This window comes from Massilia pseudoviolaceinigra (assembly GCF_030846505.1).
In the GTDB taxonomy this organism is placed as follows: domain Bacteria; phylum Pseudomonadota; class Gammaproteobacteria; order Burkholderiales; family Burkholderiaceae_D; genus Telluria_A; species Telluria_A violaceinigra.
This window is the reverse complement of the sequence record NZ_JAVCWL010000015.1, coordinates 112665-170335: the sequence shown is the minus strand read 5'-3', so window position 1 is coordinate 170335 and position 57671 is coordinate 112665. Positions and strand designations below refer to the sequence as shown.

Below are 57671 nucleotides of genomic sequence, written 5' to 3'. Positions count from 1 at the left end.
CGATAGGGAAGTCATGTCAGTTACCAGAACCAAGACCCACGCCGGCGCCGCCGTGGTGTCCGCACTATTACTGCTGGGCGCCGTCGGCGGTTGCGGCAAGACCGAAACGTCGGCGTCGCTGCTGGCCGACGCCAAACAGTTCATCCAGAAGGGTGACAGCAAGGCGGCCGTGATCCAGCTGAAAAATGCGCTGGTGAAAAACCCGGCGGACGCCGACGCGCGCCTGACCCTGGGCCTGTTGTATATCGACACAGGCGACGCCGTCTCGGCCGAAAAGGAATTGCGCAAGGCCCTGGAGCTGGGCGTGCCCAAGGACAAGGTCGTCCCCGCGCTGGCGAATGCCCTGATGCAGCAGCAGCAATACCAGAAAGTGCTCGACCTGGCCGCCGATGCGGGCAGCGACGCCGACATGCTGGCCCTGCGCGCCGACGCCAACGCCGGCCTCGGCCGCGCCGACCAGGCCAGGGAATTGTATGCCCAGGCTCTGGTGGCGAAACCGGGCCATGTGTCCGCGCTGATCGGATCGGCCCGCCAAGCCCTGGCGCGCAAGGACCTGGAGGAAGCGAACCGTCTGGCCGACGAGGTCGTCGCCAGCAACCCGAACGACGCGACCGCCTGGATGTTCAAGGGCGACATGCTGCGCGCCCAGGCCAAGGCTGCACCGGCCCTGGCCGCCTACGACCAGGTCTTGAAGCTCAAGCCGAACCACCGCTCGGCCCACGTCGAGCGCGCCTTCGTCGAAATCGCGGAAGGCAAGTTCGATGCCGCCAGGGCCGACCTCGAAGCGGCCCGCAAGCTCACCCCCAACGCGCTGATGGTGGCCTACGCCCAGGCGCTGCTCGACTTCACCCAGGGCAAGCACGCGGCCGCCAAGGATGCGCTGCAAAAGATCCTGCGCGTGGCGCCCGAGCACATGCCGAGCGTGCTGATGGCCGGCGCGGTCGAGCATGCGCTCGGCTCGATGCCGCAAGCCGAACAGCACCTGCGCAAATACCTGGCCGCCATGCCCGAGCACCGCTATGCGCGCAAGCTGATGGTGAGCACCCTGCTGAAAATGGGCCAGACCACCGAAGCGCTGACCCAGCTCACGCCGATGCTCGAGTCCGGCAAGGATGACGTGCAATTGCTGGCGCTGGCCGGCGAGGCCTACATGCAGGCGCGCGACTACGGCAAGGCCACCGCCTATTTCGAGCAGGCCAGCACCCTGGCGCCGAACGCGGCCGGGCTGCGCACCTCGCTGGCGCTGGGCAAGCTGGCCACCGGCGACAATGCGCGCGCCGTCAGCGAACTCGAACAGTCGACCAAGCTCGACACCAAGTCGCCCAAGGCGGCGGTGCTGCTGGTGATGACCGAACTGCGCATGAAGCGCTACGACAAGGCGCTGGCCGCGGCCAAGGCGCTCGAAGCGACCCAGCCGGCCGACCCGATGGTGCACAACCTCAAGGGCGGCGTGTACCTGGGCATGAACGACATGGTCAACGCCCGCGCCAGCTTCGACAAGGCACTCTCGCTCAAGGCCGACTATTTCCCGGCCGCCGCCAACCTGGCGCAACTGGCCCTGCGCGAGAAAAAGCCGGACCTGGCGAAACAGCAGCTGGTCAGTTTCCTGGAAAAGGACAAGAAGAATGTCGAAGCCTATTACGCCCTGACCAAGCTGGCCCTGGCACAAGGGCGCAACGATGAAGCGAACCAGTGGCTGGAAAAAGCCAGCAGCGAAAATCCGGAAGCGGTCGGCCCGGCCCGCACCCTGGGCGCGCACTACCTGGCGATCGGCCAGAAGCAAAAGGCGCTGACCCTGGCGCGCAAGTTCCAGGTCGCCAATCCGAAAAACCTCGATTTGCTCGACCTGCTGGGCCAGGCGCAGATCGCCAATGACGACCTGCCGGGCGCGCTCGATACCTACGGCAAGCTGGCCGGCGCCGCGCCGAAATCGGCGATGGCGCATTTCCGCCTGGCGACCGTGCACGCGCAGATGAAGAACCTGAACGCCACCGCCGAGGACTTGAAAAAGGCGCTGGCGCTGCAGCCCGACTTTGTCGATGCCCAGGTGGCCCAGGCCGAGCTGGCCGCGCGCGCCGGCAAGGTCGACGATGCGCTGGCGATTGCGCGCCAGATCCAGAAGCAGCGTCCGAAGGAAGCGCTCGGCTACCAGGTGGAAGGCAACCTGACGATGGGGCAGGGCAAGGCGGCGCAAGCGGTGGCCTCGTTCGAGAAAGCGTTCGCGCTGGCGCCGTCGAGCGCCAACCTGATCAAGCTGCATGCGGCCATGCGCCAGTCCGGCAAAGGCAAGGAAGCCGATGCGCGCCTGGCCAAGGCGGTGGCCGAGCACCCGAATGACGTGGCGCTGGCGCTGTATGTGGCCGAGAACGACCTTTCCAACAAGCGCTACAAGGCAGCCATCGCCGGGCTTGAAGGGGTGCTCAAGGAGGCGCCGGCGAATGTCGCGGCGCTGAACAACCTGGCCTGGGCTTACCAGCAGGAAAAAGATCCGCGCGCGCTGAAAACCGCCGAAAAGGCGTTCGAGCTGGGCGGCAGCAGCGCGGCCGTGACCGATACCCTGGGCTGGATGCTGGTCGAGCAGGGCGACGCCAAGCGCGGCCTGACCCTGCTGCAAAAGGCGGTCGCGCTGGCGCCGGAAGCGGCCGACATCCGCTTCCACCTGGCGGCCGGACTGGCGAAAACGGGCGACAAGGCCGGTGCCAAACGCGAACTGGAGCGGGTACTGGCCAGCAAGAACTTCGCGCAGATGGAGGAGGCCAAGGCGCTGGCCAAGACGCTGTAAGGGGTTACGGCGCGGCTCGCAGTCCTCCGGGAGACCTGTGGGCCACACCTTGAAAACCGTCATTCCCGCCTGCGCGGGAATGACGGTTTTTGTTGTTTTGAGAGAAATAAATTCCGCAAGAAGATTCCAGACTGCATCAATCGCATCCATCGCGATGATGGTCACATGGCTGTTGCATATTTGCGAAGAAAAAGTTTAATTGTCTCCCTGCATGTTGCCGGCGATGTTAGGATAGCTCAGTTAGCAATATGTTACTGAATTCGCAGCTTGGACAATATCTTCGGGATCATAGTCGATGGATCAGTTTCCCAATATGGTTGAAACAACTCGTTTCAATTTTCCCGCGCCCGATGCTGGCAACCTGGGTAGTCATTGCGTTTTTGTCGAAGATTATTCTGATAACATCTCCGAAATGACGATCAATACAAGAAGCTTCGGGATCCGCGTTGCCGATACCGAAGAAGGGCGTAACCGCGCTAGCATGCTCATCAATAAGATGTATGCCTGGCGCGGTTATGCCGGTACTCATCGGCTTGAGGATAATCCCAACCAGATCACCCTGTCGGCCTTCGACCAGGGCGAAGTCATCGGCACAGTCACACTCGGCGTCGACTCCCCGGTCGGCATCCTGGCCGACGAGGTCTTCAAGGACCATATCGACGCCTTCCGCGCGCGCGGCGCCAAGGTGTGCGAGATCAGCAAACTGGCGTTCGACCCCACCGTCCGCTCCAAGTTCGCGCTCGGCTCGCTGTTTCATATCCTGTACATCTATGCGCACCATATTTACCGGTGCACGGATGCATTTATCGAGATCAATCCGCGCCACCGGCGCTATTATGAGCACATGCTCGGTTTTCGCACCCAGAGCGGGGTGAGGATCAATCCGCGCGTTGACGCACCTGCCCATCTGCTCTGGCTCAGCCTCGATTTCATGGGCGCCGAGATCGAGCGCCTCGGCGGCGTGCACGACGATGCGGGTACCGAACGCTCGCTCTACCCGTATTTTTTCTCGAAGCGCGAGGAAGCCGGCATCGCCGACCGCCTGCTGTCGATCGGCTAGACGCCGGTCCGGCGAAGCGGCACCGGCTTACCGGCATGCCCGCGGCGCTTCATTCACGCAATCGGCGGGAAGCGTGACCACGCCACCGCCTGTAACAACAGGATCGTCATGTCAACGCAAGCGCATTCCCTGGCCGCCGCCGCCCTCGCCACCGCCATTATGCTCGGTGCATTAAGCGGGTGCGGCAAAACCGAAACGCCGGCAGCCCTGCTGGCCGAGGCCAAACAGTTCCAGCAGAAGGGCGACCATGTGTCGGCCCTGATCCAGCTCAAGAACGCGGTCGCCCAAAATCCCACCGACCCCGAGGCGCGCCTGACGCTGGGCGAAACCTATAACAAGCTCGGCGACGCCGTCTCGGCCGAAAAGGAAGTGCGCAAGGCCATGGAGCTGGGCATGGCGCCGCAACGCACCTTGCCCGAGCTGCTGCTTGCGCAACTGCTCCAGGGACAATTCCAGAAAGTCATCGACGCCACCGCCGACAATGCCTATACGGCCGACGTCAAGGTGGTCAGCCAGCGCGGCGCCGCGTTCTACCAGCTCGGCAAGCGGGCCGAGGCGGCCGAAGCGTTCGAGCGCGCCCTCAAGCTCGATCCCGGCTACCCGGTCGCGCTGATGGGCCTGGCCAACGTCGCCCTGGCCAATGAAGACAAGGTTGGCGCCGCCCGCTATGTCGAACTGGCCGTGACGAAAAACCCCAAGGATATCCAGAGCTGGCTGTTCAAGGGCGACTACGAGCGCGTTGCGGGTAATCCGGCAGCCGCCCTGGCTGCCTACGACCAGGTGCTGGCGCTCGACCCCAACAGCGCTTCGGGCCACCTGCAGAAAGCTTACCTGTTCATCGCCGAACGGCGCTATGACGAGGCGGCCGTGTCGCTGGCCGCCGCCAAGAAAAATGCGCCGAAGAACCTGATGGTCAGCTACGCCAGCGCCATGCTCGCCTTCACCCAGGGCAAGCACGCGGCCGCCCTCGACTCGCTGCAGCAAGTGCTGCGCGTGGCGCCCGACCACATGCCCTCGGTGCTGCTGGCCGGCGCCGTGCAGTTCACCCTCAAATCGCTGCCGCAGGCCGAGCAGCACCTCAAAAAATACCACGAAGCCCATCCCGAGAGCGACTACGCGCGCAAGCTGCTGGCCTCGACCCGCATTGCCGCCGGCGACCCCAAGGGCGCCATCGCGGTCCTCGCGCCGGTCGTGGGCGCCTCCCAGGATGCCCAGCTGCTGGCCATTGCCGGCAAGGCGTATACGGATCACCGCGAGTTCGGCAAGGCCACCGAGCTGCTCGAGCGCGCCAGCGCGCTCGAGCCGAAAAAGGCGCAGCTGCGCACCGCCCTGGGCTTGAGCAAGCTCGAACAGGGCGAGCAAGCGCGCGCCCTGAGCGAACTGGAACTGGCCAGCACCCTCGACCAGACCACCAGCCACGCCGGCACCACCCTGGCCATGACGGCGCTGCGCCTGAACCAGTTCGACAAGGCGCTCGCCGCGCTGGCGCCGCTCGAAGCGCGCACCCCGAACGACCCGATGATCCAGAACCTCAAGGGATTGGCGCTGCTGGGCAAGAAAGACCTGGCCGCGGCCCGCGCCGCCTTTGAAAAGGCGCTCGCCCTGCATCCCGATTTCTTTCCGGCGGTCGACAACCTGGCGCGCATGGACATGCAGGCCAAGAACCTGGACGCCACGCGCCAGCGCTACGAAGCCTTTGTGGCCAAGTATCCCAACAACGTCGAAGCGCTCACCGCGCTCGGCGCCATGGCGGTGGCCCAGCGCCGCCTGGCCGAAGCCGGCACCCTGCTCGAACGTGCCAATGCGGTCGACCCGGCCGCGGTCGGTCCGGCCATCGTGCTGGCCGGCCACTACGTGCGCATGGGCGCCGCCGACAAAGCCTTGATCCTGATGCGCAAGCTGCTGGTGGCCAATCCCGACAACCCGGCCGTGCTCGACCAGCTCGGCCAGCTGCAGGTCGCCACCGGCGACAATGGCAGCGCCATGGAAACCTTCACCAAGCTGACAGTGGCCGCGCCGCAGTCGGCCGAAGCCCATTTCCGCCTCGGCTCGGCCCACGCCGCCATGAACAACCTGCCCTCGGCCAGCGCCTCGCTCAAGCGCGCCCTGGTGCTGCAGCCCGATTATCTCGACGCCCAGCTGGCGCTGGCCAGCGCCCACCTGCGCCAGCAACAGTTCAACGATGCGCTCGGCGTGGCGCGCGCCATGCAGAAGCGGCATCCGAAACTGCCGGTCGGTTATGTGGCCGAAGCCGACGTGCTGTTGGTGCAGAACAAAATCGGCGCCGCCATCCCCTTGTACGATAAAGCGTTTGCTTTGGGCAACAATGCTGAGCTCTTGATCAAGCTGTATGAAGCGCTTCGCATCGGCGGCAAGGCCAAGGAAGCCGATGCACGGGTGCAACAATGGCGTGCCGCCCACCCGGATGACGTCAAGGTGCCGGGTTACCTTGGAGAGCAGTATATTTCCAATAAAAAATATCAATTAGCAATAACGGAATTTGAAGCCATACTGAAGAAGTCGCCTGGCTATCCGAGCGCGCTGAACAATCTGGCGGTGGCCTACGAACTGGCGGGCGATGCGCGTGCCCTGCCGACCGCCGAACTGGCCTTCAAGGCGCTGCCCGGCAGCGCGGCGGTGATGGATACCCTGGGCTGGCTGCTGGTGCAACAAGGCGACCTGGCGCGCGGCTTGCCGCTGCTGCGCGACGCCAGCGCCCGCCTGCCGGGCGTGCCCGAGATCCGCCTGCACCTGGCCCGTGCGCTGATCTTGGCCAAGGAGAAGGAGGCGGCGCGCAAGGAACTGGAAGTATTGTTGGAGAAGCACAAGCAATTTCCGCAATTGGAGGAGGCGCGGGGCTTGCTGAAAAAATTATAAAGCGGGCACGACGGCGAGTCGCAGCCCACCGGGCGCCTTTTTCGGCGGCACCATGTGCCGGGCCGGCGCCGCGCCACAGGGAGTTTTCACATGAATGCAGGGCACGATGCAGTGGAAGCGATGGGCCAGGAGCAGGCCCATCTTGAGTCGTCTTACCTGGTGCGGGGCGAGGAGGAGGATCACGGCCGGCTGATCGGCAGCTTCACCGACAACGACCGTACCTTCGGGATCCGCCTGGCCGATACCGACCAGGGGCGCAATTCGGCCAGCCTGTTGATCAGTAAAATGTACGCCACGCGCGGCTACAACGTGGCGCGCATGGAACGCGACCCCAACCGCATCACCCTGTCGGCCTCCGACAAGGGTAGCCTGATCGGCACCGTGACCCTGGGGCTCGATTCCGAGCGCGGCATCCTGGCCGACGAGATTTTCCGCGACCATGTCGACGCCTTCCGCGCGCGCGGCGCGCGCCTGTGCGAAATCACCAAGCTGGCGTTCGACCCCCAGGTCAAATCCAAGGCGGCGCTGGCGGCCCTGTTCCACACCCTGTTCATCTACGCGCGCCACATTCACGGCCGCACCGACGTGCTGATCGAAGTCAATCCGCGCCACCGGCGCTTTTACCAGACCATGCTCGGTTTCGTCGACCAGGCCGAGCTGCGCCACAATACCCGGGTCGATGCGCCCGCTTACCTGATGTGGCTCAGCGTCGAGCACATGGCGCAGCAGATCGCGCTCCTGGGCGGCACCAGCAGCAATCCCGGCACCGAACGCTCGCTGTATCCGTATTTTTTCTCGCCGCGCGAGGAAGAGGGCATCGCCAACCGCCTGATCAAGCTCGGCTAGGAGGCGGCCTGGGACTTGGCGCGGCCGGCTGGGCATCGTAGCGCCCCGGCGCGATGATGCCGTCCGGGTCGAGCCGGGTCTTGAGCGAATGGATGAGGGCCCAGTAGTGCGGGTCGCGCCGCACGATGGCGGCCATCATGTCGGCGCGCGCCCGGTACACTTCCAGTCCCATCGCGTGGATCTTGTCGAGCATGCGGTCGGCGCAGAAATGGGCGCGCTTGACCCCTTCCAGGTTGCTGCGGTCGAACAGCAGGTTGATCACCGCCACCAGCGAGGTCGGGGTTTCGATATTGATGGTGATGTACAGGGTGTCGTGATAATGGCGCGCCGCCGTCTTTTTCATTTCATCGATGAACTTGGCCACGAAGGCCCCGTCCAGCGGCAGCGCCGGGTTAATGAACAGCAAACCGCAGTTCGACTGGTCGAGCTGGGCCGCGTTCAGGTCGGTGCGCCCGAATTTCCACAGTAAATTATCGATCGCCGCGTCGGTCGGCACTCCCAGCGCCAGCGTGTGCAGGGGGCGGATGGCCGAGATCGCGGCCGCGTTCGCGCGCGCGACCGGAATGAAGCGCAGCTTGTGCGCCACCGCATAGGCGGTGTCGAGCAGCTGGTGGGTGATCGGGCGCACCTGCGCCAGGCCCTTCATGCGTTTGCGGATCTCGGCCAGGTTGGCCTTGACCTGGGCGCGGGTCCCCGTGATGGCGCCCAGGCTGGCCCATTCGCCCGGGGCGATCAGGTCCATCACGCTTTCCGCTTCGCCAAAGGCGCGCTCGGGCGTGTACGCGCATTCCTGTTCCAGGTAGCGCGTCACCCCGTAGGCCAGGGTGGCGTGGGTGCGCGCGCGGTTGGCGATGTGGGTGACCGATTCGATCAAGCCTTCGCGCTTGCAATTGGCCAGTTCGTCGATAAAGGCCGGCAAATCCTCTTCGCGCCGCAGCGACAGCGACAGCGCCACCTGCCTGGGACGCTTGGGCACGAGGCGAAAGCAGGCGCTGACGACGATGCCGAAATTACTCTGGAAGAAAAGCCCGTCGAGCATCGGCCCCAGCCCGTAAGGATTGCTGGTGCCCAGCGGCGAGCGCTTCAGGCGCCGGAACCCGGTGCGCAGCAGCTTGCCGTTGCCGCACACCACGGCCAGCCCGAACAGGTCTTCCTTGCGCGGTCCGAAATAGCCGACCCCGCGGTCGAGCGCATTGCCGATGATGCTGGTGGCGCGCGCCGAACCGGTGACGTTGAAGGTCAGGTTCGGGTGGTGCTCTTCGAGGAAGTCGTATAGCGCGCCCTGCGTGACGCCCGGCCCGATCACGGCCACCGGCAGCACCCGGCCGTTGCGCTTGTCGACCGTCATGCGGATCGAGTTGAGCGCGCCGAGGTCGACCAGCAGGCTGCCGGCCATGGTCGGCGACTTGCCGCCGTAACCGAAATTGAGGCCCGTCGAGAACGGATACAGGGGCGTGCCGTTTTCGCGCGCAGCGCGCACCAGCTTGATCACGGCGCGCACGCTGGCCGGGCGCACCTGGCCGCGCACATCGGTCGCGCGGCCGGTGATGTTATTGCTCGGGTGCTCGCTCTGGGTGTAGGCCATGGTTCTATTATCGCTTAAAAGCACCTGCCGAAATGCAAACGACCCGGGCGCTTGACGCGCCCGGGTCGTTCATCGACACACTGCGCGCACCGGCCTGGCCAGCCCGGCGCGCGCATCGGTCTTACTTGGCAGCCTTGCGGCGCGAAGCGGCACCCAGGGCCAGCAGGCCCAGGCCGATCAGGACCATGCTGCCTGGTTCAGGCACGGCAACAACTTCCGAAGCGATCGAGTTCGATGCCTGGTTGATGGTCAGCTTGTAGGTACGGCCGCCGGTCAGGGTCACCAGGTTCGACAGGATCGTGCCCGAGCTTTCCTTGATCGAGTTTTGCGAAATGTCGCTCGAGGTCACGCCGTCGTTGATCTCGGCCGGGCTCCAGTTCATGATCGTGGTCGATACATTGCCGATCACTTCCTGCAGCGACAGCGTCCAGCTGATCGTGCCCAGCGAGGAACCGCTCACGCCATTGATCGCATTGACGAACGCGGCCAGATAGGCGTTGTAGCCGAGCGCGAATTTCGCTTGCAGTGTATTGCCGGCCGTGAAGGTGGTCACCGCGGTCGCGGAGTTGGCGATGGTCGCGTTCGCGCTGCCGGCGTTACCTGGCGACATCACGGACGAATCGGCACGGGTCAGGCCGTTGGCGCCCGTCACGCCCAGCGCGGTGCCGGCGATGTACATGTCACCCATGGCGTAGTTGCCGTTCGGTGCAGGAATGTGGGCCGTGAAGTTGTTTTCCATGCCGCCCGGGTAGTTACCTGCTGGCATAGCAGCGCAGGAAGGACCCGCGCAACGGTTCTTGACGTCGACCGTGCCACCGATGGTGGTGCTGAAAATGTTGCCCAGGCCGGCGCCGGTACCTTGCGCATTGTTGAAGTTCGAATTCGCGGTACCGGTGCGGTTTTCGTTCTGGATCACGATGCCGTTGGTCACTGGCGCGTTGTTCGCGTTCAGGATGATCAGGCCGGTGATGGCCAGGTCGGCCATGCCCATGGTCGCTGCCGATACTGGGGCGACGACGAACGCTGCGGAAACGGCTGCTGCAGCGAGGTATTTTGTCAGTTTCATATGTACTTCTCCCGGATTATGTTTGTTGTTCCTACGTGCCTCTGTGTAAGCAGGACTCGTGCCAGATAATGATCTTTGTTTTAAATCAAAGACTTAACAACTATTTTATGGCCGCTGCATGAGGGGGTGTAAGGAAAACCGACATATCGAACGCGCATCAATCTTTACGTGGAGAAATAAAAGCCTTATGAAACAGATGTCTTGCTAATAATATCGGTGGCATGCGCAGCCAGTTTCCACGGATATACAGCAAAAAGCGCGCGCCGGCGCTCCAGCGGTCGCCGCAGCTGGGGTGGTTCGGCAGCAGGGCGCGCAGGAACAGGCTGTCCATCAGGGCCAGCAGCGGCGCGCCGGGTCCGGCCGGGCGCGCGGCGGCCAGGGCCGATTCCGGCACCGGCGTGTGCAGCAGACGCGCACAGTAGCGCAGGGCATAGAACAGGGGACGGCCCAGTTCCAGTTCGGCGGCGCGCGCCGGCAGCGTTTCCCAGAATCCGGGCGTGGCGCCCAGGCCCATGAGCAGGCGGTGCAGGTCGAGCAGGTCGCGCAGGCCGTGGTCGAATTCGCCGTCGTAGAACAGGTGTACGGCGCTGTGCAGCACCATGTCGGCCGGAGCCAGCACCTGCACTGGCGCCTGACCCGGTACGGCTTTCCCTTCCGGCGCCAGGGCCACGGCGGCGGCGCGCAGCCTGGCCGGGTCGGGCCGCAGGCGCGCCGTTTCCGGCAGGATCGCGTGGTGCACATCGATTACGCTGGCGCGCCGCGCATGCTTCATCGGCGGCAATTCGTGCATCCAGGTGCGGTAATAGCGCTGGTCGTAGGCATCCTGCGCCACCGTGGTCCAGCCGTGCAGCATCAGCGCCGCTTCGACCTGGGCCAGCTGGGCCTTGGGCACCAGGATATCGATGTCGGAAAACAGCCGTCCGCGCGCCGCCGCCAGGCGCGCCATGGCGTAGGCGCCGCCCTTGAGCAGGATCAGCGGCACGCCGGTGGCAGCCAGCGCCGCGCCGATCTGCGCCACTTCGAAGCGCACCGCGTTCGCGTGGCGTTCGGCATGCACCCCGGCCCAGTCGAGGTGGCGCCTGGCCTGGGGAGGAATCGCGCCGGCCGCGCCGTGTTCGTCCAGCAAGCCGTGCAGGCTCGCTTCCAGGCGCGCGCTGGCGGCCTGGCGCAGCAGCAAGTCCCACTCGGCCAGTGTCAGGGTGGCGCCGCGCGCGGGCTGGCGCAGCAGTTGCAGCAGCAGCGGTACGGCGCTCGCGGGAACGCGGCCGGCTTGCCCTTCGGTGGGCATCACGGCGTGCCCGCGAGCTGCTCGAACACGGCGACCGCCTCGTCCAGCGCACTGTAGGTGAAATCGATGCAGCGCGACTGCCCGACCAGAGCGCCCAGGGTGGCGAAGCCGCGCGCACCCAGCACGCTGTAGTTAAAGCCGTTCTCGGCCACGCGCATGAAGGCGCGCGCGGCCGGCACCTCCAGCAGCGTGGTGGCCGCCCCCGCCGCATATTTCGGAAACACGATCCAGCCCGGGCGCGCCAGTTCCCCCGCGCGGACGATGCTGTCGGCCGGCGCCTTCAGGTGCGCCACCGTGCCCTTGGTGGTGTCGGGTACGGGGCGGCTGATCACGGCATCCGGCTGGTAGTGCCGCATCACCTCGATCGAGGCGTTTTTCAGGCTGATCGGGCGCGGCAGCGGTGCCAGCAAACCGTCGTCGGGCCGCACCAGCGCCAGTTCGTCCGACAGCAGGCGCCAGCCGCGGCTGACCAGGGCCGCGCACAGGGTGCTCTTGCCGGAGCCGGGCGGGGCCGGCAGGATGGCGGCGCGCCCATGCTTTTCGACCACGGCCGCGTGCAAGATCAGGTAGCCGTGGGCGCGGCTCGACACGCACCAGTTCATGCCCCATTCGAACATGGGAAACGCTTGCGCGGCCGGCAGCGGCAGGAAGGGCACCATGCCATCGTAGACGAAGCGCGCCAGCGGCTTGTACCAGCGCCGCAGCGATGGCGGCGGCGCGACGTCGACATGGAAGTCGGCAAAGCCATTGTTTTCCAGCAGGGGATAGTCGCCGTACAGCAGGTGCAAGCCATCGGCCACGCTGGCAAACGGGCTGTGCACGCGGGTGACGAAGGCGCCGGTCTGCAGGTCGATGCTGCCGTCGCGCAGGCGGCGGCCCAGTTCGGCGCGGCTGAGCGCGCTCAGGGTCGTCATGGATGCGCGGCGATCAGGGAAATGCCCGCCAGCTGCTCGAGCAATGCCAGGAGCGCGGGTTCGGCCTCGTCCCCGGCATCGAGGGCCAGGCGCAGGGCGCCCAGGTCGGCCGCACCGCCCTTCACGGCCAGCAGCACCGCCAGCGCGTCGGCGTCGAGCAGATGGGTGTCGCCGCTGAGGTCGTTAAACAGGACCGCTTCCTGGTCCCAGCTGTGGTACCGCAGGGATTGGCCGGGAAGGACGTGCCAGGAAAGAGCGTGCGGCATGAGGTCGGAAAGGCGGGCGCGCAAGGCGCCATCGCCGTGCAGGCTACTGATGGAAGGTGGTTTTCAGGTAAGCGACGATGTCGTCGCCATACCATTTGATGCCGGCCGTCGGTGCGTAATAGCCCAGCTTGCCGCCACCGGTACTCTGGTATTCGCGCCAGATGTTGCGCAACTGCGTTTCGGTCAGCACGGTCGAGCGCTTGGTCTGGATGTTCAGGTAGGCGGCGACCACATGGCTGGCCACATTGTGCGGATCGAGGTCTTCGCTCTTGAACGGGCCCTTGCCGCTGTTGCCGCCGTTTCTCTTGCCATTGGTCTTGAGCACGTCGACCAGGGCCAGCTCGCCCAGCGCGGCCTGGCCGGGGTTGACCGGGAAGATATCCTTGAAGTGGCGCGTGGACGTCGGCGTCGATGGCCAGCCCGCCGGATTGTTGGCGTAAAAGCCCGGCGAATTGCCGCCGCAGGTCAGGGGATTGTCGGGCCGGTGGCTCGATTGCAGGCCGTTCGACAGCGAGCCGGACGGGGATGCGCAGGTGGTGGCGGCCATGCCGGGCTGGCTGGCCAAGGTCATCAGGACCCCGGACACGCCCACGCCGGCGCGCGTGAAGCGGCGCCGCGCATTGCCCGACGCTGACAAGCCCGCTTGCGGCTGGGCTGGTTCGCCGCTGGGGCGGTCCTGTTGCTGATTGATAGTCACGTCAGTTTCCTCGAATTGAAAGGCATCGTCAGGCGATGCCCAGTCAGGCGTGCACGATACGGAGCAATCTATGCAATTTTCGTACCAATGACGCATCGCGCCATAAAAATCTGATCTAGATCAAAGGCTTGGCGGCAGAGCGTACCTATGGCCCGGCCATTGAGCGGCCCGGCCTGTAAAAAAACCCGACATCCTGTCTTTTGCGCAAGTATTCCACGACTTGGGCCCGTTGTCGACCAGCTTTGGAAGAAGGCGTGGAAGCGCGCTTAAAAGAAGCTTTCCGGAATCACCAGCACGTCGCCCGGCCGCATGTAGATATTCGCCGAAATATCGCCCTGCTTGATCAGGTCGTTCAAGCGCACGGCCAGCTTTTCCGACTTGCCGTCGACCTTGCGGATGACGATGGCTTTGTTGCCCGAGGCAAACTCCGTGACGCCGCCGACCGCGATCAGCACATCCATCAGCGACATGTCGCGCCGGTAAGCCAGTGCTTGCGGACGGGCCGCCTGGCCGATCACGCGGATCTGTTCGCTGTAATTGCCGACGAAACTGGTCACGATCACCGTCACCACCGGTTGCTGGATGTACTTTTCCAGCGCTTTTTCGATATCGCGCGCCAGGGTGGTCGAGGTTTTTCCGCTGGCCTGCAAGTCTTCCACCAGCGGGGTGGTGATCTTGCCGTCCGGACGCACCGGCACCGAGGTCGACACTTCCGGATTGCGCCACACCACGATGTTGACGCTGTCGCCCGGGCCGATCAGGTATTCATGGGCGGTGGCCGGCAGCGGATCGGGTACCACGGTCGAGACCGGGGAAGCGCAGCCGCCCAGCAACAGGGCGGTCAGCGCCAGTGCGCTGCCGGCTAGCCATTTCATCGTATGCGATTTGAACGTGTTCACCTGATTTTCCTTTATGCGGACGGCGCCGGTATTGAAGTACTGTAATGCAATTTTAATTACAACAGTTTCTATTTTAGCATGAAGTTTTTCAAGCGAAAGGACAGGCGCTATTTTTGTCCTGGCGGTGTTGTTTGTTGTAACAGGGCGCGTACATGGCTGACCGGGATCGCATAACTGATCCCGCTCGGGTTGGTGATCGCATTTTCCTTCAAGCCCTTGACGAACACCATATTGAGCACCGCCAGCACATGGCCGGTCTCGGGATCGTAGACCGGGCTGCCACTGTTGCCGGGATAGGCCGTGCCGTCGAGCTGGTAGATGGGGGAGGGTGCGCGCGCCAGTTGCGTGATCGCCCGCGCATCGAGCTTGCGCGAACTGACCGAGGGCATCACCAGCGGGGTGATGGCCGACAGCATGGCGCGGTGGGTCACCGGATGCAAGCCGAGCACCATGCCGAGCGGGAAACCGGTAAACGCCAGCGCCTGGCCTTCCTCGATACCGGCGCCGTCGCCCAGGCGCAGGGCCGGCATGGGCGCTCCCGCCAGGCGCAAGTGGGCCAGGTCGTGCAGGCGGTCGAGCGCGGCCAGCTTGGCCGGCCGGAAATCGACCTTGTCGCCGCGCGCGATGACGATGCCGAGCGTTTCATTGCGCTCGCTGTCGAGCGTCTCGGGAATGCCGTGCGCATTGGTGACCACGCTCAGGCCGTCGCCGGTGACGAAACCGGTGGCCACGAACACGATCGCCGGACTGCGGGTGGGCTGATAAGTGCCGATTCCAACCACGGAGGGCTTGACCGACTGGATCACTTGGCCGAAGCTGGCGGCCCCGGCCGGAATATTCAGCAGCAGCGACCACCCGGTCGCCGCCGCGAGGGTCTTGCAGAGGTACAAAAGAGGGGAAGTAGCCATGCGCCGACAGTACCCGATTGGCGAGCGCGCAACAACTAGTTTCATTCGCGCAAAGCACGCCACCATGGTCACTTCGCCACTGTTGTAAATTCAGCTTTGCGGGCACGGTTTTCCTCCTTTTTTACGGGGCGATGTGCGAAACTCTTTGCGAGGGGCAACAGGATTAGTCGACTTGTCATGGAATACACGAGTGGTGCCGTAAACAATTGTTGAATGCATACTTTCGTTAGCGAATTTACTATCAGCAAGCAACGGATTTCCTGTATCATATGATTATTAATCAATGCCTTGGAGCAATTCATTGGTAAGCTCCCTGAGCTGCCGCAACGAATTGCTTTTTGTGCATCCGACAACACTTTGGCTGGCGCTTTGCGGCACCGGGCGTGCCGCGTCCGTGTGCAGAGCTGCCGGCCTGGGCCACCCTTTTATGGCGAGATTGACGAGATGGCAGAACTGCAGGCCCTACTGACGAACTTCCTGAAAGCGATCTGGAAATACCGCTGGTATGCGGTCGTCATTTCCTGGATCGTGGCCCTGGTCGGCTGGGCAGTCGTGTACCGTCTCCCCAATGAATACCAGGCGTCGGCGCGCGTGTACGTCGACACCCAGAGCATCCTGCAGCCGCTGCTGGCGGGCATGACCAGCGTGCCGAACGTGGACCAGCAGGTGGCCTTCATGCGCCGCACCCTGATCAGCCGTCCGAACGTCGAGCGCGTCATGCGCATGGTCGACCTCGACATCAAGGCGTCCACCCCCAAGGAAAACGAAAAGCTGGTCGACGACCTGATGGCGCAGATCAGCATCGGCGGCACCGAGCGCGACGACATCTACACGATCTCGTACAAGAATTCCAATCCCAAGCTGGGCAAGGATATCGTGCAGTCGCTGCTGACCATTTTCGTCGAAGGCAGTTTCGGCGGCAAGAAGCAGGATTCCGAAAAAGCCGTGCAGTTCATCGACGACCAGATCAAGAATTACGAAGAAAAGCTGGTCCAGGCCGAAAACGCGCTCAAGGAATTCAAGATCAAGCACCTGGGCATGCTGCCGCGCGGCGGCGGGGGCGACTTTACCGCCAACATGACCCAGATCGAAGACTTGCTCAACCAGGCGCGCCTGGAACTGACCGAAGCCGAGCAGGCGCGCAACGCCATCAAGCGCCAGATCGCCGGCGAGGAACCGGCACCGCTGACCGCTCCGGAAGCATCAAGCGTCGCCAATCCCGAGCTCGACGCCCGCATCGCCGCCCTCAACAAGAACCTGGACAGCCTGCGCATGCAGTACACCGATGCCCATCCGGACATCGTGTCGGCGCGCCGCCTGATCGCCCAGCTGGAAGCGCGCAAGCTCGAAGAAGCCAAGCGCAACAAGCGCAACAACGACCCCGGCGCCAACTACAGCCCCATGCTGCAGCAAATGAACGTGGCCCTGTCGGTGGAAGAAGCGCGGGTGGCCTCGCTCAAGGCCCGCGTGGCCGAATACGGATCGCGCGCGGCGCGCCTGCGCTCGCAGAGCACCAACGCGCCCGAAGTCGAGGCCCAGCTGGCCCAGCTCAACCGCGATTACCTGATCAACAAAGAGAACTACGAAAAACTGGTCGGACGGCGCGAAGCGGCCAAGCTGTCCGGCGACCTGAGTTCGGCCACCGACATGCTGACCTTCCGTGTGATCGACCCGCCGACCGTGCCGTCGACCCCGTCGGGACCGAACCGCCACCGCCTGTTCTCGTTCGTGTTCGCCGCCGCGCTGCTGGCCGGCCTGGGCGTGGCCCTCCTGATGAGCCAACTGCGCCCGACCTTCATGAGCCAGGGCACCCTGCGCGACGTCACCGGCATTCCTATCCTGGGCAGTATCAGCATGAACTGGACCAACGAACAGAAGGTCATGCGCACCAAGCGCCTGTACGCCTTCGGCGCGGCGGTGATCGTCCTGTTCGGCGCCTACGGCGGCGTGATGGCGGCCCTATTTGTACGACCGCTGCTCTGATGCGGCCTTCACTGGAGAGAACAGCGTGAGCATTATCGAAAAAGCGGCCAGCCGCATCGAAAACAAGAAGGGCGAGGCGCAGGGCGCGTTGGCCGGCGCCGCGCGCCAGGCCGACAGCCTGCCGCCAGCGCCGCCTGCCGCCGTGCCGGACGCTGTGACGACGGCGACTGCGGCCACGCCAGCGCCGGCAGCGGCGCCCCTGCACGCGCCGCGCCGCACCACCAACCATGTCGAACTCGATCTGGAACGCATGCACGGCATCGGCCTGGTGACGGCCGCCGGCGGGCGCACCACCCTGGTCGAGGACTTCCGCATCATCAAGCGGCCCTTGCTCAAGCGCGCTTTCGCGGCGCGCGCGCCCGGCGACAAACCGGGCAACCTGATCATGGTCACCAGTTCCCTGCCGGGTGAAGGCAAGACCTTTTGCTCGATCAACCTGGCCATGAGCATCGCCATGGAACTCGATCACACGGTGCTGCTGATCGACGCCGACGTCGCCCGTCCCTCGGTGCTGCGCACGCTCGGCCTGCCGGCCCACCGCGGCCTGATGGACCTTCTGCTCGACGATAAGCTCGATATGTCGGATGTCATGCTGCGCACGAACGTCAACACCCTGAGTATCCTGCCGGCCGGCAGCAACAACCCGCGCGCCACCGAACTGCTGGCCAGCCAGGCCATGAGCACCTTCGTCTACGAAATCGCCAACCGCTACCCCGACCGTGTCGTCATTTTCGATTCGCCGCCGCTGCTGCTCACCAGCGAAGCGCACGTACTGGCCAGCCACATGGGCCAGATCGCGCTGGTGGTCGAAGCCGAGGGTACGACCCAGCACGCGGTCAAGGAATCGCTGCGCCAGCTGGAAGGCTGCAGCAATGTGAACCTGATCTACAACAAGACGCGCGAATTCCCCGGTACCGAGACGTATGACTACCACTATGGCTAAGCGTGCGTCCGGACGGCGCCGCGCCGCGGTCGTTCCCGTGGCGCTGGCGGCCCTGCTGGCCGCGCCGCTAGGGCGCGCCGCCTGGAAGTTCACGCCCACGCTCGACCTGCGCGAGACGTTCACCGACAACGTGGCGCTGACCCGCGCCGACCAGGCCAAAAGCCGCTTCGTGACCGAACTCACGCCCGGCTTCACCTTGCTTAACAAAGGCCCGCGCCTGAAACTGTCGGCCAACTACCAGCTGCACTACTACGCCTTCGACGACGACGATGTGGAAGGCGTGCGCCACGCCCAGTCGCAATTGCGGACGGCGGCCAGGGCCACCGTCATCGACGACCTGCTGTTTGTCGACGCCGACGGCGCCATCGGCCAGCAAGCCGTGTCGGCCTTCGGCCCGCAGGTCAACAGCAACGGCTACGCCACGGCCAACCGCGCCAACGTCAAGACCTGGCGCATCAGCCCTTACATGCTGCAGCGCTTCGGCAGCACGGCCACGGCGGCGCTGCGCTACACCCACGATTCGGTCGACGCCGGGCGCATCGGCTTTGGCGACAGCACCAGCGATGTGCTGATGATGAACCTGAACAGCGGGCGCACCTTCCGCCGCGTCGGCTGGGGCGTGCAGTACAGCCAGCAGCGCGTGGACGACAGCATCGCGCCCAAGTCGAACGTCAAGATGGTCAACGCGAATGGACGCTACCGCCTCGGCCAGGAATTGAACCTGACCGCCAGCGCCGGCTACGACGAATATGATTACCAGTCCGGCGGCGAGCCGACAAAAGGCCGCTTCTGGCAGGGCGGCATAGAGTGGACCCCGACTTCGCGCACCAGCCTCGTGGCCGGCGCCGGCAAGCGTTACTACGGCAATACCTACAACCTGCAGGCGCTGCACCGCAGCCGCCGCTCGGTCTGGAGCATCAACTACAGCGATTCGGTGACCACCACCCGTTCGCAGCTGCTGCTGCCGGCCACCATCGACACGGCCTCGATGCTGGACCGCCTGTTCACCGCGCAGATTCCCGACCCGGTGGCGCGCGCGCAGGCGGTCGACGCCTACATCCGCGCCACCGGCTTGCCGGTCGCGCTGGCCGACAGCATCAACTACTTCAGCAACCGCTACATCCTGCAGAAGCAGTTCCAGGCTTCGGTGGCGCTCAACACGGCGCGCACCACCCTGATCCTGAGCGCGTTCGATAACCGGCGCGAAGGCCTGTCGCTGATCCAGACCGACAGCCTGCTCACCGGTCCGGCCAGCGCCCGCATCAACGACGACACCACCCAGCGCGGCGGCAGCGCGCTGTGGAACATGCGCCTGACCTCGCGCAGCGGGATCAATGCATCGTGGACCACCTCGCGCACGCAGTCGCATGCCACCGGCTTGTCGAGTAAGAATGCAGCCTTGCGGCTGGCCGTGACGCGCCAGTTTTCGCCCAAAGTGCGGGGCGCTTTCGAAGCGCGCCGCGTGTCCGGTACCACGACCGACCAGGTCGCGTCGTACCGCGAGAACGCCTTGTCGGCCTCTCTGTCCTTACAGTTCTAGCGGAATCGAGTCAGCGATGTATGAAACCTATTATGGGCTGAGCGACAAGCCCTTCCGGCTGCGGCCGGACCCCCATTTTTTCTTTGCCAGCAAAGGCCACAAGCGCGCCATGGCGTACCTCGAGTACGGCCTGTCGCATGGCGAAGGCTTTATCGTCATCACCGGTGAAGTTGGCGCCGGCAAGACCACGCTGGTGCGCAACCTGTTCAAGCAAATGCCGTCCGAGCAGATCGTCGCCGCCCACATCGTCAACACCCATCTCGATGCCGACGACACCCTGCGCACCGTGGTCGCCGCCTTCGGGCTGCCGTATGAAAACGCCAGCAAGACCGCGCTGCTCGAGCGTCTCGAACAGTTCCTGCTCGCCTGCGACCAGGAAGGCAAACGCGCCTTGCTGGTGGTCGACGAAGCGCAGAACCTGACCCCGCGCGCGGTCGAGGAACTGCGCATGCTGTCGAACTTCCAGACCGACGACAAGTCCTTGCTGCAAACCTTCTTGCTGGGCCAGCCGGAGTTCCGCACCATCCTGCACAGCGCCGGCATGCAGCAGCTGCGCCAGCGCATCACGGCCAGCTATCACCTCGGTCCCATGGACGGCCCGGAAACCCAGGCCTACGTCGAACACCGCCTGCATACGGTCGGCTGGAAGGACGATCCCTCGTTCTCCCCCGGCGCGCACGCGGCCATCTACGACTACAGCGGCGGCATCCCGAGGAAGACCAACGCCCTGTGCGACCGCTTGCTGCTGATGGGCTACCTGGAAGAGATGCACTCCTTCACCGAAGCCGATGTGAATGAAGTGGTGCGCGACATCCGCCAGGAATACGAACTGCCGCCTGAAGCGCTGCGCGAGCAGGCTGCCGCCGCCCTGCGCGGCGTGGCCTCGATCGGCACGCTGGATAACCCGGGCTACCTCGACGAACGCATTCTCAAGATGGAAAAATCGATGGCCTCGGTGCTGTCGATCCTCAAGAAAGTCGTCAGTACCCTGCCGGCGCTTTCGCACCACGCGCAGGATCACCACCCATCGGACCATCACGAATGAACGACCGCCTGCATCCAGCCGCCATGCCGCGCGCGCTCGGCCAACCGATCCGCAATGCGATGACGATCGACGTCGAGGACTACTTCCAGGTGTCGGCGTTCGCGCCCATCATCGCGCGCGAGTCCTGGCCCGCGCGCGAATGCCGGGTTGAAGCGAACATCGAACGCATCCTGGCGATCCTGGCCGACGGCGGCGTGCATGCCACCTTTTTCACGCTCGGCTGGATCGCCGAACGCTATCCCGACATGGTGCGCCGCATCGTCGCCGGCGGCCACGAACTGGCCAGCCACGGCTACGGCCACCTGCGCGCCTCCGACCAGACCCGCGCCGAATTCGCCGACGACGTCGGGCGCAGCAAGGCCCTGCTGGAAGACATCGGCGGCCAGCGCGTGCTCGGCTATCGCGCGCCGAGTTTTTCGATCGGCACGGCCAACCTGTGGGCGCTCGACGTGCTGCACGATGCCGGCTACAGCTACAGCTCCAGCATCTATCCGATCGCCCACGACCACTACGGCATGCCGGACGCGCCGCGCTTCGCGTTCTACCCGAACGGGCCCGATGGCCTGCTCGAAGTGCCGATCACCACCGCCATGCTGGGCCAGCGCAAGCTGCCGGCCGGCGGCGGCGGTTATTTCCGCCTGCTGCCTTACAGCCTGTCGCGCTGGATGATGCGGCGCGTGAACAGCGACGACGGCCAGCCGGCGATCTTCTACTTCCACCCGTGGGAGCTCGATCCCGGCCAGCCGCGCCCCGAAGGCGCCAGCCTGAAAACCCGTTTCCGCCATTACGTCAACCTGCAACGCATGGAAGGGCGCATCAAGCTGCTCACGCGCGATTTTGCCTGGGACCGCATGGACCGCATATTCTTAGGGACTAAATGAGTTCGATTACCGACGCTGTGCAGGACCGCCCGACTACCAGCAGCGGCGCTGGCGCCACCGTGCATCTGTTGCGCGCCGGCGACGCACGCGCCATGGCGCGCTGGGATGCCTTCGTGGCCGCCTGTCCGGAAGCGACCTTCTTCCACCGCGCCGGCTGGCAAACCATCATCGACCGTGTGTACGGCCACAAGACCTGGTTCTACTACGTGGAGCAGGATGGCCAGATCGTCGGCGTGCTGCCGCTGGCCGAGATCAAGAGCCGCCTGTTCGGCCATTCGCTCGGCTCCCTGCCGTTCTGCGTGCTCGGCGGCGTGGCCGCCACGTCGGATGTCGCCCGTCCGCTGCTCGACGCCGCCGCCGACAAGCTGGCCGCTTCGCTCAAGGTCGGCCATCTGGAATACCGCAACCTGCTGCCGGCGCACGCGGGCGACCCGGCCTGGCACCAGAAGGAGCTGTACGTCACCTTCCGCAAGGCGATTACCGCCGACGACGACGAGAACATGAACGCCATCCCGCGCAAGCAGCGCGCCATGGTGCGCAAGGGGATCAAGTGCGGCCTCAGCGCCGAAATCGACCAGGGCGTGGACCGCTTCTTCATCGCCTACGCCACCAGCGTGCACCGTCTCGGCACGCCGGTGTTCCCGAAAAAGTACTTCGCGGTGATCAAGGAAGTCTTCGGTGAAGAATGCGAAATCCGCATCATCGTCAAGGATGGCGCGATCGTGGCCGGAGTGCTGAGCTTTTACTTCCGCGACGAAGTGCTGCCTTACTACGGCGGCGGCATGCCGGCCGCGCGCGAATTCGCGGGCAACGACTTCATGTACTGGAACCTGATGCAGGCCGCAGCCGCGCGCGGCGCGCGCATCTTCGACTTCGGCCGCAGCAAGCTCGGTACCGGCGCCTTCGACTTCAAGAAGAACTGGGGCTTTTCGCCCACGCCGCTGGCCTACGAATACCGCCTGTACGAGTCGACCGAACTGCCCGACAACAACCCGCTCAATCCCAAGTACCAGCTGTTCATCAAGCTGTGGAAAAAGATGCCGCTGGCGCTGGCCAATGTCCTGGGCCCGCACATCGTCAAGAGCCTGGGCTGAGCGTGGACGACCTGCTGCTGCTGATCCACCGGATTCCCTACCCGCCCAACAAGGGCGACAAGATCCGTTCGTATCATCTGCTCAAGCACCTGGCGCGCCACTACAAGGTGCACCTGGCCACGTTCGTCGACGACGCCGACGACTGGCAGCACCTGCCGCGCGTGCAGGCCCTGTGCGCGTCGAGCCACTTCGCCCGGCTCGACCCGACCATGGCGCGCGTGCGCAGCCTGGGCGCGCTGCTGGCCAACCGCTCGCTCTCGCTCGATTACTACCGCGACAAGGGTTTGCGCGACTGGGTCGCCAGCACCATGGCGGCCAACAGGATCGATCGCATCCTGGTGTTTTCCTCGCCCATGGCGCAGTATGCCGAGCCGTATCCGCAGGCGCGCCGGGTGGTCGACTTTTGCGACGTGGATTCGGACAAATGGCGCCAGTACGCCGCGCAGAAATCCGGGCCCATGAGCATGCTGTACGCGCACGAAGCGCGCCAGCTGCTGCGCTACGAGCGCAAGGTGGCGCTTGACAGCGCGGCCGCGCTGTTCGTTTCGGCGCCGGAAGCGGCGCTGTTTCGCCAGCTCGCGCCCGAAAGCGCCGAGCGCACCGGTTTTTTCAATAACGGCGTCGATACCGATTACTTCACGCCGCACGCCGATTATCCGAATCCCTTCATCGCCGGCCAGCAGGCGCTGGTGTTTTGCGGCGCCATGGATTACTGGCCGAACGTGGACGCGGTGACCTGGTTCGCGCGCGAGATTTTCCCGGCCGTGCTGGCGCGCCATCCGGCGGCGCAATTCGTCATCGTCGGCGCGCGTCCCTCGCCCGACGTGCTGCAACTGGCCGCGCTGCCCGGCGTCACCGTCACCGGCACCGTGCCCGATGTGCGCCCGTACGTCGCGCATGCGGCCCTGTGCGTGGCGCCGCTGCGCATCGCGCGCGGCATCCAGAACAAGGTGCTCGAAGCGATGTCGATGGCCAAAACGGTGGTGGTGTCGCCGCAGGCGCTCGAAGGCATCGCCGCCGAGCCGGGGCGCGACCTGCTGCTTGCCGCGGACGCGCCGCAGTTTGTTGCCGCCATCGGCCAGGCCCTGGACGCGCCACGCCCCGACATGGGCCGCGCCGCGCGCCACGCCGTCGAAACCCAGTATGGCTGGTCCAGCAACCTGGCGCCGGTTGTCTCCCTGTTAGAACACATGTCCGTCGAAAGCGCATAGTGGAACAAGGCATTACCCTCAACCCGGCGCGCCCGGCCCAGTCGTATTTGCTGCAGTCGCTCCTGATCGGCGCCGTGCTGCTGTTTCCCTTCCTCGCCTACTTCGAGACGGCGGCGTCGATTGTCAACATCTGGGACAGTTCCGGCACCTTTGCGCACGGCTATGTGATCCTGCCGATCAGCCTCTGGCTGATCTGGGGCCGGCGCGATGCGCTGCGCGCCATGCCGGTGCAGCCGTGGTGGCCCGCGCTTGTGCTGCTGGCTGGTTGCGGCGCCGCCTGGCTGCTCGGCGAAATGGGCGAAGTACAGATCGTGCGCCACTACGCCTTTGTGGCTATGCTGCCTTTGAGCGCGCTGGCGATCCTCGGTATGCCGATCGCGCGCAGCCTGGCCTTTCCGCTGGCGTTCATGCTGTTCGCGGTGCCCTTCGGCGATGTGTTCATCGAACCCCTGATCGGCATGACCGCCAACTTCACGGTCGATGCCCTGATCGCCACCGGCATTCCGGTTTTCCGCGAAGGGAACAACTTCAGTATCCCGACCGGCAACTGGTCGGTGGTGGAAGCCTGCAGCGGCGTGCGCTACCTGATTTCGTCGGTGACGCTCGGCTGCCTGTACGCCTACCTGACCTACCGCACCACCTGGCGCCGCGCGCTGTTCATCGCCGCCTCGATCATCGTGCCAATCTTCGCCAACGGCGCGCGCGCCTACCTGATCGTGATGATCGGCCACCTGAGCGGCATGACCCTGGCAGTCGGCTTCGATCACCTGATTTACGGCTGGGTGTTCTTCGGCTTCGTGATGTTCCTGCTGTTCTGGATCGGCGCCATCTGGCGCGAAGATACCGCGCCCGCCGCCGATGCGGCGGCAGCACCGGCCGTGCCGGACGCGCCGCCGGCGCCGCTGAACAAGCTGCTGCCAGCCGCGCTGGCGATCGTCGCCTGCGTCGGCATCTGGCCCGCTTATCACTACTACCTGGAAAAGACCGAGCCGGCAGCGGCGCCCGTGGTACTGACCGAAGTGGCTACCCGTGCGCCGCGCGGCCCCGCCTTTGTCGACTGGACCCCGGCCTTCCCGACAGCGAGCGCCGAACTGCAGCAGTTCCATGCGCAGGATGGCGTGGGCGTCGGCGTCAAGCTGCTGTACTACCGCAAGCCGCCCAAAGGCACCAAGCTCATTACCACCACCAACCGCCTCTCGCCGGTTGAAGATCCGGTCTGGCGCACCATCACCACCGTCGTGCGCGACGAGGCGATCGGCGAGCGCGGCCTGCGCCTGCGCGAGAGCAGCATGTCCGGCCCGGGCGGCAAGATGCTGGTGTGGCACTGGTACTGGATCGACGGCAGCACCACCAGCAACGACTACGTCGGCAAGCTGCTGCAGATCCGCCAGAAGCTGCTGCATGCCAGCGACGACGGCGCCGCCGTGATGATTTTCGCGCCCTACGATGAGAATCCGGAGCCGGCGCGGGTGGCGATGCGCGCCTTCCTCAAAGGCGACCTGGCCGCCATCGAGGCCGCGCTGGCCGCCAACACGAGGCCCAGATGACCGCGCAGGCGAACAACACAGCACCGCTCGTCGTCCACCTGATCTACCGGCTCGATTTCGGCGGCCTGGAGACCTTGCTCGTCGAGCGCATCAACCGCATGCCGGCCGCGCACTACCGCCATGCGGTGGTGTGCCTGACCGACTACACCGCGTTCGCCGACAAGATCACCAAGCCTGGCGTGGAGCTGTTCGCCCTGCACAAGCAGCCCGGCTTGTCGCCCGGTACCCACGCGGCGCTGTGGAAGCTGCTGCGCCGCCTGCGCCCGACCATCCTGCACACCTACAATCTGTCGGCGGTCGAGTACGCGCCGGCCGCCATGCTGGCCGGGGTCCCGGTGCGCATCAACGGGCTGCACGGACGTGACGCCGCCGACCCGCAAGGGCGCAACCGCAAGCACAACATGCTGCGCCGCCTGATGCTGCCGTTTTACGACTGCTGCTACGCCAATTCGGCCGACATGCTGGCCTGGAACCGCACGGTGATCGGCGTGGCCGAGAACAAGAGCCGCCTGCTGGCGAATGGCATCGACGCCGACAAGTTCAACCCGCAAGGCGGCGCGCTGCGCCAGTTCGGACCGGAGACGATTGTCATCGGCACCGTCGGCCGCATCCAGGATGTGAAGGACCATGCGACGCTCCTGCGCGCCTTTGTGCTGCTGCACGCGCGCCTGCCGCAGGTGCGCCTGGCGATTGTCGGCGGCGGCCCGCTGCTGGCGGCCCTGCGGGCACAGGCCGCACAGGCTGGCGTGGCCGATGCGGTCTGGCTGCCCGGCGCGCGCACAGACGTTGCCGATATTCTGCGCGGCTTCGATATTTTTGCGCTGTCGTCGATTGCCGAAGGCACGCCCGGTTCGGCATTGGAGGCGATGGCGAGCGGCCTGCCGGTGGTCGGCACCCGCGTCGGCGGCGTGCCGGAAGTGGTCGCCCATGGCGTGACGGGCGCGCTGGTGCCGCCGTCCGATCCGCTTGCCATGGCCGATGCGCTGGAGCGCTACGTGATGGACGCCGCACTGAGGATCGAACACGGCACCGCCGGCCGCGCACGGGTCGAGCGCCACTACAACATGGCGGCCATGGTGGCCGCTTACGAATCTTTGTACGACGCCTTGTGCGAACATAAAAAACAATTCAGGAAGAGTGCGAAATCATGTGTGGAATAGTCGGCATTTTTGATACCCGCGGTGCGCGCGAGATCGACCCGGCGCTGGTCAAGCGCATGAACGAAACCCAGCACCATCGCGGTCCGGACGAAGGCGACGTGTACACCGAGCCGGGCGTCGGCTTCGGCCACCGGCGCCTGTCGGTGATCGATATCCTGAGCGGCCAGCAGCCGATGTTCAATGCCGAAGGCAATGTCGGCGTGGTTTTCAACGGCGAAATCTACAACTACCCCGAGCTGACCGAGGAACTGCAAAAGCTCGGCTACGTGTTCCGTACCAAGAGCGACACCGAAACCATCGTGCACGCCTGGTCGGCCTGGGGCGAGGAGTGCGTGCAGCACTTTCGCGGCATGTTCGCCATCGCCGTGTGGGACCGCGTCAAGCAGACCATGTTCATGGCGCGCGACCGCCTCGGCGTCAAACCCTTTTACTACGCCGTGCTGCCGGACGGGATGTTCATCTTCGGCTCCGAGCTCAAGTCGCTGCGTGCCCACCCGGACCTGCCGCGTGCGATCGATCCGCGCGCCGTGGAAGACTATTTCGCCTACGGCTACGTGCCGGAACCGAAAACCATCTACAGCAGCGCCTTCAAGCTCTCGCCCGGCTTTTGCCTGACCGTGAAAATCGGCCAGCCGATCCCGCAGCCGCGCCAGTTCTGGGACGTGCCGTTCAAGCTGCACGGTGCCATGACCCAGAGCGACGCCGAGGGTGAGCTGGTGGTGCGCCTGCGCGAAGCGGTCAAGATCCGCCTCAAGGCCGAAGTGCCGCTGGGCGCCTTTTTGTCCGGTGGCGTCGATTCGAGCGCCATCGTGGCCATGATGGCCGGCCTGATGAAGGACCCGGTCAACACCTGCTCGATTGCCTTCAACGACAAGGCGTTCGACGAGTCGGAATACGCGGAACAGGTGGCGCGCCAGTACAAGACGCACCACCATACCGAAACGGTGGACACCGACGACTACGCGCTGCTCGACACCCTGGCCGACCTGTACGACGAGCCGTATGCCGACAGCTCCGCCATTCCGACCTACCGCGTGTGCCAGTTGGCGAGGAAGCGCGTGACGGTAGCCCTGTCGGGCGATGGCGGCGACGAAAACCTGGCCGGCTACCGCCGCTACCGCTACGCCATGGCCGAGGACAGCGTGCGTTCGCGCCTGCCGACCGGCCTGCGCAAGCTGGTTTTCGGCCCGCTCGGAAAATACTATCCCAAGGCCGACTGGGCGCCGCGCATGTTCCGCGCCAAGACCACCTTCGAGGCGCTCTCGCGCGATCTGGTCGAGGGTTACTTCCATGGCGTGTCGATCATGTCCGACGCCATGCGCGCGCAGTTGTTCACACCAAGCTTCCACAAGCAGTTGCAGGGCTACCGCGCAATCGACGTGATGCAGGGCCACGCCGCCAAGTCGCCAACCGACGATCCGCTGTCGATGATCCAGTACCTCGACATGAAAACCTACCTGCCGGGCGACATTCTCACCAAGGTCGATCGCGCCAGCATGGCGCATGCGCTCGAAGTGCGCGTGCCGCTGCTGGACCACAAGCTGGTGGAGTGGATTTCGGGCCTGCCGCCGGAAATGAAGCTGCGCGGCAGCGAAGGCAAGTACATCTTCAAGAAAAGCCTGGAGCAGTACCTGCCCAACGATATTTTGTACCGCAAGAAGATGGGCTTCGCGGTGCCGCTGGCGGGGTGGTTCCGCGGCCCGCTGCGCCAGCGCGTGCGCGATTCGCTGCTTGGCGAAACGCTCAAGGATACCGGCATCTTCAACATCGATTACCTGACCGAGATGGTCGAGCAGCACGAGTCGGGCCGGCGCGATTACAGCGCTCCGATCTGGACCCTGCTGATGTTTGAAGCCTTTTTGCGCAAAGAGCTGCTGGGAGCGGGAGCATGACGGTGGCCGGGGCTACACCGCCCGTGACGCCGTTGCGCATTCTCCATGTGCTGGACCACTCCATTCCGCTCCACAGCGGCTACACCTTCCGCACGCGCGCGATCCTGAACGAACAGCGCGCGCTGGGCTGGGACACCTTTCACGTCACCAGCCCCAAACAGGGCATGACACAGGCCGCCTTTGAGCACGTCGACGGCCTCGATTTCTTCCGCACGGCTGCGGCGGGCGGCCCGCTATCGCGCCTGCCGGTGTTCAACCAGATCGCCGTCATCGACGTGCTGGAAGACCGCCTGCTCAACGTCGCGCGCGAGGTCAAGCCCGACGTGCTGCACGCGCATTCGCCGGCGCTTAACGCGGTGGCCGCCCTGCGCGTGGGGCGCCGCCTCGGCATTCCGGTGGTGTATGAAATCCGCGCCTTCTGGGAAGACGCCGCCGTCGATCACGGCACCAGCCGCGAATGGGGCCTGCGCTACCGCATGACGCGCGCGCTGGAAACCTACGCGCTCAAACGCGTCGACGCCGCCACCACCATCTGCGAAGGCTTGCGCGCCGAGATCGTCGGGCGCGGCATCCCGGCCGGCAAAATCACCGTGATTCCGAACGCGGTCGATGTGGCCGACTTCAGCGTCGACGGTGCGCGCGACGAGTCGCTGGCCTTGCGCTTGCACCTCGACGGCAAGTCGGTACTCGGCTTCATCGGCTCGTTCTACGCCTACGAGGGCCTGGACGTGCTGCTGCGCGCGCTGCCGTCCATGCTGGCGGCGAACCCCGACATCCGCGTGCTGCTGGTCGGCGGCGGCCCGCAGGACGCGGCGCTCAAGGCGCTGGCCAAGCAGCTTGGCGTGGCCGATCAGGTGGTGTTCACCGGCCGCGTGCCGCACGACCAGGTGCAGCGCTACTACAACCTGGTCGACGTGCTGGTGTACCCGCGCCTGAAGATGCGCCTGACCGACCTGGTCACGCCGCTCAAACCGCTCGAAGCGATGGCCCAGGGCCGCTTGCTGGCCGCATCCGATGTGTGCGGCCACCGCGAACTGATCGACGACGGCCAGACCGGCATCCTGTTCGCCGCGGGCGATCCGGCCGCGCTGGCGCATAAGGTGCTGGCCCTCCTGGGCGCGCCGGAGCGCTGGGCCGCGCTGCGCGCCAACGGCCGCGCCTTCGTGGAGCGCGAACGCACCTGGACCGCCAGCGTGGCGCGCTACAAGGCGGTGTATGGCTCGCTCAAGCGCGCCGGCGACGAATGAAAATCCTGACCTTCACGACCCTGTTTCCGAACCTGGTCAGGCCGAACAACGCCATTTTTGTCGAGACGCGCCTGCGCCACCTGGTCGCCAGCGGCCAGGTGGAGGCGCGCGTGGTCGCACCGGTGCCCTGGTTTCCGTTCACGCACAAGCGGTTCGGCCAGTACGGCGACTTTGCGCGCGTGCCCGCCAGTGAAGAGCGCTTCGGCCTGCCGGTGCTGCACCCGCGTTATCCCGTCATCCCGAAGGTCGGCATGAACTTCGCGCCGGCGCTGCTGGCCAACGCGGCCAGGGCCACGGTGGGCCGCATGCTCGATGAAGGTTATGACTTCGACCTGATCGACGCCCACTATTTTTATCCCGATGGCGTGGCCGCGGTCAAGCTGGGCAAGCATTTCAACAAGCCGGTGGTGATCACCGCGCGCGGCTCGGACATCAGCCTGATTCCGAATTTCGCCAAACCGCGCAAGATGATCCAGTGGGCCGCCGCCAACGCCGCCGCCGTCATCACCGTGTGCGACGCGCTCAAGACGGAACTGGTGCAGCTGGGCGCCGACCCGGCCAGCATCACGCCGCTGCGCAACGGCGTCGACCTGCGGCGCTTCCATCAGGGCGACCGCGCCGGCTTGCGCCGCGAAATCGGGCTTGATGGCTTTACCCTGCTGTCGGTCGGCCACCTGGTTGAACTGAAGGGCCACGACCTGGCCATCGGCGCGCTGCCGCTGCTGCCCGGCGTGACCTTGCTGATCGCCGGCAGCGGCGTCGAACTGCCACGCCTGCAGGCATTGGCGCGCGAATTGAAGGTGGAGGAGCGCGTGCGCTTCCTCGGCGCCGTGCCGCAGCCCGAACTGCCGCGCTACTACGGCGCGGCCGACGCGCTGGTGCTGGCGTCGAGCCGCGAAGGCTGGGCCAATGTGCTGCTCGAATCGATGGCTTGCGGCACACCCGTGGTGGCCAGCCGCGTGTGGGGTACGCCGGAAGTGGTGGCCGCGCCGGCCGCCGGTGTGCTGATGCGCGAGCGCAGCCGCCAGGGCGTGGCCGATGCCGTGCAGGCGCTGCGCGCCGACTATCCGGATCACGACGACACGCGCCGCTACGCCGAGCAGTTCAGCTGGGACAGCACCACCGCCGGCCAGCTGCGCCTCTTTAACGCGATTGTGGGGAAGTAGCCATGCATAAGGCATCCACGCCGCTGGTGTCGGTCGTCATCCCCTGCTACAACGCGCAGCGCTACATCGGCGCGACCATCGCTTCGGTGCTGGCGCAAAAGGACGTGGCGCTGGAGGTCATCGTGGTCGACGACGGCTCGCGCGACGGCTCGGTGGCACTGGTGCGCACGGGCTTTCCGGCGGTGCGCATCATCGAACAGGCCAACGCCGGCGTGGCGGCCGCGCGCAATGCCGGCATCGCCGCCGCGCGCGGCGAGTGGATTGCCTTTATCGACGCCGACGACATCTGGCTGCCCGGTAAGCTGGCGGCCCAGCTGGCGCAGATCGCGCCGCTGCCCGATTGCCGCATGAGCTACACCGCCTGGAAGGTGTGGCCGAGCGACGTGCCGCAGCCGCCGCCCGACTACCTGGCGCGCCTGCAGGACGAGGCGATGGATAGCGCGCGCTGGGCCGGCGCGAGCGGCTGGATCTATCCGCAGCTGCTGCTCGACTGCGTGGTGTGGACCTCCACGGTGCTGATGCAGCGCACGCTCCTGGCGGAATTGAAGGGCTTCGACACCACCTTGCGCCTCGGCGAAGACTACGACCTGTGGCTGCGCGCCTCGCGCGTGACGCCGATTGACCGCGTGGCGCGGCCCTACGCCCTGTACCGCATTCACCCTGCCAGCATCACCAAGGCCACGCCCGCCGAAAACTACCGCGCGCGCGTGATCGGCCAGGCGCTGGGGCGCTGGGGCCTGGCCTCGCCGGACGGGCGCATCGGCGACGCGCAAGCGGTGCGGCGCATGCTGGCCAAAAGCTGGAGCGACTTCGCCGGGGCCCACCTGCAAGCGCGCAACCTGGGCCAGGCGCGGCGCGCCGGCTGGACCGCGCTGCGCACCGACCCCACTCACGTCCCGGCGTGGAAAGTGCTGGTCAAGACTGGCCTCAAGGCGCTGTCGCCATCAAAGGAAAAATCATGAGCCTGAACATAGGACTGGTAGCACGCTGCCTAAATACGGAACACATTCGCGGCATGGGCAAGTACGTGTACGAGTTGCTGAGCCACTCGAAGAACCATCCCGAGATGCACTGGCGCCTGTTCGGCGACGACGACCGCCATGGCATGGTCACGCCGCCCGGCGCCAACCTGGAAACCGACGTGTTCACCTTCCGCGGCGACCGTTTCCGCGCATGGGAGCAGGTCGGCCTGCCGCTGCGCCTGCGCAAACTCGATATCGACCTGCTGCATGCGACCGAAGGCGCCTTGTCGCTGTGGCAGCCGAAACCCACGGTGGTGACCTTGCACGATACGCTGGCCTGGGAAGAACGCCCCGATACGCTGGGCGCGCGCCTGTACTGGGACCACACGATTCCGGCGGCGCTGAAAAAGTGCGCGCACGTCATCACCATCAGCGAATGCTCGCGCACCGACATCCTGGCGCGCTGGCCTTGGCTGGAACCGAAGCTGACGGTGATCCCGCACGGGATCGACGAAGCCTACTTCACCAACGAGCAGAGTGCGATGCACGCGGAACTGGCGCGCCAGATCGGCAGCGCGCCCTACGCCGTCTACCTGGGCGGGCCGATGAAGCGCAAGCGAGCCGAGTGGGCGATGGAAGTGATCGCCGCCAGCCGCCACAAGGACCTGAAACTGGTCATCTGCGGGTTTGGGGCCGCCGCCCGCCGCACCGCCATGGCCGAACTGCCGGCGCATCTGCAGGGCCGCGTGCTGTTCGCCGAATTTTTGTCCGACGCCGAACTGCGCGCCCTGTACCGCGGCGCCCAGGCGGTGCTGTACCCGACCCTGTACGAAGGCTTCGGCTTTCCCGCGCTTGAAGCGCAGGCGGCCGGCGTACCGGTCATCTTCAGCGCGCTGGGCAGCCTCAAGGAATTGATTGGGCCGTTGGCCATGGTGGTTCCGCCGCACGACCTGGACGCCTGGGTGTCGGCGCTGGAGCGTGCCGGCAGCCTGGGCGAGCGGCGCGCGACTATGGTCGCCGCGGCAGCCGAGTGGGTGCGCAAGTTTGCCTGGTCCGAGAGTTTTGCCAGCCACCTGGCTGTGTACCGCAAAGTACGCGGCTGAACGATGAAGAAAGTGCTGGTCATCGCCTATTTGTATCCGCCGATTTTCAATTCGGGGACGCGCCGCAGCCTGGAGTTCGTCAACCATTTGCCGGACCATGGCTGGACGCCGACCGTGCTGACGGTCGACAGCCCGGACCCGAAGGATTGCGATGCCTCGCTTCTGGACGAAGTGCGCCCCGGCACCCGCATCGAGCGCGCGCCCTTGTGGACCCGCCACATGGCGCCCAGGATCGCGGCAAAATTCGCAAGCCTGATCGACCCGCAACGCCTCGCCGGCGCCATCGAGTGGCGTGTACGCCGTTTCTGGAACGTGCCGGACGAATGCGCCAGCTGGATTCCCATGGCGGTCGAACATGCCGTGCGGCTCCATGCGGCGCAACCCTTCGATGCCATTTACGCAACCGGCTGGCCGTGGTCTTCATTTCTGGTCGCCGAAAAGCTCAGCCGGCGCATCGGCGTGCCTTTCGTGATCGATTATCGCGACCTGTGGAAGCCGGCCGAGGTGGAGTGGGACAAGACCACCTGGCTGCAGCGGCGCCTGAACCCCGGCCTGGAACGGCGCGTGCTGCGCGCGGCGTCCGGCGTGATCGCCACCACTGAATCGTTCCTTGGCCTGCTGCCGCAGGAGCTGCTGCCGAAGAACCGCTTTTTTATTGCCAACGGCTTCGATGAAGACGACTTCCCGGCCGGCGCGCCGGCGCCTGCCGACGATCAGATACGCATCGTCTACACCGGCGTATGGCGGCCTGGCTACGGCCCGGACGACCTGTACGCGGCGGTGCGGCTGCTCAAGGAGCGTGGACTGCCATCGCTGGCGCGACTGAACATCGTGGTGGCTGGCTACGCGCCGGGCCCCGCGCGCGAGTACGGCATCGACGATATCGTCGAGGAGCGCGGGCGCGTGCAGCACGCCGAAGCGACCGCGCTGATGTCAGGCGCCAGCGTCCTGTACCTGCCGGTCTCGAAAGGCGTCTACGAGCACGCCAGCATGCCCGGCAAGCTGTTCGAATACCTGGGCAGCGGCCGGCCGATCCTGGCTTCGGCGCAGCCGGTCAGCGAAGTGGCCAAGACGCTCACCCAGGTCGGCGGCGCGCGCCGTGCCGACCCGGGCGACGTCGCGGCGCTGGCGGACATCCTGGCCAGCCTGTGCGAAAGCGGGCCAGGCGCGATCTTCTCGCCGCGCATTCCGAGCGAGCTGGCCATGTACACGCGCGCCAATCTGACCGGCAAACTGGCGCTCGCCCTCGACGCGATCGTCCGGCATCCACGGAGCGCCGCATGAGCACCGTGCGGCGCGCGATGGCGTTTTCGTTCCTGGAGAGTTATCTCGGCATCGCCCTGAACCTGGTTTCCTTCGTGCTGCTGGCGCGCCTGCTCACGCCCAAGCAGGTCGGCCTGTTTTCGGTCGCGCTGGCGATCATCAGCGTGACCCAGGTGATCCGCGATTTCGGTCTCGTGAACTTTTTGATCCAGAAGAAGGAGCTGACGAGCGAATACATCGCCAGCGCCTGGGGCTTGGCCCTGATCCTGGGCACCAGCCTGTTTTTGCTCATTCAACTGTGCGCGCCGCTGATCGGCGCCTTCTATCATGAAGAGAGCCTGACCACCATCGCCCGCATCGTGGCGCTCAACTTCCTGATCCTGCCCTTCAATTCGGTGTGCCTGGCCTTGCTGCGCAGGGAACTCAATTTCAAGACGGTGATGCGGATTAACCTGTCGGGAGCCGTGCTCTCGACCATTGCCACCTTGCTGATGGCGTGGCAGGGTGCCGGGGCGTATGCGCTCGCCTTTGGCGCCGTGTTGAACAACGCGATCATCGCAGCCGGCATCTGGCATGTGGGCGCGGCCGCGCGGCTGCTGCGTCCCGCGCTGACCAAGTGGCGCGAGATCATGAAGTTCGGCGGGCCGCTCACGGTCGCTAACGTCATCACCTCGATCACGATGGATATCAACGATCTGGCGGTCGGCAAGATCATGGGCTTTTCGGCCGTGGCCATTGCCAGCCGCGCGCAGGGCTTGATGAACCTGTTCCACCGCGACTTCATGGGCGCGGTGCGCAATGTGGCGTATCCGGCGTTCTCGAAAGCGGTGCGCAACGGCGACGCGCTCGAAGAAAAATACGTCGCCAGCGTCACCAACGTGACCGCGATAGCCTGGACCTTTTACGGCTTTGCGGCGCTGTTCCCGCTCGAAGTGCTGCGCCTGATGTTCGGACCGCAGTGGGACCAGTCGGCGCCGCTGGTGCCGTTTTTCTGCCTGGCCGGCGCCGCCAGTGCCATGATCAACCTGACGCCGACGGTGCTGCTGGCCGCCGGCCACTCGAAACTGGTGGCCACGGCCGAACTGGTGATCCAGCCGGTCAAGGCCATCGCCCTGTGCCTGGTGGTCTTCTATTACCGCAACCTGCAGTATTTCGCGATCGGCTTCATGGTCATGGCCGTGGTCAGCGTGCCGTACTGGTACGCGCTCAAGCAGCGCCGCCTGCCGACCGACTTTGGCGCATTGCTGCGCAATGTGGGCATGAACCTGATGCTCGCCGTGCTCAGTCTCGCACCGGCGCTGGCGCTGACCGTCTGGTTGCGTCCCGCCGGCCAGGCGCTCGGACACGCAGCCTTCTTTGCCTGCGCCGGCGCCACCTGTGTGGCCTGGCCGCTGCTGTTGTGGGCTTTCCGCCACCCGCTATACCGCGAGTTTCTCGCCATCGTCCAGGCGCGCCGCGCGCCGGCCGGCGCATGAGCGCGCACGCTGCTCATCCGGCCTACGTGCCCGCGCTGGACGGCTGGCGCGGCATGGCCATCGGCCTGCTGCTGGTCGGGCACTTCATGCCGCTGCCGGGGATTAACCTGGGGCGGGTCGGCGTGAGCCTGTTTTTCGTGCTGTCCGGGATGCTGATGGCGCGCCTGTTGTTTATCGACAAGGTGGCAATCGGCCATTTTTACCGGCGCCGTATCTCGCGCATTATTCCGGCCCATCTGGTGTTTATTATCCTCACCTCGCTTGCATGGCTGGCGCTCGGATTGCCGATCACGTTGTCAGAGATATTACCACCGTTGTTTTTCTTTAATAATTACGTATTAAGCAGCGCGGTTCAATTCGGCCATATCTGGTCCTTGTCGGTCGAGGAACACAGTTATATCGCCCTGTCGCTGGTGGCCATTGCGGTACGGGCCTGGCGCCGCACGCCATTGGTGATTCTCCTGGCGCTGGCGGCGGCCTGCGCGGCGACGATTATCTGGTACCAGCGCGCTTATCCGCCCGGACCGGAACTGTATGCGCACATGCTGCATACCGAAACGGCGGCCTATGGCATTGTGCTGTCGGCATTCTTTTGCGTGCTGTTTCACCGGCGCGGCGTGCCGTGCACGAATAGCGTGGTGGTGCCCCTGCTGCTCGGCGGCGGCGTGGTGCTGCACTGGTGGTCGGTGCCGCCCGCGATTGCCCAGGTCGTTGGGGTGGCCGCGTTCGCGCTGGCGGTTAACCTGCTGCCGCGCGCGGCCGCCGCGCTGCAGGCGCTGTTTGCCCTGCGCCCCTTGCGCCAGCTGGGCTTGTGGTCGTTTTCGCTGTACCTGTGGCAGCAGCCGTTTTATGCGGCCTGCCTGAAAAAGGCACTGCCGCTGCCGCTCGCGCTGGCGGGCGCGGCGGCGCTCGGTATCGCTTCCTACTACCTGATCGAAGGCCCCGCGCGCCGCTACCTGAACGCACGCTGGGCGCCCGTCCGTGCCGCATAATATTAAAACTTTATGAATACCGACAGCGCCTGTTAATATGCCGCCCGCCGCTCTGATAATGTCAGATCGCTTATGAAGTTAATCCACAGGTAATATTGGGCAGAGCTTCATTGTTATTCCCTAGCGGCAATGTAATGCTCATTGCCATTCAATCATCCCACGAAAATTTATATTGATAATTGGCGTTTTGTTTGTGAACGGTCATTTCGTGTTCAACAAATATGCAGGTAGAATGTCGTTTCCATGCCGCAACAAACGATATCATCGCCGCGCTATTGGGGTTGTTTAAAAAACGAGCGACACCGCGTTAATAGCTATTTTTTCATTGTTATTACGAAGAAACCATTATGACCGATCTGCAACGCCGTATTTTCCTCCGACGCTCAACGATGCTGGTCGCTTCCGGCGCGCTTACCGCTTGCGGTGGCGGCGGTGGTGGCGGTAATGGGGCCGCAGCCGCGCCCACCTCGACCGCCGCCAGCGGCGTGCAGACGCCGTCGTCCGGCCCGTTCGACCCCGGCACTCCGGCCACGCCGGAACCGGGCGCGCCGATTCCGAATGCGCGCTTTACCGTCATCAGCACCACCGGCCAGACGTCGGTGCCGTTCTGCCTGGGCTTTGCCTTTCGCCGCGGCGACCTGCCGGCGAGCCGCTCGATCGGCTCGGACAAGGGCGCCTTGCAGATCAACGTCAAGAATCTGTGGCCGGACGGTTCGGTCAAGTTCGCACTGCTGTCGGGCCAGGCCAGCCTGCCGACGGCGGCCGGCACCACCATCAACCTGGGCGTGGTCGCCTCCAGCGCCGGCGACGCCGCGATCGACACGGCGCGCCTGCGCAACAGCGGCGCGGCCGCCGAAGTGGGCTGCGGCGCGTTCGGCACCGCCACCTGGCAGGGCGCCGACTGGGACAGCCCGTTCAAGGTGTGGGTCAGCGGTCCGCTGATGTCGTCCTGGATTTACCGCAAGCCGGTCGGCAGCGACCCGCACCTGGTGGCCTGGCTGGAAGTGCGCATGTGGGCCAGCGGGGCGCTCGAAGTGCTGCCGTGGATCGAGAACGGCTACCTGCGCGTGGCCGCGCCATCGAACAAGGCCGCCACTTACACCTTCACCCTCAATGGCAGTGCGCGCATGTCGGCCGCCATCGATCTCAAACACCACCAGCGCACCCCGCTGATCAGCGGCACCGCCCTGTCTTACTGGGCCGGCGCCGATCCTGGCGTGGTACCGCGCCAGGACGCGGCCTATCTGCAGGCGACCGAACTGGTACCGTCGTACCAGGCGCGCCTCACCGCCGAATCGGCCGCCGTCAAGGCGCTGGTATCGAGCTACACGCCGCTCCAGGCGGGCAATTTCATCTACGACGGCGACAGCATGGCGTCGTCCGGCTACCAGGACCCGATTGGCCTGTTGCCGCAGCACGACGTGCTGTTCCTGGTGGCCGACGTGCCGGCCACGTACGCCGCCGTGGTGCGCAATGGTTTTTCGGCCGGGCGCTATGGTTTGCACTACCGCGACGAGAGCACCAACCGCCCGCTGCGCTTTTCCAGCTACCCGACCCTCAACATCCGCAGCGGCCATGGCTTCAAGGATACCGGCGGCTCCACCAACGCCCAGTACACCCCGGTAGCCACCGGCGGCAATCCGCCGAGCTGGGATGTGGCGCACAGCCCCTCGGTCGGTTTTGCCGCCTACCTGGTCACGGGCCGTTTCTACTTCATGGAGCAGGTGCAGTTCGCCGCCACCGCCAACTACCTTGGCAATGGCGACAACGCCGCGCTGCGCACCGGCAGCAAGGGCCTGGTGCAGACCGCCGTCGCCGCCTGGCAGACCCGCAGCTGCGCGTGGGACTGGCGCGCGCGCGTGCAGGCCCTGTGCGTCACGCCCGATGACGACAGCGCCCTGCGCGCCGAATTCATCGCCTCGGTCGAAGCCAATATCGAGCACTTCCACGGGCGCTACGTGGCCCAGACGAACAACCCGTTCGGCTGGATCAAGCCGGGCGAAGGCTACGACGGCACCATCCGGGTGGCCTCGCCGTGGCAGCAGGACTTCGTCACCGCGGCCTTCGGCTATTCGGTTTCGCTGGGTTTGCCGATTTCGCCCGCCGCCAGCACCAAGCTCGGTGCCTTCTTTGCCTGGAAGGCGCGCAGCGCGATCGGCCGGCTCGGTACCAAGGACGGCTTCTGGTACGTCAACGCGGTACCGTACACGATGGTCATTTCGCCGGTCGCCAAGCCCGATTACGATACCGGCGCCGGTCCCTGGTACAGCTCCGAGGCCGAGGTGTACAGCGCAACCTATGCCAAGCCGCCGGTCTGGCTGGGCAAGGTCGAAGGCACCCTGGCCGGCGAATACATGCCGGGCGAGCGTGCCTTGTGGGGCAACCTGGTGCCGGCGATTGCCTACGCGGTGCGCCACGGCGTGCCGGGCGCGCGCGAAGCCTACGAGCGCATGACGCGCGCCACCAACTGGGGCACCTTGCGCGCCGCGTTCGACACCAAGCCGGTATGGGGCGTGAAACCGGCGCACTACACGCCGGTCCAGCCGCTGCCGGTGCCAAGCACGCCGCAGACGGGCGATCCGATCTGGTTCTCCGGCAAAGGGCTGGGCGAGTGGATCGAAATCGCCGGCACCGCGGGCGCGGGCGGGGCGGCGGCGCATGCCTACAGCGGCATCGCCTTCAACGAACGCACCAACGAGATCCTGATCGCCGGCGCCGGCGGCCACCTAGACTCGGCCGACAACCGGGTGGTGTCGCTGCGCCTGACCGACAATGCGCCGGTGTGGCAGCTGCGCCACGGCCAGTCCTCGGCCACCGCGATCGACGTGGCTTACTACGCCGACGGCAAACCGACCTCGCGCCACCTGTACAGCACCGTGCACTTCGTGCCGCAGCTGAACCGCCTGATGATGTTCGGGGTGCGCGGCGCTTACGGCAATGCGCACTTCTTCAACAAGGTCGATGGTTTCGACCTGGAGACCAATAGCTGGGACCCCGCCGGCACCTGGGCCGACGCGCCGGCCGGCCACCTTGGCGCGGTATCGATCCGCGCCACGGGCGACACCTGGACCACGGGCCTGGCGCGCTTTTCGGCCGCCACCCGCACCTGGAGCCAGCCGATCACGCAGCGCAGCAACGACACCATCCGCTGGCCGATCGCGCACGACTCCCTGCGCAACCAGCTGTTCTCGCTGAATTGGGCCGACGGCATGGGTTACGGGGCGCTCGGCGTGTTCGCGTCGCGCGTGCCGGTGGACGGCTCGGTGCAGATCTCGGTGAGCTTCAATCCGAGTGCGGCGCTGGAGAGCTTCAAGGCCGACAAGCCGACCTACGCCGGCATGGATTACGACCCGGCCAACGACCGCTTCCTGTTCTACTGCGGCCAGGGCGCGGGTGCGGGACGCATCTACGTGATCAAGCCGAATGGGGGCAACACCTGGGATATGAGCATGTTCGAGCTGGCCAGTCCCGTCATGCCGCCCGCGACCACGGGCGCCGGGGTGCATAACCGCTTCCGCTACGTACCGGCGCTGCGCGGGTTCATGCTGATGCCGAACGGGAAGACGCACAACATCTTCTTCATCCGCACGTCGGCATAAGCAGCCTCAGATCAGCCGGTCGGCCACGCCCCGCGCGGCGCGGCCGGCCGCTTCGCGCGCCAGTCCCGTGAGTCCGCGCAGCGATTTGGGGTTGTACGCCACCAGGCCCCAGCGCTCGCGCCGGTGGCTCATCCACGTCTTCTTGTAAGCGTCGTCGCCGATCAGGTAATCGACTTCGCTCACCTTGTCCTTGTCGATCGCGTGCTCCATCAGCATGGCCGTGATCAGGGTCCCCGGCGAATAGCCCTTGAAGCGCTCGTCGTAGGCCAGCTTGTAGATTTCGGCGCGTCCGTGCGAGACGATCCACAGCTGCGCGGCCACCGGCTCGCCACCCAGCCACGCCAGGCCAAGGCGCAGGAAGCCCTTGGCCGCGTAGGCCTGCATCAGGCCTGGCGTGAACGCCGGGAAGGGTTCTGGTTTTTTCCAGCTGGCCGCATACACCTTCTCGTACGCGGCAATCGCCACCGGCAGCTCCTTGGTGTTGGTGACAATCTCCAGGGTGCCGCCATCGCCGGCGAATTTCTTGCGCATCCGGCGGATGGTGTTTTGCAGCGGTCCGCTGCGCGCCGCCAGATAGCTGGCCCAGTCGAAGCTCACCGGCTGGTACCAGTTCCCGAAGGTGAAATACTCGAACGCGATCCAGCCCTTGATCCGCATCGCGCCCAGCAAGGTCTGGTACGAATGCGAGGCCGTGTCCATCGGCGCCAGGGTCAGCGACGCCAGGCCGGGAAACTCGGTTTGAATGGCCGACAGCACCGCCACCATCTCGCGCGATTTGAGGCCCGGTTCGAGCACCGGCTCGTACAGGCTGGTATAAAAATTCGACAGCGAATTGAGTTGCCAGCTGCCGCCGGCTTTTTCGGCGCGCAGCGGCAGCACCGCCATCAGTTGCTGGCCGTGGCGCAGCACGTAGAAGCGCAGGCCGGGATTTTTCGGATATACCGTTTCGACCAGGTTGCGGTACCACGCCAGGCCGCAGGCCACGTTGTGCTTTTCGGCCTTGGTCATGAAGCTCTGCACATCGGCGGGAAGCGCGTCGGGATGGTCGAACGCCTCCACCAGCAAACCGTCGGGGCTCTGCGGATTGCTGCGCCAGGCGCGCAGCGAGACCGTCAGCGCTTCGGCCACGTTCCAGCGGTACAGCGTGCGGTGCTGGATCCAGCGCTGGGCGGTGGCCCATTCGAGCTGGTTCTGGTCGGCGTCGGTATAGAACTCGATGGCGCCGCCCGGATCGGCCGCGAAGGCTTGTTCGATCACGTCGCGCAGCAGCAGCCGCCCGGGCGAATAGTCGGCGAAGCTTTCGTCGTAGCTGGTCTTGAGGATCACGTACACGCCGTTCTGGCGCAGGATCAGGCGCGAGGCCGCCAGCGTGTCGCCGAACCACAGTTCGGAGACGAAGGCGTGACCGTCCAACGCGGCACGCTGCATCAGGTCGCGGTAGAACTGGTGCTGGGCCGGGGTGGAGCCGACCGCGGTGCCGTTGCGGCCCTTCCAGCCGGCGCCCTCCAGCGCGGCGTAGCGGTCGACGGCCGCAACGATCTCGCCGGCCTCGCCGATATGCACGCGGCGCTGCTCGATGCCGTTGTCGACCAGGCGCTTGTCGCGCTTTTTGATATTGCTTTGCAGTTGCTTGGAGCGCGACGACCAGTAGCCGGCAAAGCTGCCCGCCAGGTCGATCTTCATCGTCAGCGCATGATTGAGCAAATGGCGGCGCGGCGCGGCGCCCGACAGCACGGCGCCCACGGCCGGGTCGTTGCACAGCAGGTCGAGCTGGATCGCCATGCCCGGCAGGCTGGCGAGCAGCGATGGCAACAGCGCGCCATCGGCCACCAGGGTGGCGGCGATCTGCGCCTGCGGCGGCAGGAAGCTGGCCCACACCAGCGGATTGCGCCTTTTGAGCACGCACATCGCCTCGATCACGCCGTCGCGCTGGTACACGCACAGGTGCTCGCCGCCGTCGCCGAAGTGCTGCAGCAAGCCGTCGATGAACAGGGTGGTGAGGAGAGGATGGTCGCCGAACAGGCGCCGGTTCAGCTGGTCCCAGGCCGCGCCGTGCGCGCCGAGGGAGCGCTGCAGCGGCACGCTGGTCCAGCCGCTCATGCCAGCGCTTTCGCGACCAGCGCCGTCATCCAGGCCATCTGCTGCGAGGTCAAGCCCTGGTGGCAGGGCAGGTGCAGCAGGTGCAGGCGGTAGTTGCGCGCCACCGTGCAGCTCGATACCGCCATGTCGTCCCAGCGGAAGATCGGCATGCCGGCCTGCTTCAACTGATAGAACACCGGGTCCGGTTCGGCGATTGTGATCGGGAACATGTACGGCGCGCAGTCGTCCGGCAGATCGTGCATGAGGGCCTGGCCGCCGCGCGCGCCGGCCACCGCCTCCAACCACTGGCGGTAATGCTGGCGGCGCTGTTCGACCAGGGGCGCGAGCAGCGTGCGCCGCATGACCCAGCGCGACAGGGCCAGGCTGTTCTTGTTTTCCATGGCGCGCTCGTACAGGGGCGACGGCTGGTCGTGGCGCTCGATGATGTCCTGGCCGCGCAGCGCGGGCTCGCGCGGCACCGCCTCGGTGGCGTCGACGCGCGCGGCGCGGTTGCGCGACCACGCCGACTTGAAGGCCTTCGCTTCGCGCAGCAGGCCGGGACGGGCCGGTGGCGTGATCGGAAACAGCGCCGGGTTGGCCCACAACACGCCGCCATCCTCGCAGCCGAAAAACTTGTACGGGCTGGCCATCAGCACGTGGTCGGCATTCGCTTGCGCGCCCTGGGCGCGCTTGGCCGCCACCTGCCAGGCGTGCGAGCAGTCTTCGATGAACATCAGGCCGTGGTGGCGGCACACGGCCATCACGGCCGCCAGCAGCGCGGGCGGCTGCTCGAAGCCGAAGTAGTGCGGCAGCACCAGCGCCTTGATGCCGTGGTCGCGCGGCGCCAGCAGGGCGCGAATGCTGTCCACGCGCGGCGTCAGGTCGCTGTCGACTTCGTAGAACAGGACCGTGCCGCCCAGCGCCAGCGCCGGGTCGATCATGGTGCGGCAGTGGTAGGACGGGGCCAAGAGCGCCGTGCCCGGGCCGATGCCGGCCGCCAGGTAGGCCGCGTGCATGGCGTAGCGGCCGCGCGCGAAGTGGCGCACGGCGGTGCCGTCGATCAGGGCGGGAGCGACCGTGCCCCTCCCGCCGAAACTCAGGTCGGCCCAGCGCAGGCTGGGGAACAGGGGAGCGCGCGGACGGGGGAATTCACATGCAACGGCGTCGAAACGCTGGTATTCGGGCATCGGTATCAGCTTTGCGGTGCGCAGCGCTGCTTGAACCACTGCTCCATCATCATCAGGACCCACACCATGGTGCCGTGGTAGCCGGCGTGCTCGTTGAGGTGCTGGCCGACCAGCGCATCGATGAATTCCGGACGCACGATCTGGCGCGCCTTGAGATCGGACAGGCTGTCGAGCGCGAGCTGCTGCAGCGGCTTGTGCTTTTGCAGCCACACGCCGAACGGCAGGCCGAAGCCGTGCTTTTGCTTGGTGATGATTTCGTCGGGCAGGAAGCCGCGCAGCGCTTCCTTGAAGAAGTAGCGCAGCTGGGTGCCATTCAATTTCTGCCTGGCCGTCAGGCGCGCCGAGAACGCGACCATCTGGTCCGACAGGAAAGGGAAGGCCGCTTCCATCGCCGCCAGCTCGCAAGCCTTGATCACTTTCGGCAGGTCGTTGTCGGCCAGGGTGACTTTCAGGTCGAGCGCCAGCATGCGGTTGATCAGGCTCGATGCATCGTTCTGGGCGTAGGTATGCGACAGGCTGGCCAGCGGCGCGCCCACATCGGCACTGGCCAGGAACGCGCCGGTGAACACTTGCGACGGGCCGAAGCGGCCCAGCAGGTTGTAGGTTTCCAGGCGCGCCGGCATCGGCAGCGAGGCTTGTTCGATATAGCTGCGCGCCTTGCGAATCAGCTTCAGATGCTCGCCGGCCGGGAAGTTGAAGACGGCCGGTTCCAGCAGCGCCTTGCGCAGCAGGCCGGGCACCTTGTCGTACAGGGCGAACACGTGCTGCTTGGAGTAGCGCTCGTTGCCGCCGAAAAGTTCGTCGCCGCCGTCGCCGCCGAGCATGCGGGTGACGCCATCGGCGCGCGCCAGGCGCGCGCAGTAAAACGCCGGGACCGCCGAAGCATTGCCGAAGGGCTGGTCGAACACGGCGCCGATGCGCGGAATGGCGGCCACCACGTCATCCGGCGTGACGTAGTATTCATGGTGGCTGGTGCCGAAGTGTTTCGACGCCAGGCGCGCGTACGACATTTCGTCGTAGCCTTCGGCCTCGAAGCCGATCGAATAGGTGTTGACCGGCTTGTCGTCAAGCTCGCGCATGATGCCGGCGATGGTGGAGCTGTCGGTACCGCCGCTGAGGAAGGCGCCATACGGCTGCTTGCCGGCGGCGTCGCGCACGCTGCTGCGCAGCAGCTCGCGGAACTGCTGCTTGAGATCCTCGAACGAGTGCTGCGGCTGTTCGTCGAACACCATGCGCCAGTAGGCGCGCTTGTCGACGCGGCCCTGCCTGAAGCGCAGGCATTCGCCCGGCAGCAGGCGTTCCTGGCCGCGGTACACGGTGCCCGGCGCCGGGACCATGTGGAAGTAGACGTAGTTGTACAAGCCTTGCGGATCGATCGCTCCGGGCGTGAGCGGATGGCGGATCAGCGCGTCCGACGAGGTGGCGAACACCAGTGCCTCGCCCACTGTCTGGTAGGTGAGCTGGTGGGTGCCCATGCGGTCGATCGCCAGCAGGGCCTCGCCCTTGGCGCCGTCGAGAATGGCGAGCGCAAAGGCGCCACTCAACTTGACGCAGACGGCATCGGGGTCACGCCGCCACAGGCGGGCCACGCGCTCGGCCAGGCCATCTTGCCGGCCCTGCGCATCGGCGCCGTCGTCGAGTTCCGGGTCGCCCCACACGGCCACCAGCAAGCCGTCGCCTTGCCAGGCATGGCTGCTGGCGGCGCGTGCGGCCACCGCCACCGCGCTGCGCGAGGCTTGCAGGGTGCTGATGTCGGTCTTGTCGAAGGCCGCCAGCGGGACCGCCATGGCCTCGATCAGGACCTGGTTTTCAGCGGCACTGGCGCCGTGGCCGATCCATCCACATAGCCCGCTCACTGCGGCTTCCCGGAAAATTCAGTCATTACTGTCCTCGCGCTTGCGTTGGTTTTATATGTTGCTTGTGGATCGAGAGCGGATTATGGCATCAGACCAGCACTTCCAGCGCCACGGGATGGCTCAGGAAGGCGACCGGGCTGGCGGACAGGCCGTACGCGCCGGACTGGAACACGACCACCAGGTCGCCGACGTCCGCCTTGGCCAGCGACATCTGGTCGGCCAGCAGGTCGAGCGGGGTGCACAGCGGGCCGACCACGGACACGGTTTCGCGTTCATCCGCAGCCATGCGGTTGCCGATGGCGACCGGGTAGTTCTTGCGGATCACCTGGCCGAAGTTGCCCGATGCCGCCAGATGGTGGTGCAGGCCGCCGTCGGTGACCAGGTAGACCTGTCCGCGCGACTCCTTGCGCTCGATCACGCGGCTGACGTAAATGCCCGCTTCGGCCACCAGGTAGCGTCCCAGTTCGATCACGATCTCGGTATCGGGCAGATGGCGCCGCACGTCGGGCAGGATGCGCTTGAGGTTCTCGCCCACGGCGGCCAGGTCGAGCCGTTCTTCGCCGGGGAAGTAGGGGATGCCGAAGCCGCCGCCGATGTTGAGCGTGCGCAGGGGACCGGGCCAGTGCGCGGCCAGGCGGATCGCCAGCGCGAAGGTTTTTTCGTGCGCGTCCTGGATCGATGCCGCCTTCAGGTTTTGCGAGCCGCTATAGATGTGGAAGCCCTGGAAGTCGAGTTCCAGTTCGCCGACGCGCTCCAGCATGGCCGGCACGCGCTCGGCGTCGACGCCGAACTGCTTCGGCCCGCCCCCCATCTTCATGCCCGACGATTTGAGTTCGAAGTCGGGATTGACGCGCACCGCCACGCGCGGCTTGACGCACAGGCGCCGGCCGATGACGGCGATGCGCTCCATTTCCGCTTCCGACTCCATGTTCAGCACCACGCCGGCGGCAATCGCGCCGCTCAGGTCCGTGTCGCTTTTGCCGGGACCGGCGAAGCTGACCAGGTGCGGCGCCATGGGCGTGTCGAGCGCCACGCGCTGTTCGCCGCCGGAGGCGATGTCGATGCCGTCGACCAGGGTGGCCATGTGCTGGACCACGGCCGGCATCGGATTGGCCTTCATGGCGTAGTGCAGATGGATTTCCGGCGGCAGGTGGCGGCGCAGCAGTTCGACCCTCTCGGTCAGCTTGGCGCGGTCGTAGGCGTAGAAGGGCGTGCGCCCGACCCGTTCGGCCAGGCGCGTGAGCGGCATGCCGCCGATCTGCAGGCACTCGCCCTCGACCTCGAATTGCGCCAGCGGCGCGTGTTGGGGACGGGGGGCGCTCATTGTGCGATTTCCATAAACAACTGTTCCATTTGCACGCTCAAGAGCTTGCGGTCGATTTTTCCATTCGGGTTGCGCGGCAGGCTCTCGGGCGAGATGATCACGCGCGCCGGCAGCATGTAGGCCGGCAGGTGCGGCTTGCAGGCCGCCAGCAGGGCGTCGGCGGTCAAATCGCTGCCATCCTTCGGATGCGCGACGACGACGATGGCCTGGCCCAAGGTGGGGTGGGCCAGGCCGATGGCGGCCGCTTCGGCCACGCCGTCGCGCGCGTAGATCACTTCCTCGACTTCGGACGGGCTGACCCGGTAGCCCGAGGTCTTGATCATTTCATCGTTGCGGCTGATGAAGTACAAGAACCCTTCTTCATCCTTGCGCACCGTGTCGCCCGACCACACCGCCATTTCGGTCAGGGTCAGGCCGTGGTGGATCGAGACCACCGGTTTGAAGCGCTCGGCGGTCTTGGCGCGGTCGTTCCAGTAGCCCAGCGAGACGAGCGCGCCGCGGTGCACCAGTTCACCGGCTTCGCCGGGATCGCACTCGGTACCGTCGGGGCGCAACACCATCACTTCGGCATTCGGAATCGCCTTGCCCATCGAATCGGGACGGCGATCCAGCTCGGACGGCGGCAGGTAAGTGGAGCGGAACGCTTCGGTCAGGCCGTACATCAGGAACGGTTGGGCGTTCGGCAGCGCGCGGCGCAGCGCGTCCAGCGTGGGGCGCTGCATGGCGCCGCCGGAATTGGTGAGGTAGCGCAGGGTGCAGTCGGCCGGCCAGGGCAGGGGGGCGATCTGGATCCACAGCGGAGGCACCGCGGCCAGGCCGGTGATGCGCTCCGCTTGCACGGCTTTGAGAATATCGCGCGCCAGCAGGTGGTTGATCAGCACCGCGGTGGCGCCGACACTGAAGGCCGTGGTCAACTGGCTCAGGCCATAGTCGAAACTGAGCGGCAGCACGGCCAGGATGCGGTCGGCCGGGGTGTTTTCCAGGTAGCTGGCCACGCTGTTGGCGCCGGCCACCATGTTGCGGTGCGACAGCACCACGCCCTTTGGTTTGCCGGTGCTGCCCGAGGTGTACAGGATGGCGGCCATGTCGGTATCGATATTGCGCGCGGGGGCGGCCGGCACGGCGGCGGCCAGGGCGGCGTCCCACGCCAGCACGGTGATGCGTTCGAGCGCGGGCGCATTGTCGATGTTGCCGGTGACGATGACGGTGCGCAAGTCCGGGCAGGCGCCCAGGGCGGCGGCGAGCAATTTCAGGCGGTCGGCCGAGGTGACCAGGATGCGCACATTGCAGTCGGCCAGGATGTAGGCGACCTGTTCCGGCTTGAGCAGCGGATTGACTGGCACGAACACGCCCCCGGCGGCCGCGGCGCCGAACATGGCGGCCACGTTCTCGATGTTTTTTTCAAGATACACCGCGAGCCGCTCGCCACGGCCCAGGCCGAGACCGAGCACGGTTGTCGAGACTTGCTGCACGGAATCCGCAAGTGTTGCGTAATCCAGACGGCGGCTGCCATAAACGAGCGCCTCCGCTTGTGGGGTGCGGCCGGCAGAGCGGAAGATGAAGTCGTGGATCAAGTCACTCATTGAAACCTTGCGTACGGCTGAAAGCCAAAACGTTGCTGTTCGGGACGAAAAGGGGGCGACTTGCGCCAAGTACTGACGCTAGCCAAATTGTGCGGAGAACAATTTTTCTCTGCAAGCGATATTTGGAGGAAGTTCAAGTACAATCTTACCACTTGAACACTAACAATATCAATTACATATTACTTAAGCGAATCCGCCACGGCCGCTTATCCTGATACCTTAGCCTAATTCTTAACCAGATCGTCCATGAGAGACCTAGTCATTACGCTGGTTGTTTTCGGCTCGCTACCGTTTATCCTGAAGCGCCCGTATATCGGCGTGCTGATGTGGGTATGGATCAGCGTGATGAACCCGCACCGGCTCAGCTGGGGCTTTGCCTATTCGTTTCCGTTCGCCGCGATCATCGCCGGCGTGACCCTGATCGGCCTGCTGGTCACGCGCGATCCCAAGAAGCTGCCCATGACGCCGATCGTGTGCACCCTGATGGCGTTCAGTGCCTGGATGGGCATCACGACGATTTTTTCGATGTGGCCGGACGAATCGGTGGTGATGCTCAACCGCGTCTCGAAGATCATGCTGATGACCTTTGCCACCATCATGCTCATCAAGACCCAGAAACAGGTACAGCTGCTGATCTGGGTCCTGGTCGGCTCGCTCGGCTATTACGGGGTGAAGGGCGGCATCTTTACCGTGATGACGGGTGGCGGCAGCATCGTGTGGGGGCCGCAGGGCAGCTATATCGAGGGCAATAACGAAGTCGCGCTGGCCTTCATCACCATCATTCCGATCATGTTCTACCTGTATATGTCGGCGGAAAAGAAGTGGATCCGCTGGGGCATGGCGGCGTCGATCATGCTGTGTTCGTTTGCCGCGCTCGGTTCCTACTCGCGCGGGGCGCTGGTGGGTATTGCCGCGATGCTGTTTTTCCTGTGGCTGAAAAGCCCCAAGAAAGTGTTGCTGGGCGGCTTGATGGTGCTGATGGTGCCGTTCGCCATCGCCTTCATGCCCGATAAATGGTCCACGCGCATGGAGACCATTAATACCTACAAGGAAGACAGTTCGGCCATGGGACGCATCAATGCCTGGTATATGGCATACAACATGGCCAAGGACCGTCCGCTCGGCGGCGGCTTCGAGATTTACAACCGTACCGCTTTCGAGCTGTACGCGCCGGTGCCGGAAGATGTGCACGCCGCGCACAGTATTTATTTCCAGGCGCTGGGCGAGCATGGCTTTATCGGGCTCGGCATCTATTTGTTGCTGGCTTTCCTCACCTGGCGCAAGGCGTCCTGGATCGTGCGCGTATCGGCGAAAAGGGAGGACTTCAAATGGGCCGGCAACCTTGCCCGCATGATCCAGGTCAGCCTGCTCGGCTTCGGGGTGGGCGGCGCCTTCCTCAGCCTGCTGTATTACGACGTGCCCTACTATCTGATGGCGGCGGTGGTGAGTACCGGCTACATTATCGAGAAAACGCTGGCGGCCGAGGCGGCTGCCGCCAAGGTGGCCGCGCGCGATGCCGCCCGGGCCGCGCAGACCGAGGCCCACGCCCAGGCGCACAGTGCGGCCGCGCCATGACCCTGATTACCACGAAAGAGCATTCCATGCCGCACCAGCGCACCGATCGCTTCGCCCCCGCGCCTGCCGGACCGGCCTGGGCCGGCATGGCCAGCCACGCCATGCGCCACCTGGGTTTTTTGGGCAGCGCGCGCCAGCGCCTGTCGATCCTGATCTTTCACCGCGTGCTGCCGCAGCAGGATGCGATTTTTCCGGACGAGGTCGACGCGCGCCGCTTCGATGCGCAGCTGACCCAGCTGAAACAGTGCTTCAATATCATCTCGCTGGCCGACGGCGTGCGCGGCTTGAAGGCCGGCAAGCTGCCGCCGCGCGCGGCGTGCATCACCTTCGACGATGGCTATGCCGACAATGCCGGGATCGCCTTGCCGATCCTGCAGCGCCATGGCGTGCATGCGACGTTTTTCATCGCCAGCGGATTCCTCAACGGCGGGCGCATGTGGAACGACACGGTGATCGAGCTGATCCGCCGGGCGCCGGAGCGCATCGATCTGCGCGCGGCCGGGCAGGGCGAATTCGTGCTCGATACGGTGGCCAGCCGACAGGCGGCCATTTCGACCCTGCTGAACGCGCTCAAGTACCTGCCGCTCGACGAGCGCCTGCGCCAGGTGGCGGCGCTGTGCGCGCTGGTGCCGGTCGCGCTGCCGGACGACCTGATGATGACGTCCGACCAGGTGCGCGTGCTGCACCGGGCCGGCATGGAAATCGGTGCGCATACGGTGAACCATCCGATTGTCGCGCGCATGGATGCCGCTGGCGCGCGCAAGGAAATTGCCGACGGCAAGGCCGCGCTGGAAGCGATCATCGGCGCGCCGGTGCGGCTGTTTGCCTATCCGAACGGCAAGCCGGGACAGGATTACCTGGCCGAGCATGTGGCCATCGTCAAGGAGTTGGGGTTCGACGCGGCGGTGTCGACCTCGTGGGGCGCGGCGCGGCCGGGCGGCGACCTGTTCCAGCTGCCCAGATTCACGCCGTGGGACCGCGGCCAGTTCCGTTTCATGCTGCGCATGATGCAAAATTTGCGGCGCAATGGCGATACGGTGTAAGGCGCGCGCGCACGCCGATGGCGGTCTGGACTGTTTATCCGGCCGCCGTGTAACATGTCGCGACCTTTCCCGCCATTGGCGCAAGCGACGCGATCAGCATTCATTTATCTAGGATTTCCATGTATCTCGAAGACATCAAAACCATCCTCACCGACGTGCTCAGCCTGGGCGATGCCGGCAAGGAACTGAACGAACAATCCGCCCTGCTGGGCAGCATCCCCGAGCTCGACTCGATGGCGGTGGTGAACCTCATGGCCGCGCTGGAAGAGCATTTCGGCATCACCATCGACGACGATGAAATCAGCGCCAGCACCTTTGAAACGCTGGGCAGCCTGAATGCGTTCGTGCAGCAAAAACTGGCCTGATGACTGTCCATCCCAAGCCGCCCGGCGCCGAGCCCTTCTTTCTCCAGACGGACTTGGGACAACGTTTCTGCCTGTTCCATCCGCCCGCCGGGCCGCGCTGCCACGGCGCGGTCCTGTACGTGCATCCTTTCGGCGACGAAATGAACAAGGCGCGCCGCATGGCCGCCCTGCAGGCGCGCGCGCTGGCGGCGCAAGGCTACGGCGTGCTGCAGCTCGACCTGTACGGCTGCGGCGACAGCAGCGGCGAATTTGCCGAGGCCCGCTGGGAGATCTGGAAAGACGACCTGGCCGCCGGCTGCGACTGGCTCTCGGCGCGCCTGTCCGCGCCGCTGACCCTGTGGGGCCTGCGCCTGGGCGCCTTGCTGGCGCTGGACTATGCGCACGAGAACACGCGCCACCGGCTGGCGCAACTGGTGCTGTGGCAACCTGTGCAAAACGGCGCCACCTTCCTGACCCAGTTTTTGCGCCTGCTCACCGCCAACGCCATGCTGGCCGAAGGCGCGGACGCCAAAAAGCCCGATAAAAGCACCGGCACGGCCGCCTTGCGCACCGCGCTGCTGGGCGGCGAGATGCTCGAAGTGGCAGGCTACGAAATCGCTCCGGCGCTGGCCGCCGCCATCGACAGCCGGGACGCGGCCAAGCTCGCGCCCCTGGGTTGCCCGGTGCACTGGATCGAAACCTCGGCCGCGCCGGAGCGGCCGCTCACGCCCGCCGTGGTGCGCCTGAGCGATGGCTGGCGCGAGGCCGGGGTGGACCTGTACTTGCAGCAAGTTACCTGCACGCCATTCTGGTCGACCCAGGAAATCGCCGAGTCGCCCGAACTGCTGGCGGCCACGTCGGCCCTGTTTCAAGGAGCGCCGCATGGACTATCGTGAAGACGTGCTCAGCTTCGACTGCGGCGGCGATGCGTTGTTCGGCATCGTCAGCGTGCCCGCGCAGATAGCCAGGCGCGCGGTGCTGATCGTGGTCGGCGGCCCACAGTACCGGGTCGGCAGCCATCGCCAGTTCACCACGCTCGCGCGCGCTCTGGCGGCGCAGGGCATCGCCTCGCTGCGCTTCGACTACCGCGGCATGGGCGACAGCCACGGCGCCATGCGCGACTTCGAGGTGGTCGGCGAGGACCTGCGCGCAGCCGTCGACAAGCTGTTCAAGGCCCTGCCCGGCGTTGAGGAAGTGGTTATCTGGGGCTTGTGCGACGGCGCCTCGGCGGCGATTTTCTACGCCGCCGACGATGCCCGCGTGACCGGGCTGGTGCTGCTCAACCCATGGGTGCGCACCAGCGGCGGGCATGCCAAGGCCACCATCAAGCATTATTACCGCGCCCGATTGTTTGACCCGGAACTGTGGAAAAAGATCCTGCGCGGCCAATTCAATGTGGCTGCCGCGGCCGGCTCGTTCGTGCGCATCGCCGGTGCCGCGTTCGGCAAGGGCAAGGGCGGCACATCCGGCACTTCCGCTGGCGCGCCGGCATCGCTGCCCGAGCGCATGCAGGCCGGGCTGGCGCGCTTTCGCGGCAAGGTGCTGTTGATCATCAGCGGCGCCGACCTGACCGCGCAGGAATTTCTCGACACCGCCGCCGCGTCCGACAAGTGGCAAGGCTTGCTGGCCGCGCCGCACGTGTCGCGCCAGACCTTGCCTGAAGCGGACCACACGTTTTCGCGCCGCGTGTGGAAAGACCAGGTGGTGAACTGGACCGGCGACTGGCTGCGCTCGTGGTAAGCGCGCGCCCGGCCGTCTTCATGGCAGATCAAAGGATATCGATGAAACTATTGCCTTACCTGTTAGCCGGCACCGTGCTGCTGACCTCGACCGGCGCCCAGGCGCTGAACTATTGCGGCGAACTGAAAAATCACTACGGCCCGCTCGACTACCGCAAGCGCGGCCAGGTCAACCTGGAGATCGTCGAGGGCGCCCACTTCACGCCCGAAGTCGAAGCCGGCATCAAGGGCAACACCAGCTATCTCGGCGGCGACCTCGACTACACCCTGCGCGCGATTCCCAACCACGCGCGCGCCCTGGCCACCCTGGCCATGGTCAGCTTGCGCGACAAGCAGGTGAAAGTGCCCGCGACCAAGTGGCCGGTGGAATGCTATTTCAACCGTGCGATCCGCTTCGCTCCGGATGACGCCGCCGTGCGCGCCACCTACGGCAGTTATCTGCTCTCGCTCGGCAAAACCAACGAAGCGGTCAATATGTTCACCGCCGCGGTGGAATTGCAGCCGGAAGACCCGACCATCAATTACAACGCCGGGCTCGCCTTCCTCAGGAAAAAAGACTACGACAAGGCCCGCCTGCACGCCAAGAAGGCGTATGAACTGGGTTTTCCTTTGCCGGGACTGAAGAACAAGCTGGTCGCCGCGGGCAAGTGGGACGAGCCGGCGCGATGACGGGCACGCCGCCGCAGCGCCACCCACGGCGCGGCCAGGGCTGAGGCGCACCCGATGCGCCGCCTGGTCCTGCTCTTTGTCGTCCTGATCGTCTACGGCAGCCTGTATCCGTTCGCCGGCTGGAGCGAGCCGGGCGCGCCCCTGTTCAGTTTCCTGTTTGGCGGCCACGTGCGCGTGGAAAAAGCCGACCTGGTCCAGAACGTGCTGGCCTACATGCCGTTCGGCCTGTTCATGGTGGCCTGGCTGATGCGCAGCACGCGCTTCGGCGTGGCGCTGGTGACGGCGGCCGTGGCCGGTGGCGTGCTGAGCCTGGCGATGGAAGCGATCCAGCAATTCCTGCCGAGCCGGGACGCTTCGCGCATCGACCTGGTATTGAATATTCTTGGCAGCATGGCCGGCGGCGTGCTCGCTTCCCTGCTGCGTGGCGAAACCCTGGCCGGGCCGCGCCTGGTGGCATTGCGCGCGCACTGGCTGCGGCGCGGCACCTTGCCCAACCTGGGACTGGCGGCGCTGGCACTGTGGGTCTTGTCGCAAACCAGTCCGCTGGTGCCGACCCTTGACATGGGGCAGCTGCGCCACGGGCTGGCGCAGCTGTACCGCTCGCTGCAGCAGCCGCAGGCAATGCAGATGGCGCAGATGCTGACCTACGCCTGCTATCTTGCCGGCCTGGGCCTGCTGGCGCGCACCCTCACGCGCGAAGGCAAGCCGGCCTTGTTGCTGTTCGGCTCGCTGGTTGCCTGCGTGCTCCTGCTCAAGATCATCATCGAAGGGCGCCAGCTGTCGCTCGAAGCGGTCGCCGGCGCATTCGCGGCGTGGATGTTTTTGCTGCTGGCCAGCCGGATGCGGCGTGCCGCGTGGATGGGCATCGTGCTGATCGGCGCCGGTTTCGTCATCAGCGAACTGGCGCCCGGGCCGGATGGGATGATGTATGGTTTTAACTGGATTCCGCTGGTAGGGCAGATGCAATCGCTGTCGGGGCTGCAGAATATCCTCGACATCTTCTGGCCGTTTTTTGCGATGGCCTATCTGGCGCGCCTGGCGACGCCGATCGGGCATCGCCAGCCGGTGGTGGTGATCGGCACGGTGCTCATAGGCGCGGTGGTATTCTGGCTGGAGTGGTCGCAGCAAGGGTTGCCGGGGCGCTTCGGCGATATCACGCAGGTGCTGCTGGCCGGTGCCGGATGGGTGATCCCGTGGACGTTTGCGGGGCCCGATTTCATGGTGGAGGTGGCTGCGAAAAAGGATACCGGACCGCGAACAAATAGATGAGTAATTACAGCAGGCACGCCTGCGCAAAAATAATGTCAATCCGGCTATTAATCTCCCTATAATGTGGCGATGAATTGGCATACAGCTGACGAGAATATTTCGCTTACGGTTTTCAAGGAGTAAAAGCATGCAGAATAATGAAGATAAGCAGCAAAAGTTTATTGGAGATGAGCAGCAGATCCCCGCGCGCGACGCGGCCCTCGCTCCGTTGAAACTGGCGGCCATGAGCGGTAATGCCGCGGCCCAGGTCGAATATGCGCAAACCTTGCATCAATCCTTCGACGATGCCGCTGCTGCCTTCCCTTGGATGGAGCGTGCGGCTTCGCAGAAGAACGTGGACGGCATGTACGGGCTGGCGCTGTTCCTGCACAATGGCTGGGGTTGCACTCCGGACCAGGAACGGTCGCTTGCCCTGATGCGGGCTGCCGCCGAGGCTGGCCACGTATGGGCGCAATTTGACGTGGGCTTGTACTACATGAAGGGCTACGGTTGCCAGCCCGACATGGCGCAGGCGCTGGAATGGATCTCCAAAGCGGCGCAGGACGGTCTGGCGTCGGCCCAGTATGAATTGGGTGTGCTGTATCTGAATGGCGAAGGCGTGGCGCAGGATTTCAAGCAATCGATCGCCTGGTTCCTGAAGGCTGCCGAGCAGAGTAATACCGACGCCATCTTCTACCTTGGCGCGGCGTTTTACGATGGCTTGGGCGTGGAAAAAGACCCGGTCAGAGGCCTCAGTATCATGCGCGATGCGCTGGAGGCGGGTTCAACCGTTGCGCAACGCTATATTCACAAATTCGAGGAGCGCAGTTCCACGCCTTCCTGATTTCTTCCAGTGCCAAAGGGCCGGTCGCCATTCATCAGGCGATCGCGCCCGATCCGTACCCGATGGGCGTTAATCCGGCTGTTCGATACTTTTCATTGGCGTGATGGACACCTTTCAAGCGACATTGGCCCGCCTGGGCGACTTGCACGACGCACGGGTTGACGCCATTGTCTGGGACATCGCGGCCGGCACGCTGGAGTTCAAGATCGCCGATATTTACGCCAATCTGACCGGCTTCCCAAGTTATCCAGGGCCGGTCGCCGCATCAATCATCCTCCGCGACATCAGCGACGTCGCCTTCGATGTGGATAGCGCTACGCGCGATCAGTATATTTCCGGGTTTTCCGTGAGCGAGGCTGGCGGCGTGTGGAGCGCGGCGGTATTCTTGCGTGCCAGCGGAAAAATCACCGCGGCACTTCGGTCTGCGGATTTTCCTGATGTGCCTGCCGGCCTTGTTGAATAAGAACCGCCTGCCCGGGTGAGCCCGCTTACGCGCCCGCCGCCGCCGATTTGATCGCGTGCCGGCTCATCAGGTCGTACAAGGTCGGCCGGCTGATCCCCAGCAATTCTGCCGCCCGCACAATGTTGCCATCGACCCGCGCCAGCGCTTTGACAATAGCCGCATACTCGGCTTCGTCGCGCACCTGGCGCAGGTTGATCGGCTGCTCCGGCTCGGCCGAGGCCGACAATCCCAGATCGTCCGCCGTAATCTGCGGCCCGTCGGCCATGATGATGGCGCGCTTGATGCAGTTTTCCATCTCGCGCACATTGCCCGGCCACGGGTAGCTTTCGATCACGCCGATGGCTTCCTGGCTGAAATGCAAGGTCGGCCGCGATTCCTGCGCGCAGAACTTGTTCTTGAAGTGGTGCGCCAGCAGCGCCGCGTCGCCCACCCGGTCGCGCAGCGGCGGAATGGTGACCACGATTTCCGACAGGCGGTAGTACAAATCCTCGCGGAAACGCCCGCTGGCCGACAAGGCCTTGAGATTCTGGTGCGTCGCGCACACGATGCGCACATCGACCGCGATTTCCTCATGCCCGCCGACGCGCTCGATCACGCGTTCCTGCAAGAAGCGCAGCAACTTCGCTTGCAGCGACATCGGCAGATCGCCCACTTCGTCGAGGAAGAAGGTGCCGCCGTGCGCCAGTTCGACCTTGCCCTTGGTTTGCTTGACCGCGCCCGTGAACGCGCCTTTTTCGTAGCCGAACAGCTCGCTCTCGAGCAGATTCTCGGGAATCGCCGCGCAGTTGATCGCCATGAAGCGCTGGTTGGCGCGCGGACTCAACTGGTGCAGCGCGCGCGCCAGCACTTCCTTGCCGGTGCCGCTTTCGCCCAGCACCATTACCGATGCCGACGTCGGCGCCACTTTCTCGATATTGCGGCATACGCGCTGCATGCCGGCATCGCGGCTGATCACGCCGCTCAGCGGCGAATCGGCCTGCGACTGGCGCATGCGGCGGTTTTCCTGCTGCAGCGCGTGCAGATAGAAGGCGCGCTGCACCACCAGCCCCAGCATCTCGGGGTCGAACGGCTTCTGGTGGAAGTCGTACGCGCCCAGGCCAATCGCTTCGACCGCGTGCGCATGGTTCTGGTTCCCGGTCAGGACGATGACCTTGGTGTCGGGCGCCAGCGCCAGGATTTGGCGCAACGTGGCCAGGCCTTCGGTGGCGCCGTCCGGATCGGGCGGCAAGCCCAGGTCCATGGTCACCACCGCAGGCTCGTGGCGCCGCACCTGGGCCAGCGCGGCGTCGCGGTCGCCCGCCACCACCACCTCGTAGGCATCGAAGCACCAGCGCAGCTGCTTTTGCAGGCCGGGGTCGTCTTCGATGATGAGCATCTTCATTTTGTTCTGGGTCACAGCGATCCTCTGGCCGTCATGCGGCTTTAT

46 protein-coding genes (1 of these 46 only partly in view) are annotated in these 57671 nt (G+C 65.3%); 31 read left to right on the top strand and 15 right to left on the bottom strand.

Annotated features, from left to right (window positions below; translation table 11 throughout):
- Positions 1 to 13: 13 nt before the first annotated feature.
- The 4 genes from prsT (RBA40_RS16650) (at position 14) to RBA40_RS16635 (ending at position 7565) form a co-directional block, all read left to right on the top strand.
- Positions 14 to 2782 carry an XrtA/PEP-CTERM system TPR-repeat protein PrsT gene (gene prsT / locus RBA40_RS16650; protein WP_306648920.1) on the top strand — a complete coding sequence of 923 codons (2769 nt, stop codon included), beginning with the start codon at positions 14 to 16 and terminating at the stop codon, positions 2780 to 2782.
- Between the two features lie 481 nt (positions 2783 to 3263).
- Positions 3264 to 3842 carry an N-acyl amino acid synthase FeeM domain-containing protein gene (locus tag RBA40_RS16645; RefSeq protein ID WP_306648919.1) on the top strand — a complete coding sequence of 193 codons (579 nt, stop codon included), beginning with the start codon at positions 3264 to 3266 and terminating at the stop codon, positions 3840 to 3842.
- 108 nt (positions 3843 to 3950) lie between these two features.
- On the top strand, positions 3951 to 6719 hold the full coding sequence (gene prsT / locus RBA40_RS16640; RefSeq protein ID WP_306648917.1) for an XrtA/PEP-CTERM system TPR-repeat protein PrsT: 2769 nt from the start codon (positions 3951 to 3953) through the stop codon (positions 6717 to 6719).
- Between the two features lie 90 nt (positions 6720 to 6809).
- Positions 6810 to 7565, top strand: a complete 756-nt coding sequence (locus tag RBA40_RS16635) for an N-acyl amino acid synthase FeeM domain-containing protein (protein WP_306648915.1) — start codon at positions 6810 to 6812, stop codon at positions 7563 to 7565.
- Here the strand turns inward: RBA40_RS16635 and RBA40_RS16630 are convergent.
- The 8 genes from RBA40_RS16630 to RBA40_RS16595 all read right to left on the bottom strand — a co-directional run bounded on the left by RBA40_RS16630 (position 7552) and on the right by RBA40_RS16595 (position 15188).
- Complete coding sequence (locus RBA40_RS16630) at positions 7552 to 9150, bottom strand: FAD-binding oxidoreductase (RefSeq protein WP_306648914.1); 1599 nt, start codon at positions 9148 to 9150, stop codon at positions 7552 to 7554. The two genes, RBA40_RS16635 and RBA40_RS16630, sit on opposite strands and share 14 nt — an antisense overlap.
- Before the next feature lie 121 nt (positions 9151 to 9271).
- Positions 9272 to 10216 carry an EDSAP-1 family PEP-CTERM protein gene (locus RBA40_RS16625; RefSeq protein WP_306648913.1) on the bottom strand — a complete coding sequence of 315 codons (945 nt, stop codon included), beginning with the start codon at positions 10214 to 10216 and terminating at the stop codon, positions 9272 to 9274.
- Positions 10217 to 10373: 157 nt separating this feature from the next.
- Positions 10374 to 11504, bottom strand: a complete 1131-nt coding sequence (locus RBA40_RS16620; protein WP_306648931.1) for a nucleotidyltransferase domain-containing protein — start codon at positions 11502 to 11504, stop codon at positions 10374 to 10376.
- Positions 11504 to 12418 carry an HprK-related kinase A gene (locus tag RBA40_RS16615; protein WP_306648912.1) on the bottom strand — a complete coding sequence of 305 codons (915 nt, stop codon included), beginning with the start codon at positions 12416 to 12418 and terminating at the stop codon, positions 11504 to 11506. The genes RBA40_RS16620 and RBA40_RS16615 overlap by 1 nt, the downstream gene beginning before the upstream one ends.
- A complete protein-coding gene (locus tag RBA40_RS16610) occupies positions 12415 to 12684 on the bottom strand; it encodes an HPr-rel-A system PqqD family peptide chaperone (RefSeq protein ID WP_306648911.1) in 270 nt (89 codons plus the stop codon). Before RBA40_RS16610 ends, RBA40_RS16615 begins: the two co-directional genes overlap by 4 nt.
- Before the next feature lie 43 nt (positions 12685 to 12727).
- Positions 12728 to 13381: a hypothetical protein gene (locus tag RBA40_RS16605; RefSeq protein WP_306648910.1), complete on the bottom strand. Its 654-nt coding sequence runs from the start codon at positions 13379 to 13381 to the stop codon at positions 12728 to 12730.
- A 266-nt stretch (positions 13382 to 13647) separates the two neighbouring features.
- On the bottom strand, positions 13648 to 14256 hold the full coding sequence (locus RBA40_RS16600; protein ID WP_306648930.1) for an XrtA/PEP-CTERM system exopolysaccharide export protein: 609 nt from the start codon (positions 14254 to 14256) through the stop codon (positions 13648 to 13650).
- Positions 14257 to 14387: 131 nt separating this feature from the next.
- Complete coding sequence (locus RBA40_RS16595; RefSeq protein WP_306648909.1) at positions 14388 to 15188, bottom strand: S1 family peptidase; 801 nt, start codon at positions 15186 to 15188, stop codon at positions 14388 to 14390.
- Between the two features lie 444 nt (positions 15189 to 15632).
- Here RBA40_RS16595 and RBA40_RS16590 point away from each other — a divergent pair, with 444 nt between their 5' ends.
- The 18 genes from RBA40_RS16590 to RBA40_RS16505 all read left to right on the top strand — a co-directional run bounded on the left by RBA40_RS16590 (position 15633) and on the right by RBA40_RS16505 (position 40291).
- Positions 15633 to 17171, top strand: coding sequence for an XrtA system polysaccharide chain length determinant (locus tag RBA40_RS16590; protein WP_306648908.1), 1539 nt, complete (start codon positions 15633 to 15635; stop codon positions 17169 to 17171).
- Positions 17172 to 17196: 25 nt separating this feature from the next.
- Complete coding sequence (locus tag RBA40_RS16585; RefSeq protein ID WP_306648907.1) at positions 17197 to 18114, top strand: XrtA-associated tyrosine autokinase; 918 nt, start codon at positions 17197 to 17199, stop codon at positions 18112 to 18114.
- Entirely contained in the window at positions 18107 to 19654 is a 1548-nt protein-coding gene (locus RBA40_RS16580) for a TIGR03016 family PEP-CTERM system-associated outer membrane protein (RefSeq protein WP_306648906.1), read from the top strand. Before RBA40_RS16585 ends, RBA40_RS16580 begins: the two co-directional genes overlap by 8 nt.
- A gap of 16 nt (positions 19655 to 19670) precedes the next feature.
- Positions 19671 to 20699 carry an XrtA/PEP-CTERM system-associated ATPase gene (locus tag RBA40_RS16575; protein WP_306648905.1) on the top strand — a complete coding sequence of 343 codons (1029 nt, stop codon included), beginning with the start codon at positions 19671 to 19673 and terminating at the stop codon, positions 20697 to 20699.
- Positions 20696 to 21580, top strand: a complete 885-nt coding sequence (locus tag RBA40_RS16570; protein WP_306648903.1) for an XrtA system polysaccharide deacetylase — start codon at positions 20696 to 20698, stop codon at positions 21578 to 21580. The genes RBA40_RS16575 and RBA40_RS16570 overlap by 4 nt, the downstream gene beginning before the upstream one ends.
- A complete protein-coding gene (locus tag RBA40_RS16565) occupies positions 21577 to 22674 on the top strand; it encodes a FemAB family XrtA/PEP-CTERM system-associated protein (protein WP_306648902.1) in 1098 nt (365 codons plus the stop codon). The genes RBA40_RS16570 and RBA40_RS16565 overlap by 4 nt, the downstream gene beginning before the upstream one ends.
- 2 nt (positions 22675 to 22676) lie before the next feature.
- Positions 22677 to 23885 (top strand): TIGR03087 family PEP-CTERM/XrtA system glycosyltransferase, encoded by a 1209-nt coding sequence (locus RBA40_RS16560; protein WP_306648901.1) that lies wholly within the window; start codon positions 22677 to 22679, stop codon positions 23883 to 23885.
- On the top strand, positions 23885 to 25432 hold the full coding sequence (gene xrtA, locus RBA40_RS16555; RefSeq protein ID WP_306648900.1) for an exosortase A: 1548 nt from the start codon (positions 23885 to 23887) through the stop codon (positions 25430 to 25432). The genes RBA40_RS16560 and xrtA overlap by 1 nt, the downstream gene beginning before the upstream one ends.
- Positions 25429 to 26592: a TIGR03088 family PEP-CTERM/XrtA system glycosyltransferase gene (locus RBA40_RS16550; protein ID WP_306648899.1), complete on the top strand. Its 1164-nt coding sequence runs from the start codon at positions 25429 to 25431 to the stop codon at positions 26590 to 26592. The genes xrtA and RBA40_RS16550 overlap by 4 nt, the downstream gene beginning before the upstream one ends.
- Positions 26580 to 28484 carry an XrtA/PEP-CTERM system amidotransferase gene (locus RBA40_RS16545; RefSeq protein WP_306648898.1) on the top strand — a complete coding sequence of 635 codons (1905 nt, stop codon included), beginning with the start codon at positions 26580 to 26582 and terminating at the stop codon, positions 28482 to 28484. The genes RBA40_RS16550 and RBA40_RS16545 overlap by 13 nt, the downstream gene beginning before the upstream one ends.
- Positions 28485 to 28516: 32 nt before the next feature.
- Positions 28517 to 29731, top strand: coding sequence for a TIGR04063 family PEP-CTERM/XrtA system glycosyltransferase (locus tag RBA40_RS16540; RefSeq protein ID WP_306648929.1), 1215 nt, complete (start codon positions 28517 to 28519; stop codon positions 29729 to 29731).
- Positions 29728 to 30897 (top strand): glycosyltransferase family 4 protein, encoded by a 1170-nt coding sequence (locus RBA40_RS16535; protein WP_306648897.1) that lies wholly within the window; start codon positions 29728 to 29730, stop codon positions 30895 to 30897. Before RBA40_RS16540 ends, RBA40_RS16535 begins: the two co-directional genes overlap by 4 nt.
- A 2-nt stretch (positions 30898 to 30899) precedes the next feature.
- Complete coding sequence (locus RBA40_RS16530; protein ID WP_306648896.1) at positions 30900 to 31859, top strand: glycosyltransferase family 2 protein; 960 nt, start codon at positions 30900 to 30902, stop codon at positions 31857 to 31859.
- Positions 31856 to 32962 (top strand): glycosyltransferase family 4 protein, encoded by a 1107-nt coding sequence (locus RBA40_RS16525; RefSeq protein WP_306648895.1) that lies wholly within the window; start codon positions 31856 to 31858, stop codon positions 32960 to 32962. The genes RBA40_RS16530 and RBA40_RS16525 overlap by 4 nt, the downstream gene beginning before the upstream one ends.
- Before the next feature lie 3 nt (positions 32963 to 32965).
- The gene (locus RBA40_RS16520) at positions 32966 to 34246 is read left to right on the top strand and encodes a glycosyltransferase (RefSeq protein WP_306648894.1); all 1281 of its coding nucleotides are present in this window, start codon (positions 32966 to 32968) and stop codon (positions 34244 to 34246) included.
- Positions 34243 to 35700, top strand: a complete 1458-nt coding sequence (locus tag RBA40_RS16515; protein ID WP_306648893.1) for a lipopolysaccharide biosynthesis protein — start codon at positions 34243 to 34245, stop codon at positions 35698 to 35700. Before RBA40_RS16520 ends, RBA40_RS16515 begins: the two co-directional genes overlap by 4 nt.
- Complete coding sequence (locus tag RBA40_RS16510) at positions 35697 to 36692, top strand: acyltransferase family protein (RefSeq protein ID WP_306648892.1); 996 nt, start codon at positions 35697 to 35699, stop codon at positions 36690 to 36692. The genes RBA40_RS16515 and RBA40_RS16510 overlap by 4 nt, the downstream gene beginning before the upstream one ends.
- A gap of 347 nt (positions 36693 to 37039) precedes the next feature.
- Positions 37040 to 40291: a hypothetical protein gene (locus RBA40_RS16505; protein ID WP_306648891.1), complete on the top strand. Its 3252-nt coding sequence runs from the start codon at positions 37040 to 37042 to the stop codon at positions 40289 to 40291.
- 6 nt (positions 40292 to 40297) lie between these two features.
- Here the strand turns inward: RBA40_RS16505 and RBA40_RS16500 are convergent, their stop codons facing one another.
- The 5 genes from RBA40_RS16500 to RBA40_RS16480 form a co-directional block, all read right to left on the bottom strand.
- Entirely contained in the window at positions 40298 to 42391 is a 2094-nt protein-coding gene (locus RBA40_RS16500; protein WP_306648890.1) for a GNAT family N-acetyltransferase, read from the bottom strand.
- On the bottom strand, positions 42388 to 43596 hold the full coding sequence (locus tag RBA40_RS16495; RefSeq protein WP_306648889.1) for a DegT/DnrJ/EryC1/StrS family aminotransferase: 1209 nt from the start codon (positions 43594 to 43596) through the stop codon (positions 42388 to 42390). The genes RBA40_RS16500 and RBA40_RS16495 overlap by 4 nt, the downstream gene beginning before the upstream one ends.
- On the bottom strand, positions 43563 to 45413 hold the full coding sequence (locus RBA40_RS16490) for an asparagine synthetase B family protein (RefSeq protein WP_306648888.1): 1851 nt from the start codon (positions 45411 to 45413) through the stop codon (positions 43563 to 43565). The genes RBA40_RS16495 and RBA40_RS16490 overlap by 34 nt, the downstream gene beginning before the upstream one ends.
- Before the next feature lie 88 nt (positions 45414 to 45501).
- Positions 45502 to 46737, bottom strand: a complete 1236-nt coding sequence (locus tag RBA40_RS16485; protein WP_306648887.1) for a pyridoxal-dependent decarboxylase, exosortase A system-associated — start codon at positions 46735 to 46737, stop codon at positions 45502 to 45504.
- Entirely contained in the window at positions 46734 to 48320 is a 1587-nt protein-coding gene (locus tag RBA40_RS16480) for an acyl-CoA ligase (AMP-forming), exosortase A system-associated (RefSeq protein ID WP_306648886.1), read from the bottom strand. Before RBA40_RS16480 ends, RBA40_RS16485 begins: the two co-directional genes overlap by 4 nt.
- A 246-nt stretch (positions 48321 to 48566) precedes the next feature.
- On the opposite strand from RBA40_RS16480, the gene RBA40_RS16475 reads away from it, so the two are divergent.
- From RBA40_RS16475 to RBA40_RS16435, 9 genes are all read left to right on the top strand, one after another.
- Positions 48567 to 49895, top strand: a complete 1329-nt coding sequence (locus RBA40_RS16475; protein WP_306648885.1) for a putative O-glycosylation ligase, exosortase A system-associated — start codon at positions 48567 to 48569, stop codon at positions 49893 to 49895.
- Positions 49892 to 50938, top strand: coding sequence for a polysaccharide deacetylase family protein (locus tag RBA40_RS16470; RefSeq protein ID WP_306648884.1), 1047 nt, complete (start codon positions 49892 to 49894; stop codon positions 50936 to 50938). The genes RBA40_RS16475 and RBA40_RS16470 overlap by 4 nt, the downstream gene beginning before the upstream one ends.
- 119 nt (positions 50939 to 51057) lie before the next feature.
- Positions 51058 to 51303 (top strand): acyl carrier protein, encoded by a 246-nt coding sequence (locus RBA40_RS16465; protein ID WP_306648883.1) that lies wholly within the window; start codon positions 51058 to 51060, stop codon positions 51301 to 51303.
- Positions 51303 to 52178 carry a hydrolase 2, exosortase A system-associated gene (locus tag RBA40_RS16460; RefSeq protein ID WP_306648882.1) on the top strand — a complete coding sequence of 292 codons (876 nt, stop codon included), beginning with the start codon at positions 51303 to 51305 and terminating at the stop codon, positions 52176 to 52178. The genes RBA40_RS16465 and RBA40_RS16460 overlap by 1 nt, the downstream gene beginning before the upstream one ends.
- Positions 52165 to 53022 (top strand): hydrolase 1, exosortase A system-associated, encoded by an 858-nt coding sequence (locus RBA40_RS16455; RefSeq protein ID WP_306648881.1) that lies wholly within the window; start codon positions 52165 to 52167, stop codon positions 53020 to 53022. The genes RBA40_RS16460 and RBA40_RS16455 overlap by 14 nt, the downstream gene beginning before the upstream one ends.
- Before the next feature lie 41 nt (positions 53023 to 53063).
- A complete protein-coding gene (locus RBA40_RS16450) occupies positions 53064 to 53690 on the top strand; it encodes a tetratricopeptide repeat protein (RefSeq protein WP_306648880.1) in 627 nt (208 codons plus the stop codon).
- A gap of 54 nt (positions 53691 to 53744) precedes the next feature.
- Positions 53745 to 54959, top strand: coding sequence for a VanZ family protein (locus tag RBA40_RS16445; RefSeq protein WP_306648879.1), 1215 nt, complete (start codon positions 53745 to 53747; stop codon positions 54957 to 54959).
- A gap of 127 nt (positions 54960 to 55086) precedes the next feature.
- The gene (locus RBA40_RS16440; protein ID WP_306648878.1) at positions 55087 to 55782 is read left to right on the top strand and encodes a tetratricopeptide repeat protein; all 696 of its coding nucleotides are present in this window, start codon (positions 55087 to 55089) and stop codon (positions 55780 to 55782) included.
- 103 nt (positions 55783 to 55885) lie between these two features.
- Entirely contained in the window at positions 55886 to 56245 is a 360-nt protein-coding gene (locus RBA40_RS16435; protein WP_306648877.1) for a hypothetical protein, read from the top strand.
- Between the two features lie 25 nt (positions 56246 to 56270).
- On the opposite strand, the gene prsR is transcribed toward RBA40_RS16435, so the two are convergent.
- The gene (gene prsR, locus RBA40_RS16430) at positions 56271 to 57641 is read right to left on the bottom strand and encodes a PEP-CTERM-box response regulator transcription factor (RefSeq protein ID WP_306648876.1); all 1371 of its coding nucleotides are present in this window, start codon (positions 57639 to 57641) and stop codon (positions 56271 to 56273) included.
- Positions 57642 to 57657: 16 nt separating this feature from the next.
- Positions 57658 to 57671: the 3' end of an XrtA/PEP-CTERM system histidine kinase PrsK gene (gene prsK, locus RBA40_RS16425; protein WP_306648875.1), read on the bottom strand. It continues 2062 nt past the right edge of the window; 14 of the gene's 2076 nt are visible here — the last part of the coding sequence; the start codon falls outside the window, past its right edge — the gene reads right to left on this strand; its stop codon occupies positions 57658 to 57660.

Coding starts and splice junctions, on each gene's coding strand:
- RBA40_RS16470 (WP_306648884.1), top strand. CDS start 49,892: ATGACCCTGATTACCACGAAAGAGCATTCCATGCCGCACCAGCGCACC.
- RBA40_RS16575 (WP_306648905.1), top strand. CDS start 19,671: ATGTATGAAACCTATTATGGGCTGAGCGACAAGCCCTTCCGGCTGCGG.
- RBA40_RS16615 (WP_306648912.1), bottom strand. CDS start 12,418: ATGACGACCCTGAGCGCGCTCAGCCGCGCCGAACTGGGCCGCCGCCTG.
- RBA40_RS16465 (WP_306648883.1), top strand. CDS start 51,058: ATGTATCTCGAAGACATCAAAACCATCCTCACCGACGTGCTCAGCCTG.
- RBA40_RS16600 (WP_306648930.1), bottom strand. CDS start 14,256: ATGAAATGGCTAGCCGGCAGCGCACTGGCGCTGACCGCCCTGTTGCTG.
- RBA40_RS16590 (WP_306648908.1), top strand. CDS start 15,633: ATGGCAGAACTGCAGGCCCTACTGACGAACTTCCTGAAAGCGATCTGG.
- RBA40_RS16475 (WP_306648885.1), top strand. CDS start 48,567: ATGAGAGACCTAGTCATTACGCTGGTTGTTTTCGGCTCGCTACCGTTT.
- RBA40_RS16520 (WP_306648894.1), top strand. CDS start 32,966: ATGAAGAAAGTGCTGGTCATCGCCTATTTGTATCCGCCGATTTTCAAT.
- RBA40_RS16440 (WP_306648878.1), top strand. CDS start 55,087: ATGCAGAATAATGAAGATAAGCAGCAAAAGTTTATTGGAGATGAGCAG.
- RBA40_RS16500 (WP_306648890.1), bottom strand. CDS start 42,391: ATGAGCGGCTGGACCAGCGTGCCGCTGCAGCGCTCCCTCGGCGCGCAC.
- RBA40_RS16485 (WP_306648887.1), bottom strand. CDS start 46,737: ATGAGCGCCCCCCGTCCCCAACACGCGCCGCTGGCGCAATTCGAGGTC.
- RBA40_RS16535 (WP_306648897.1), top strand. CDS start 29,728: ATGAAAATCCTGACCTTCACGACCCTGTTTCCGAACCTGGTCAGGCCG.
- prsT (WP_306648917.1), top strand. CDS start 3,951: ATGTCAACGCAAGCGCATTCCCTGGCCGCCGCCGCCCTCGCCACCGCC.
- RBA40_RS16460 (WP_306648882.1), top strand. CDS start 51,303: ATGACTGTCCATCCCAAGCCGCCCGGCGCCGAGCCCTTCTTTCTCCAG.
- RBA40_RS16525 (WP_306648895.1), top strand. CDS start 31,856: ATGAGCCTGAACATAGGACTGGTAGCACGCTGCCTAAATACGGAACAC.
- RBA40_RS16510 (WP_306648892.1), top strand. CDS start 35,697: ATGAGCGCGCACGCTGCTCATCCGGCCTACGTGCCCGCGCTGGACGGC.
- RBA40_RS16610 (WP_306648911.1), bottom strand. CDS start 12,684: ATGCCGCACGCTCTTTCCTGGCACGTCCTTCCCGGCCAATCCCTGCGG.
- RBA40_RS16570 (WP_306648903.1), top strand. CDS start 20,696: ATGAACGACCGCCTGCATCCAGCCGCCATGCCGCGCGCGCTCGGCCAA.
- RBA40_RS16545 (WP_306648898.1), top strand. CDS start 26,580: ATGTGTGGAATAGTCGGCATTTTTGATACCCGCGGTGCGCGCGAGATC.
- RBA40_RS16480 (WP_306648886.1), bottom strand. CDS start 48,320: ATGAGTGACTTGATCCACGACTTCATCTTCCGCTCTGCCGGCCGCACC.
- RBA40_RS16445 (WP_306648879.1), top strand. CDS start 53,745: ATGCGCCGCCTGGTCCTGCTCTTTGTCGTCCTGATCGTCTACGGCAGC.
- RBA40_RS16550 (WP_306648899.1), top strand. CDS start 25,429: ATGACCGCGCAGGCGAACAACACAGCACCGCTCGTCGTCCACCTGATC.
- RBA40_RS16530 (WP_306648896.1), top strand. CDS start 30,900: ATGCATAAGGCATCCACGCCGCTGGTGTCGGTCGTCATCCCCTGCTAC.
- RBA40_RS16450 (WP_306648880.1), top strand. CDS start 53,064: ATGAAACTATTGCCTTACCTGTTAGCCGGCACCGTGCTGCTGACCTCG.
- RBA40_RS16595 (WP_306648909.1), bottom strand. CDS start 15,188: ATGGCTACTTCCCCTCTTTTGTACCTCTGCAAGACCCTCGCGGCGGCG.
- RBA40_RS16635 (WP_306648915.1), top strand. CDS start 6,810: ATGAATGCAGGGCACGATGCAGTGGAAGCGATGGGCCAGGAGCAGGCC.
- RBA40_RS16505 (WP_306648891.1), top strand. CDS start 37,040: ATGACCGATCTGCAACGCCGTATTTTCCTCCGACGCTCAACGATGCTG.
- RBA40_RS16580 (WP_306648906.1), top strand. CDS start 18,107: ATGGCTAAGCGTGCGTCCGGACGGCGCCGCGCCGCGGTCGTTCCCGTG.
- RBA40_RS16625 (WP_306648913.1), bottom strand. CDS start 10,216: ATGAAACTGACAAAATACCTCGCTGCAGCAGCCGTTTCCGCAGCGTTC.
- RBA40_RS16435 (WP_306648877.1), top strand. CDS start 55,886: ATGGACACCTTTCAAGCGACATTGGCCCGCCTGGGCGACTTGCACGAC.
- RBA40_RS16645 (WP_306648919.1), top strand. CDS start 3,264: ATGCTCATCAATAAGATGTATGCCTGGCGCGGTTATGCCGGTACTCAT.
- prsT (WP_306648920.1), top strand. CDS start 14: ATGTCAGTTACCAGAACCAAGACCCACGCCGGCGCCGCCGTGGTGTCC.
- RBA40_RS16630 (WP_306648914.1), bottom strand. CDS start 9,150: ATGGCCTACACCCAGAGCGAGCACCCGAGCAATAACATCACCGGCCGC.
- RBA40_RS16455 (WP_306648881.1), top strand. CDS start 52,165: ATGGACTATCGTGAAGACGTGCTCAGCTTCGACTGCGGCGGCGATGCG.
- RBA40_RS16565 (WP_306648902.1), top strand. CDS start 21,577: ATGAGTTCGATTACCGACGCTGTGCAGGACCGCCCGACTACCAGCAGC.
- RBA40_RS16515 (WP_306648893.1), top strand. CDS start 34,243: ATGAGCACCGTGCGGCGCGCGATGGCGTTTTCGTTCCTGGAGAGTTAT.
- RBA40_RS16620 (WP_306648931.1), bottom strand. CDS start 11,504: ATGCCCACCGAAGGGCAAGCCGGCCGCGTTCCCGCGAGCGCCGTACCG.